General features: G+C 62.8%; 47 protein-coding genes (1 of these 47 cut by a window edge). 36 read left to right on the top strand and 11 right to left on the bottom strand.

Annotated features, from left to right (window positions below; all coding sequences use genetic code 11):
• Positions 1 to 556: 556 nt before the first annotated feature.
• Entirely contained in the window at positions 557 to 889 is a 333-nt protein-coding gene (locus GL300_RS19055) for a hypothetical protein (RefSeq protein ID WP_155041273.1), read from the bottom strand.
• 686 nt (positions 890 to 1,575) lie between these two features.
• Between GL300_RS19055 and GL300_RS26420 the strand changes: the two genes are divergently transcribed.
• Positions 1,576 to 2,196 carry an Ntn hydrolase family protein gene (locus GL300_RS26420; RefSeq protein ID WP_155041272.1) on the top strand — a complete coding sequence of 207 codons (621 nt, stop codon included), beginning with the start codon at positions 1,576 to 1,578 and terminating at the stop codon, positions 2,194 to 2,196.
• A 156-nt stretch (positions 2,197 to 2,352) separates the two neighbouring features.
• On the opposite strand, the gene GL300_RS19045 is transcribed toward GL300_RS26420, so the two are convergent.
• Positions 2,353 to 2,538 (bottom strand): hypothetical protein, encoded by a 186-nt coding sequence (locus tag GL300_RS19045; protein ID WP_155041270.1) that lies wholly within the window; start codon positions 2,536 to 2,538, stop codon positions 2,353 to 2,355.
• Between the two features lie 241 nt (positions 2,539 to 2,779).
• Here GL300_RS19045 and GL300_RS19040 point away from each other — a divergent pair, with 241 nt between their 5' ends.
• The 16 genes from GL300_RS19040 to GL300_RS18965 all read left to right on the top strand — a co-directional run bounded on the left by GL300_RS19040 (position 2,780) and on the right by GL300_RS18965 (position 17,327).
• The gene (locus GL300_RS19040) at positions 2,780 to 3,934 is read left to right on the top strand and encodes an acyl-CoA dehydrogenase family protein (protein ID WP_155041268.1); all 1,155 of its coding nucleotides are present in this window, start codon (positions 2,780 to 2,782) and stop codon (positions 3,932 to 3,934) included.
• 18 nt (positions 3,935 to 3,952) lie between these two features.
• On the top strand, positions 3,953 to 5,059 hold the full coding sequence (locus tag GL300_RS19035) for an LLM class flavin-dependent oxidoreductase (RefSeq protein ID WP_155041267.1): 1,107 nt from the start codon (positions 3,953 to 3,955) through the stop codon (positions 5,057 to 5,059).
• 12 nt (positions 5,060 to 5,071) lie between these two features.
• Positions 5,072 to 6,103, top strand: coding sequence for an ABC transporter substrate-binding protein (locus GL300_RS19030; protein WP_155041266.1), 1,032 nt, complete (start codon positions 5,072 to 5,074; stop codon positions 6,101 to 6,103).
• Between the two features lie 10 nt (positions 6,104 to 6,113).
• Positions 6,114 to 7,109, top strand: a complete 996-nt coding sequence (locus GL300_RS19025; RefSeq protein WP_155041265.1) for an ABC transporter permease — start codon at positions 6,114 to 6,116, stop codon at positions 7,107 to 7,109.
• On the top strand, positions 7,103 to 7,894 hold the full coding sequence (locus GL300_RS19020; protein ID WP_155041264.1) for an ABC transporter ATP-binding protein: 792 nt from the start codon (positions 7,103 to 7,105) through the stop codon (positions 7,892 to 7,894). The genes GL300_RS19025 and GL300_RS19020 overlap by 7 nt, the downstream gene beginning before the upstream one ends.
• A 4-nt stretch (positions 7,895 to 7,898) precedes the next feature.
• Entirely contained in the window at positions 7,899 to 8,342 is a 444-nt protein-coding gene (locus tag GL300_RS19015) for a YcnI family protein (RefSeq protein WP_246195251.1), read from the top strand.
• Positions 8,339 to 9,871 carry a copper resistance CopC/CopD family protein gene (locus tag GL300_RS19010; RefSeq protein ID WP_155041263.1) on the top strand — a complete coding sequence of 511 codons (1,533 nt, stop codon included), beginning with the start codon at positions 8,339 to 8,341 and terminating at the stop codon, positions 9,869 to 9,871. The genes GL300_RS19015 and GL300_RS19010 overlap by 4 nt, the downstream gene beginning before the upstream one ends.
• Before the next feature lie 159 nt (positions 9,872 to 10,030).
• Positions 10,031 to 11,359 carry an LLM class flavin-dependent oxidoreductase gene (locus GL300_RS19005; RefSeq protein WP_155041262.1) on the top strand — a complete coding sequence of 443 codons (1,329 nt, stop codon included), beginning with the start codon at positions 10,031 to 10,033 and terminating at the stop codon, positions 11,357 to 11,359.
• Positions 11,360 to 11,379: 20 nt separating this feature from the next.
• Positions 11,380 to 12,351, top strand: coding sequence for an ABC transporter substrate-binding protein (locus tag GL300_RS19000; RefSeq protein ID WP_155041261.1), 972 nt, complete (start codon positions 11,380 to 11,382; stop codon positions 12,349 to 12,351).
• Positions 12,351 to 13,235, top strand: coding sequence for an ABC transporter permease subunit (locus GL300_RS18995; RefSeq protein ID WP_155041259.1), 885 nt, complete (start codon positions 12,351 to 12,353; stop codon positions 13,233 to 13,235). Before GL300_RS19000 ends, GL300_RS18995 begins: the two co-directional genes overlap by 1 nt.
• A complete protein-coding gene (locus GL300_RS18990) occupies positions 13,208 to 13,945 on the top strand; it encodes an ABC transporter ATP-binding protein (RefSeq protein WP_155041257.1) in 738 nt (245 codons plus the stop codon). Before GL300_RS18995 ends, GL300_RS18990 begins: the two co-directional genes overlap by 28 nt.
• Positions 13,942 to 15,468 carry an FAD-dependent oxidoreductase gene (locus tag GL300_RS18985; protein ID WP_211595207.1) on the top strand — a complete coding sequence of 509 codons (1,527 nt, stop codon included), beginning with the start codon at positions 13,942 to 13,944 and terminating at the stop codon, positions 15,466 to 15,468. Before GL300_RS18990 ends, GL300_RS18985 begins: the two co-directional genes overlap by 4 nt.
• Positions 15,465 to 15,815: a 4Fe-4S dicluster domain-containing protein gene (locus GL300_RS18980; protein ID WP_155041255.1), complete on the top strand. Its 351-nt coding sequence runs from the start codon at positions 15,465 to 15,467 to the stop codon at positions 15,813 to 15,815. The genes GL300_RS18985 and GL300_RS18980 overlap by 4 nt, the downstream gene beginning before the upstream one ends.
• A 42-nt stretch (positions 15,816 to 15,857) precedes the next feature.
• Positions 15,858 to 16,388 carry a cupin domain-containing protein gene (locus GL300_RS18975; protein ID WP_155041253.1) on the top strand — a complete coding sequence of 177 codons (531 nt, stop codon included), beginning with the start codon at positions 15,858 to 15,860 and terminating at the stop codon, positions 16,386 to 16,388.
• 12 nt (positions 16,389 to 16,400) lie between these two features.
• Positions 16,401 to 16,718: a rhodanese-like domain-containing protein gene (locus GL300_RS18970; protein ID WP_155041251.1), complete on the top strand. Its 318-nt coding sequence runs from the start codon at positions 16,401 to 16,403 to the stop codon at positions 16,716 to 16,718.
• Between the two features lie 39 nt (positions 16,719 to 16,757).
• Entirely contained in the window at positions 16,758 to 17,327 is a 570-nt protein-coding gene (locus GL300_RS18965; RefSeq protein ID WP_155041249.1) for a HupE/UreJ family protein, read from the top strand.
• 166 nt (positions 17,328 to 17,493) lie between these two features.
• Here the strand turns inward: GL300_RS18965 and GL300_RS18960 are convergent, their stop codons facing one another.
• Both GL300_RS18960 and GL300_RS18955 read right to left on the bottom strand, forming a co-directional pair.
• On the bottom strand, positions 17,494 to 18,138 hold the full coding sequence (locus GL300_RS18960) for a hypothetical protein (protein WP_343043115.1): 645 nt from the start codon (positions 18,136 to 18,138) through the stop codon (positions 17,494 to 17,496).
• 1 nt (position 18,139) lies between these two features.
• Positions 18,140 to 19,540, bottom strand: coding sequence for a selenium-binding protein SBP56-related protein (locus GL300_RS18955; RefSeq protein ID WP_155041248.1), 1,401 nt, complete (start codon positions 19,538 to 19,540; stop codon positions 18,140 to 18,142).
• A gap of 258 nt (positions 19,541 to 19,798) precedes the next feature.
• Between GL300_RS18955 and GL300_RS18950 the strand changes: the two genes are divergently transcribed.
• Positions 19,799 to 21,046, top strand: a complete 1,248-nt coding sequence (locus GL300_RS18950) for an MFS transporter (RefSeq protein WP_155041247.1) — start codon at positions 19,799 to 19,801, stop codon at positions 21,044 to 21,046.
• Positions 21,047 to 21,266: 220 nt separating this feature from the next.
• On the opposite strand, the gene GL300_RS18945 is transcribed toward GL300_RS18950, so the two are convergent.
• Both GL300_RS18945 and GL300_RS18940 read right to left on the bottom strand, forming a co-directional pair.
• Entirely contained in the window at positions 21,267 to 22,784 is a 1,518-nt protein-coding gene (locus GL300_RS18945; RefSeq protein WP_155041245.1) for a gamma-glutamyltransferase family protein, read from the bottom strand.
• On the bottom strand, positions 22,781 to 23,431 hold the full coding sequence (locus GL300_RS18940) for a TetR/AcrR family transcriptional regulator (RefSeq protein ID WP_155041244.1): 651 nt from the start codon (positions 23,429 to 23,431) through the stop codon (positions 22,781 to 22,783). Before GL300_RS18940 ends, GL300_RS18945 begins: the two co-directional genes overlap by 4 nt.
• Positions 23,432 to 23,649: 218 nt before the next feature.
• On the opposite strand from GL300_RS18940, the gene GL300_RS18935 reads away from it, so the two are divergent.
• Genes GL300_RS18935 through GL300_RS18910 form a run of 6 tightly spaced genes read left to right on the top strand, consistent with a single transcriptional unit; the run spans position 23,650 to position 29,626 of the window.
• Complete coding sequence (locus GL300_RS18935; protein WP_155041242.1) at positions 23,650 to 25,155, top strand: ABC transporter substrate-binding protein; 1,506 nt, start codon at positions 23,650 to 23,652, stop codon at positions 25,153 to 25,155.
• Between the two features lie 54 nt (positions 25,156 to 25,209).
• On the top strand, positions 25,210 to 26,214 hold the full coding sequence (locus tag GL300_RS18930) for an ABC transporter permease (RefSeq protein ID WP_155041241.1): 1,005 nt from the start codon (positions 25,210 to 25,212) through the stop codon (positions 26,212 to 26,214).
• A 1-nt stretch (position 26,215) separates the two neighbouring features.
• On the top strand, positions 26,216 to 27,106 hold the full coding sequence (locus tag GL300_RS18925; protein WP_225612451.1) for an ABC transporter permease: 891 nt from the start codon (positions 26,216 to 26,218) through the stop codon (positions 27,104 to 27,106).
• A gap of 13 nt (positions 27,107 to 27,119) precedes the next feature.
• Positions 27,120 to 27,491 (top strand): RidA family protein, encoded by a 372-nt coding sequence (locus tag GL300_RS18920; protein WP_155041240.1) that lies wholly within the window; start codon positions 27,120 to 27,122, stop codon positions 27,489 to 27,491.
• The gene (locus GL300_RS18915) at positions 27,488 to 27,853 is read left to right on the top strand and encodes a Rid family hydrolase (protein WP_155041238.1); all 366 of its coding nucleotides are present in this window, start codon (positions 27,488 to 27,490) and stop codon (positions 27,851 to 27,853) included. The genes GL300_RS18920 and GL300_RS18915 overlap by 4 nt, the downstream gene beginning before the upstream one ends.
• Positions 27,854 to 27,865: 12 nt before the next feature.
• The gene (locus GL300_RS18910) at positions 27,866 to 29,626 is read left to right on the top strand and encodes an ABC transporter ATP-binding protein (protein ID WP_155041236.1); all 1,761 of its coding nucleotides are present in this window, start codon (positions 27,866 to 27,868) and stop codon (positions 29,624 to 29,626) included.
• A gap of 161 nt (positions 29,627 to 29,787) precedes the next feature.
• Here GL300_RS18910 and GL300_RS18905 read toward each other — a convergent pair whose 3' ends face one another.
• The gene (locus tag GL300_RS18905) at positions 29,788 to 30,711 is read right to left on the bottom strand and encodes a LysR family transcriptional regulator (RefSeq protein WP_155041235.1); all 924 of its coding nucleotides are present in this window, start codon (positions 30,709 to 30,711) and stop codon (positions 29,788 to 29,790) included.
• A gap of 209 nt (positions 30,712 to 30,920) precedes the next feature.
• On the opposite strand from GL300_RS18905, the gene GL300_RS18900 reads away from it, so the two are divergent.
• The 6 genes from GL300_RS18900 (at position 30,921) to GL300_RS18875 (ending at position 37,128) form a co-directional block, all read left to right on the top strand.
• Positions 30,921 to 32,213: an ABC transporter substrate-binding protein gene (locus GL300_RS18900; RefSeq protein ID WP_155041234.1), complete on the top strand. Its 1,293-nt coding sequence runs from the start codon at positions 30,921 to 30,923 to the stop codon at positions 32,211 to 32,213.
• 102 nt (positions 32,214 to 32,315) lie between these two features.
• Positions 32,316 to 33,164: a carbohydrate ABC transporter permease gene (locus GL300_RS18895; RefSeq protein WP_211595204.1), complete on the top strand. Its 849-nt coding sequence runs from the start codon at positions 32,316 to 32,318 to the stop codon at positions 33,162 to 33,164.
• Positions 33,157 to 34,032, top strand: coding sequence for a carbohydrate ABC transporter permease (locus tag GL300_RS18890; protein ID WP_155041232.1), 876 nt, complete (start codon positions 33,157 to 33,159; stop codon positions 34,030 to 34,032). Before GL300_RS18895 ends, GL300_RS18890 begins: the two co-directional genes overlap by 8 nt.
• Before the next feature lie 17 nt (positions 34,033 to 34,049).
• Entirely contained in the window at positions 34,050 to 35,126 is a 1,077-nt protein-coding gene (locus GL300_RS18885; protein WP_155041230.1) for an ABC transporter ATP-binding protein, read from the top strand.
• 103 nt (positions 35,127 to 35,229) lie between these two features.
• Positions 35,230 to 36,510, top strand: coding sequence for a Gfo/Idh/MocA family oxidoreductase (locus GL300_RS18880; protein ID WP_155041228.1), 1,281 nt, complete (start codon positions 35,230 to 35,232; stop codon positions 36,508 to 36,510).
• A gap of 180 nt (positions 36,511 to 36,690) precedes the next feature.
• The gene (locus GL300_RS18875) at positions 36,691 to 37,128 is read left to right on the top strand and encodes a GNAT family N-acetyltransferase (protein WP_155041226.1); all 438 of its coding nucleotides are present in this window, start codon (positions 36,691 to 36,693) and stop codon (positions 37,126 to 37,128) included.
• A 166-nt stretch (positions 37,129 to 37,294) separates the two neighbouring features.
• Here GL300_RS18875 and GL300_RS18870 read toward each other — a convergent pair whose 3' ends face one another.
• On the bottom strand, positions 37,295 to 37,885 hold the full coding sequence (locus tag GL300_RS18870; protein WP_155041224.1) for a TetR/AcrR family transcriptional regulator: 591 nt from the start codon (positions 37,883 to 37,885) through the stop codon (positions 37,295 to 37,297).
• Between the two features lie 119 nt (positions 37,886 to 38,004).
• On the opposite strand from GL300_RS18870, the gene GL300_RS18865 reads away from it, so the two are divergent.
• The gene (locus GL300_RS18865) at positions 38,005 to 39,546 is read left to right on the top strand and encodes an MFS transporter (RefSeq protein WP_155041223.1); all 1,542 of its coding nucleotides are present in this window, start codon (positions 38,005 to 38,007) and stop codon (positions 39,544 to 39,546) included.
• The gene (locus GL300_RS18860) at positions 39,546 to 39,932 is read left to right on the top strand and encodes a YybH family protein (RefSeq protein WP_170297724.1); all 387 of its coding nucleotides are present in this window, start codon (positions 39,546 to 39,548) and stop codon (positions 39,930 to 39,932) included. The genes GL300_RS18865 and GL300_RS18860 overlap by 1 nt, the downstream gene beginning before the upstream one ends.
• A 98-nt stretch (positions 39,933 to 40,030) precedes the next feature.
• On the opposite strand, the gene GL300_RS18855 is transcribed toward GL300_RS18860, so the two are convergent.
• From GL300_RS18855 to GL300_RS18850, 3 genes are all read right to left on the bottom strand, one after another.
• Positions 40,031 to 41,161: an NAD(P)/FAD-dependent oxidoreductase gene (locus GL300_RS18855; protein ID WP_155041220.1), complete on the bottom strand. Its 1,131-nt coding sequence runs from the start codon at positions 41,159 to 41,161 to the stop codon at positions 40,031 to 40,033.
• A gap of 177 nt (positions 41,162 to 41,338) precedes the next feature.
• A complete protein-coding gene (locus tag GL300_RS27155) occupies positions 41,339 to 41,464 on the bottom strand; it encodes a hypothetical protein (protein ID WP_281353169.1) in 126 nt (41 codons plus the stop codon).
• Between the two features lie 98 nt (positions 41,465 to 41,562).
• The gene (locus tag GL300_RS18850; protein ID WP_155041219.1) at positions 41,563 to 42,465 is read right to left on the bottom strand and encodes a LysR family transcriptional regulator; all 903 of its coding nucleotides are present in this window, start codon (positions 42,463 to 42,465) and stop codon (positions 41,563 to 41,565) included.
• A gap of 99 nt (positions 42,466 to 42,564) precedes the next feature.
• On the opposite strand from GL300_RS18850, the gene GL300_RS18845 reads away from it, so the two are divergent.
• The 4 genes in view from GL300_RS18845 to GL300_RS18830 are tightly spaced (at most 58 nt apart) and all read left to right on the top strand, a layout consistent with a single transcriptional unit that may run on beyond the window.
• Complete coding sequence (locus tag GL300_RS18845) at positions 42,565 to 43,635, top strand: 4-oxalomesaconate tautomerase (protein WP_343043113.1); 1,071 nt, start codon at positions 42,565 to 42,567, stop codon at positions 43,633 to 43,635.
• Positions 43,636 to 43,693: 58 nt separating this feature from the next.
• Positions 43,694 to 44,665, top strand: a complete 972-nt coding sequence (locus GL300_RS18840; protein ID WP_155041218.1) for a Bug family tripartite tricarboxylate transporter substrate binding protein — start codon at positions 43,694 to 43,696, stop codon at positions 44,663 to 44,665.
• A gap of 3 nt (positions 44,666 to 44,668) precedes the next feature.
• The gene (locus GL300_RS18835) at positions 44,669 to 45,187 is read left to right on the top strand and encodes a tripartite tricarboxylate transporter TctB family protein (protein WP_155041217.1); all 519 of its coding nucleotides are present in this window, start codon (positions 44,669 to 44,671) and stop codon (positions 45,185 to 45,187) included.
• 1 nt (position 45,188) lies between these two features.
• Positions 45,189 to 45,501 carry the start of a tripartite tricarboxylate transporter permease gene (locus tag GL300_RS18830; protein WP_155041216.1) on the top strand. The gene runs 1,193 nt beyond the window's last position, so the window shows 313 of its 1,506 coding nt (coding positions 1-313); its start codon is at positions 45,189 to 45,191; its stop codon lies off the right edge, out of view.

Here is a 45,501-nt window from a genome sequence, read left to right as displayed (position 1 = left end):
CAGCGATTTCCTCAATGTGCAGATCGGTCCCTGGGTCATGCGGCGTCACAATCAAAGCTGGACCGGCCGCAACAGACGCATCCATCGACAATAAGCGCCGTAATGGCGGCCAGTTTGACCGCGACCCCGAGGAACTCAGATTTCTTGGCCCGACGCGCTATCGAGGACGGACAGCCGACAGGCTGCCTCGATCATGTCCGCAGTGCATTCGAGGACGGTTCAACCTGCGTTGCGCGTGGAAATAGGTCTGTCGTTCGACGTGACTACCTGCACACAAGTTGGCTTACGCGAGGCGGATTCGTCCCCGTGGGATCTCTCATGGCAATTAACGCGCAGGCATGCAGATGTTTTGCTGGGGCAAGAGAGATTTGCGATGCGGCATTGATGGCTTAAAACCGCTAGATCGCGCCGATGACCGGGCCGCGCAACTGCATATCATAGCCATGCCCATCATCCCTGTAATTGAAGACAATTACCTTGTAACCAACCGATAGTGAGGCATTCTCGGAGACGATTTACCATCGCCAGTAGCGAAAGGTTTTGTCCGCACCTATGCTCAAACCGCCAATATCTTCTTGGCCTGTACGCACCATGCCTCGTTGGTAGTTGCAAACATCCGCGCCCCGACAAGAGGGTCCAACCACGAGAAGTTTTCCTTGAACCGACGAGACTGGCCCAATGCCGAAACCGTCAGGCAGTTCGAGATGGGCCAATACCGCGCTCCTGCCAGTGCATCCAGCATGATGCTATCGGAGTCGTAGAATCGATAGCCTTCCTGCAGGGTCAGGTTGAATTGCTTGGTATCGACCTCTTCGTCGATGCCGAGGCCCGACGATAAACCGTTCTGGGCGGGAAGCGGCCCAACAGTTCTGCTGTCGGTCACCGACAAGCATCATGTCCGCCGATCAGACCCATTTCCCTTTTTGCCCCAGACATTCAGGAAGCCTGTCAGAGTGAAGCTCAGCACCACGACCATACTGTGGACAATTCTCCGGTCCGTCTTATCGATATTGGCGCCAACGGAAACTCTTTCCCAAGGCGGGGCTTTTGTAAAACTCCTCGATAAAGCTGCCATGAGCATAAGCGGAAATCGCCCTTTCATATCCCAATCGTCGCGGCGCTTATCGCCGGAACCACCTTGTCAGGCATGGCCGAGGCGTGCACCCGGCTGGTCTATCATCGCGCGCATGATCAGATCATCACGGCTCGATTATTGGACTGGAAGGTTGATACCGGGACCAATCTCTGGGTCTTCCCATGAGGCATGCAGCGCAAAGGCGAGACGGGGCCTAATTCGGTCGAATGGACCTCTAAATATGGCAGTGTGATCCTCTCGGCCTAGACATCTCGACTACGGATGGGATGAATAAGATTGGGCTGGTTGCGGACATCCTTTGCAGCTTGAATCCAAGTATCAGGAACTCGGCGGCGGCCAGAGCGGGTGGAGCCTGGCCGTTTGGGCGCAAGTCTGCTGAACAATTTCGCCGCTGTCGCCGAGGCGGCGTCATCGCGCTGGAGGCCGAGCCCTTCACGCTTTTTGCGGGCGGTATGGCGGGTAAGGATTGACCGGCGACATTGCATCTGCCGATCTCGGGCAAGGCTGGCGACAGCACGATCATCGAGAATATCGACGGCAAGCGGGTGATCCATCATAGCCAAGAATATAAGGTGATGACCTATCCCCCGATCTTCGAAGAGCAGTCTGCGCTTGAAACCTATTGGCACAGATCGAGGGAGGGTCATGCTGCCCAGAACGACCGTGCCTCGGACGGTTTTGGCAGGGCGTTTTTTTACGTCAACCCATCCCCAAGACCGAAGACTCGGTTGAGAGTCTTGCCAGCGTCTTCGGGGGTGATCCGCAATGCTTCGGCGCCTTACAGTATCTCCACGCCGGATCAGCCGAACAGCGCGCCGCCAAAACGGGACATAACGGAGGATGGGTATCAACGACGGTCAGCATCCGTAGCTTTTGGCTCAAGACCAGTTGGCCACGCCTATTCGGCGGGACACCAGTCCCCCGGACTGTTTTCTGGTCCCCCTCATTCCATTACCCAAACTTCATGCGGAGCGATGGCCTCGGTACGATCTTCGCGCAACTTCGCCTTCACTCTCCGCTACGGCGTCTTGAGCCTGGGCTGCATGCCCATCGACATCCAGCCAGTCGATAACAACATGAACCGCGCACGTGTTTCGTAGGTTTCCTTGATCCGCGCTTTCAGCGCAGGCGGATCGGTGTGGCGGGATTCGTCGTGGTAGCTTGAACTGTCAACCTGCCAGCTTCCACATGTCCTAGGGATCGAGACTGCCAGTCAGCACACATCCCGCGAACCTGTTCACGCGTCCGTTCCGGCTTCAGAGCTTTCGCCGAGTAACGTCCTGCACAATCTCGCGAGGGGTGATAGCCGCGACGATTTTCTTGAGCCGCACATTCTCATCCTCGAGCAGCTTCGGTCGCCACATCTCGTCAGGCAACAAGCCGCCGTACTTTTTCAGTTGAAGTAGGCCGCCTAGCTGATTGCTGCCTGACGGCTGATCCATCCTCGCCTTGCATCAAAAGGACCGCCTTCTGCGCCTGCGTGAACTTCGATGCTTTCCTGCGTTTCCGCCCCTTTCCCAGCCAAGGAAGAGTAGCCGAAAGCTCCTGCTTCAAGTGATCCAGCTTTCGATAGGCAGCGCAGATAGCAAATGCTTCCCTTTCGTCGCCCGCCTTTGGAATAGAGTCTGTCAGGAAACACGACTACAGTAATCGTGTTTCCTGACGCCACCCAAGGGCCAGCTCATGCTCATCAGCTCAGTCACATCCCAGCCCGCCGAGGTGGAAATCGCGCGCAGGCTGGGCGACGAATTCGCGACCACCGCTGCCGAGGACGATAAGGCCGCGCGGTTTCCGGGCCGCCACGTCGCTGCTCTGCGGGAGGCTGGTTTGCTGGCTCTGACCGCGCCCAAGGAATTGGGCGGGCAGGGCGGTGGTCTGGTGCTGGCCGCGCAGGTCATCCGCGAAATCGGCCGCGGCGATCCGGCCGTCGCGCTGATCTTGGTCATGCAATATGCCCATCTGGCGACGCTGCATCGTAGCCGCTGGCCCTTGGAGCTCGCAACGCGGGTCGTGCGTGGCGCTGCCTGCGAAGGCGCGCTGATCAACGCGCTGCGCGTTGAGCCCGAACTGGGCACGCCGATGCGCGGCGGCCTGCCGGCCACGATCGCCCGTCGGACCGAGGACGGCTGGCTGCTGTCGGGACGCAAGATTTATTCGACCGGCAGCGAGGGCCTGCGCTGGGGTGTCGTCTGGGCACGCACCGACGAAGAAGAGCCGCGCGTGGGGCAGTTCCTGGTGCCGATGGACGCGCTTGGGGTGCATATCCAGCCCAGTTGGGACACGCTGGGCCTGCGGGCATCGTCAAGCCATGACGTGCAATTCGAGGATGTCTTCCTGCCCGCCGACCATGCTGCGGATATCCGGCGGCCCTCGGAATGGGCCATCCGCGGCGACGAGGCCGCCGCTTGGGCCAGCCTGCTGATCGCGGCACTTTATACCGGCGTGGCCGAGGCCGGGCGCGACTGGATCGTGGGCTTCCTGAAATCCCGCGTTCCGGCCAATCTGGGCAAGCCGCTGGCCGAATTGCCGCGAATGCAGGAAGCCGTTGGTGCGATCGAGGAACGGATCGCTGTGAACCTGCGGTTGATCCTGTCGGCCTCGGGGGAAGCCGATGCCGGAGAGCCACCTACCGCCCGCGAAACCGGGATCATCAAGCATGTCGCCACCGAAAACGCCATCGCCGCCGTCGAGGGCGCGCTGAAGCTGGCCGGCAATCACGGCATCAGCCGCCGCAATCCGCTGGAACGCCATTACCGCGACGTTCTGTGCGGCCGCATCCACAGCCCGCAAGAAGACAGCGTTCTGGTCACCGCCGGACGCGCCGCTCTGGGACTTTGACACAAGGAGAACCACCCCATGTCCGTCGAATTCATCGGCTTCATCGGAAATCACAATGCCTCGGAAACGGTGGCCCGCCACGGTCCGATCATCGACCGTGAATTTATCCGCGCCTCGGCCGCGATCCACGAGGAAGGTGGGTTTGATCGGGTGCTGCTGGCCTTTCACTCGGCGACGCCCGACAGCCTGTTCGTCGGGCAATATGTCGCCAGCCGCACCACCCGGCTCAAGCTGATGCTGGCGCATCGGCCCGGCTTCACCGCGCCGACATTGGCGGCACGGCAGCTGGCCACGCTGGATCACCTGACCGATGGGCGTGTCGCCGTGCATATCATCACCGGTGGCAATGACAGCGAATTGCAGCAGGACGGTGACTGGCTGACCAAGGATGAGCGTTACGCCCGCAGCCGCGAATATCTGGACATCATCCGTCAGGAATGGTCCAGCGCCGAACCCTTCGACTACGCTGGCGAATACTATCGCGTCAGGGGCGGGTTCTCGGATGTGAAACCCCAGGGACCCGAGGGCGTCCCGATCTATTTCGGCGGCTCATCGCCCGCCGCGATCGAGGTCGCGGGCCAGCATGCCGATGTCTATGCCCTATGGGGCGAGACCTACGATCAGGTTGCCGAGACCATCGCCGCCGTGCGCGCCGCTGCCGCGAAACATGGCCGCAATCCGCGCTTCTCGCTGTCGCTGCGCCCGATCCTGGCCGAGACCGAGGATGCCGCCTGGGCCAAGGCCGCCCGCATCCTTGAAAGCGCCAAGGCCCTGCGCGCGGCGGGCGGCGGGCAGCAACTGGTCAATACGCTCAATCCGGCCCAGCCCCAGAACGAGGGCTCGCGCCGGTTGCTGGCGGCGGCGGCCAAGGGCGGGCGGCTGGACAAGCGGCTCTGGACCGAGATCGCCGCGCTGACCGGGGCGAATGGCAATTCGACCTCGCTGGTGGGCACGCCCGATCAGGTGGCCGAGGCGATGCTGGACTATTACCGGCTGGGCATCTCGACCTTCCTGATCCGTGGTTTCGACCCGTTGCCGGACGCGCTGCAATACGGGCGCGAACTGATCCCGCGCGTGCGCGCGCTGGTGGCCAATGAAACCCTTCACAGCCACGCTGCAGAATAAGGAACCTTCATCATGACCCAGAATGTTGTGACCACGTCGCGCCGGACGCTGCTGCGTTCGGGCCTTGGCGCGGCTTTGGCCGCCCCCTTCCTTGGCCTTGGCGTCGGCTCATTGGCCCGCGCACAGGGGGCGGCGGGGCTGAAGCCGATCAAGTTCGCCTCGAACGCCTCGGCGATCTGTCTTGCCCCGGTTTTTGTCGCGCAAGAGCATGGCATCTTTGAAAAGCACGGCTTGCAGGTCGAGATCGTGAACTTCGGCGCATCGACCGAGGCGCTGCTGGAGGCGATCGCCACCGGCAAGGCGGATGGCGGCATCGGCATGGCGCTGCGCTGGCTGAAGGCCTTGGAGCAGGGCTTTGACGTCAAGATCACCGCGGGCACGCATGGCGGCTGTTCGCGTCTGGTGGCGCTGCAATCGACCGGGATCAAGGATCTGGCCGACCTGAAGGGCAAGACCATCGGCGTCACCGATCTTGCCGCGCCCGGCAAAAACTTCTTCTCGATCCTGCTGCATCAGGCGGGCATCAACCCGGAAACCGACGTGAAATGGCGGGCCTTCTCGACCGATGTGCTGGAGCTTGCCGCACAGCGAGGCGAGATTGATGCTATCGCCGACGGCGATCCGCGTGCCTATTTCTGGCTGAACGACACGCCCGGCAAATATGTGCAGGTGGCCTCGAACCTTGACCACGGTTTCGAGAACCGGGTCTGCTGCATCGCCGGTCTGTCGGGTAGCCTGCTGCGCGACGACCCCGATACCGCCCGCGCCCTGACCCGCGCGCTGCTGGAGGCGCAGGACTGGACGGTGGCCAAACCCGAGGACGCGGCCAAGGCGTTCCTGCCGCAGGCCCCCAAGAACCGGACCGTCGAGGATCTGATCGCGGTGCTCAAGGACCAGACCCATGATCACACCCCGACCGGTGCCGATCTCAAGTCCGAAATCGCGCAATATGCCGAGGAGCTGCGCGCCATCAACATCTTCCGCCGCTCGACCGATCCGCAGGAGTTCGCGGAACGGGTCTATGCCGACGTGCTGACCGCGTAAGGGGGACAAGATGGCTTCCATCGACATCGAGGCCGAAATACGGGCCGAACCACCGGCGCGTGCTCCGGTTCAGCGGGTCACCCTGCTGGCCGCACTCAGCTGGTTTGCCGCAGCGGCGATCCTGCTGCTGTGGCAGGACCTGACCTTTCAGCCGCTGGTCCGCGAACTGGCGCTGATCTGGGGGGCAGTCGGCGTGGCGCTGGTCGCGCTTGGCCTTGCCGGGTCGCGTCTGGGCCGTGTCGGGCGCTGGACGGCCTTGCGGGCGCCGTGGCTTTTGGCCATCGGCATCGGCATGGCCGTCTGGACCGTGCTGACCGCCAAGACCGGGCTGCTGCCGCAGCCCTTCTTTCCGACGCCGCAGGCCTTGCTTGAGGTCTTTATCTATGACTGGCCCAAGATCCTGCACAGCGCGTCCTTCTCGGTCTGGTTGCTGGCCAAGGGGTTCTTCTTTGGGGCGCTGGCGGGCTTTGCGATCGGCGTCGGCATGGGCTGGTCGCGGGCGGTCAGCTACTGGGCCACGCCGCTTTTGCGCTACATCGGCCCGTTGCCCGCTACGGCATGGCTGCCGCTGGCCTTCTTCATCTTTCCGACCTCGGGTTCGGCCAGCGTTTTCCTGATCGCGTTTTCCACGGCCTTCCCGGTTGCAGTCCTGACATGGTCGGGCATCGCCTCGGTCAACCGCGATTATTATGAGATCGCGCGGACGCTGGGCGCCTCGCCCTTGTTCCTGATCACCCGCGTGGCGATCCCGGCTGCCCTGCCGCATGTCTTTGTCGGGCTGTTCATGGGGCTGTCCACGTCCTTCGCCGTGCTGGTCGTGGCCGAGATGCTGGGCGTCGAGGCCGGTCTTGGCTGGTATCTGCAATGGGCACAGGGTTGGGCCGCTTACGCCAACATGTATGCCGCGCTGTTCGTGATGGCGGCGATGTGCTCGGGCCTGATCACGCTTCTGTTCCGCATCCGCGACCGGGTGCTGGTCTGGCAAAAAGGAGTCGTCCGTTGGTAGCTTCGGCACTGAAGACCGTCCCGCAAGCGGCGGGCACCGAGATCAACATCCAGACGGTCTCGCATCACTTCGATCTGGAAGGCGCGCCGCTGCCGGTGCTGGACGATATTACCTTCGATATCGAACCCGGTTCCTTCGTTGCACTGCTTGGGCCTTCGGGCTGCGGCAAGTCCACGCTGCTGCGCCTGATCGCGGGGCTGGATCACCCGGCACAGGGTCAGATCCAGGTCGCAGGGGAAAAGGTCGCCGATCCCGATCCCTCGCGCATTCTGGTGTTTCAGGACCCGACGCTGTTTCCCTGGCGCAATGTCCGGGCCAATGTCGCGCTGGGTCTTGAGGCGCAGGGCACGCTGAAATCCGAGGGCCATCGCGTCGACGAGGCGATCCGACTGGTCGGGCTAACTGGCTTTGACAAGGCCTATCCGCATCAGCTTTCGGGTGGCATGGCGCAGCGCGTGGCACTGGCCCGCGCGCTGGTCAACCGTCCGAACGTCCTGCTGCTGGATGAGCCTTTGGGCAAGCTGGACAGCCTGACCCGGATGACGATGCAGACCGAACTGGTGCGGCTGTGGCAGCAAAGCGGCCTGACCGCCGTGCTGGTCACCCACGATGTCGAAGAGGCGCTGTATCTGGCGCAGCGCGTCATCGTCTTTGGCCCGCGTCCGGCGCGGATCGTCGCCGATCTGCAGGTCGATCTGCCCTATCCACGCCATCGCGGCGACCCGCGTCTGGCTGAACTGCGCCATCAGGCGCTTGGCCATCTGGGTCTGGATTCAAGCTGGTAACAACATGACAATGAAAACGACACGACTGACGGCGGCCATTCTGGCATCGCTGCTGCCCCTGCCTGCACTGGCGCATATCCACATCGCTCCCGAACAGGCCCGGCGTGGCGAACCCGTCGAACTGGCGCTGATCGTCGGCCATGGTTGCGCCGGGGCCGCGACCACGGCGCTGCGGGTCGCGATACCGGCGGGCCTCAGCGCCGAGCCTCTGGCCCAGCCGGGCTGGCAGCCGGTCATCGGCAATGGCGAGGTTGGCTGGCAGGGCGGGCCGCTGCCCGATCACGACAAGGCGCAGTTCATCCTGCGCGGAACCATCGCCGCCGATGCGCCCGAGTCCATCGCACTGCCGGTGGTGCAGGTCTGCGGCGACAAGCAGGTGCGCTGGATCGAGCCCGGTGCGCAATCCGAAAGCCCGGCCCCGGTCCTGCAGGTACTGCCCGCGCAATGAGCCTTGCCGCCCGTATCGCGGGGGCTCTGATCGCGCTGCTCCTGTCCGCAGGGGTGGCGCTTTCCCATGCCAGCCTGATCGCCTCGGACCCCGCCGATGCCACGGTTCTGGAGGCATCCCCACCCACGATCTCGCTGACCTTCAGCGAGCCGGTGCGCCCGCTGGTCGCGCGCCTGACAACGGCAGATGGCAAGACCCGGCTGCTGCCGCCGCCCGATCCGGCAGAGATGCGCCTGACCTATGCGCTGCCGCCGGATCTGGCGCAGGGCAGCCATCTGGTGTCATGGCGCGTGACCTCGGCGGACGGTCACCCGGTGGCCGGGGCCTTGCTGTTTTCGGTAGGCGCGCCAAGCGACGCGATCACGGTCCAGTCCGACGCGCCGATGCTCACCCGTGCGGGTGTCTGGGCGTTGCGGGCCATACTCATCGCGGCGCTGCTTTTCGGGATCGGAGGTGCCGTCCATGCGGCCTTCCTGACCGGGCGACGCGCGGTGTTTCCGCGCCTTGCGGCGGGGGCGGGGCTGTGCCTGTTGCCCGCTCTGGCCGGGTTTCACGGGCTGGAATTGCTGGCCTTGCCGCCCTCGGGCCTGCTGGGCACCGCGCCCTGGCGCGAGGCGGCGACAGGTCCGCCCGGTCTGGCCTTTGTGCTTGCCGGGACGGGGCTGGCGCTGGCGCTGCTGCCGGGACGCGTGGCGGCCGCGCTTGCTCTGATCATGGCCGGACTTGCTGCGGCGACGTCGGGCCATGCGGCGACCGCTGCGCCGCAATTGCTGATGCGGCCTGCGGTCGCCCTGCATGTGATTGCGGCGGCTTTCTGGATCGGTGCTCTGGTGCCGCTTCTGGCCGATCTGGCGCAAGGGGGGCAGGGCGCGCTGCGGCGGTTCTCGGTAGTGATCCCTTGGGTTCTGGCGCTGCTGCTGGCCTCGGGCGTTGCGATTGCGCTGGTGCAACTGGGCCATCCGGCAGCACTGTGGTCCACGGCTTACGGGCGGGTGCTGTTGGTCAAGCTGGCGCTGGTCGCGCTGCTGCTGTTACTCGCGGCCCTGAACCGGCATTGGCTGACCCCGCGTGCCGAAAGCGGCAATCCGCGCCCCTTGCGCGTCGCCATCGGGGTTGAGGTGGTTCTGGCGCTGCTCGTCATCGGCACCATCGCCCTGTGGCAGTTCACGCCGCCGCCTCGCAGCCTGCCGCAAGGCCCGCCCAGCACAGTCATGCAACTGAACGAAGGAGCACTTTCGGCGCGGCTGGAAGTGTCGCCCCCGCGCGTCGGCACGGTCACGCTGCGCCTGTCCGATCTGCGTCTGGACGGTCAGCCGGTCAACAACATGCCGGTCGAGATCGAGCTTTCCAAGCCCGCCTATGGGTTGGGCCCATTCCGCCACCAGATCACCGCGGCGGCGGGCAGCGTTGATGCGGGCCGGTTCCTGCTGCCGCTGGACGGCTACTGGGTGCTGCGGCTGAAGGTTCTGGCCAGCGATTTCCGCGTCGAAGAACTGCGCGATCTGATCGAGATCGCGCCCGCCCGCTGACGGCGCGGGAATCCTGATCCGCAGGGGCGTGGTCGGGCAGCAGATTCCTTCTCTCATCGGGGGCAAGTTTGGAATTCATCGGGACGCGAACACGGGGTTATCTGGCGGCAAGTAAACACGGCAAGAATCATCGTGATTTGCCAGGGAAAGGAATGCCAGATGAGTGCGCGTCAGCTGAAACTTGGCTTCATGATGCATGGCAACGGCACCGGCTGGGGCGATTGGCGTCATCCGCGCGCCACTGCCGGCGCCTCGACCGATTTCGCCTATTACAAGCGTCAGGCGCAATTGGCCGAGGCGGCGAAGTTCGATTTCCTGTTCGTTGCGGACAGCGTCCATATCACCCCGAAATCCAGTCCGCATTACCTGAACCGGTTCGAGCCGCTGACCATTCTGTCGGCGCTTGCGGCGGTGACCGAGCATATCGGGTTGGTCGGCACCCTGACCGTCAGCTATGCCGAGCCCTTCAATGTCGCGCGTCAGTTCGGCTCGCTCGACCATATCTCGGGCGGGCGCGCGGGTTGGAATGTGGTGACTAGCTGGCTTGAGGGCTCCGCCCGCAACTACTCGCGCGAGAAGCATTACGACCACGCCACCCGCTACCGTCTGGCGGCTGAGCATCTGGATGTCGTGCAGGGCTTGTGGGATTCATGGGAAGACGACGCCCTGACCCATGACAAGGCGGGCGGGCAGTTCTTCGACCCGGCCAAGCTGCACCGATTGGACCATCACGGCCAGTTCTTCCAGGTCGAGGGGCCGCTGAACCTGTCCCGTTCGCCGCAGGGCCAGCCGGTGATCTTTCAGGCCGGGGCCTCCGAGGATGGCAAGAACTTCGCCGCCGCGCGCTCGGACGCGATCTTTGTCCAGAATGACGACCTGCAATCGGCCAAGGCTTATTATGCCGACGTCAAGCGCCGCGCGGCGGGCTTCGGGCGCGACCCGGATGAGCTGTTCGTGCTGCCCGGCCTGCGCCCGGTCATCGGCTCGACCGAGGCCGAGGCCGAGCGCAAATATCAGGAATTCATCGCCCTGACCTCGATCGAGGATGCGCTGCTGATCATGGCGCGGTCGTTCAATGAGCACGACTTCTCGCAATATGACCTTGATGCGCCCTTCCCGGATGTGGCGCGGTTTGCGGAAAACTCGAACCGTTCGACCTCGGAGCGGGTGATCCGGCTGGCCCGCGATGAAAACCTGACCCTGCGCCAGACCGCGCAGCGCTTCGCCACTCCGCGCACCGATTTCGTCGGCACCCCCGAACAGGTCGCGGATGCCTTCCAGCGCTGGTTCCTTGAGCCTGCCGCCGACGGGTTTGTCTACAACAACTCGCTGCCCGATGAACTGTCGGTCTTTGCCGAAACGGTCGTCCCGATCCTGCAGGATCGCGGGATTTACCGCCGCGAATATCAGGGCACGACTTTCCGCGAACAACTCGGGCTGCCCAAGCCCGCCAACCGTCACAGCATTCGCCGCATCGCGGCTGAATGACCCCGAAATAGGAGCCTCCCATGAGCACGATCACACGCCGCGCCCTTGCGGGCCTTGCCGCCGCCGCCACCCTGTCGCTGGCCCTGCCGGGTTTTGCGCAGGATCTGTCCACCGTCACCCTGCGCGTCGGCGATCAGGTCGGCGAACAGCGCGCCCGGCTTGAGGCCGCGGGCCTTCTGAACGACCTGCCCTACAAGATCGAATGGTCCGTCTATCCGGCGGCCGTCAACCTGCATGAGGCGCTGAAGGCTGGCGCGGTCGATATCGGCATGTCCGCCGACAGCCCCGCCGTCAGCGCCATTGCGGGCGGGTCGAAAATCAAGATCGCGGCGGCCTTCAACAATGGCGGGCTTGGCACCTCGATCATCGTTCCGAAGGACAGCCCGATCCAGACTTTGGCCGACCTGAAAGGCAAGACCATCTCGCCGACCACACGGGGCAGCGTCGCGCATTACCTGACTTTGGGCAGCCTGAAACAGGCAGGGATCGACCAGAAGGACGTGAAACTGGCCTTCCTGACCCCGGCCGATGCCTCGGCCGCGTTCCAGTCCAAGGGCGTCGATGCCTGGGCGATCTGGGGCATCTACAAGGCCCGCAGCATCGGCGTCCTTGGCGCGCGTGAGATCTTCAACGGGCAGGGCGTCAATACCGGCAATATCGTCTATGCCGTGACCGAGCCGACCTTGGCCGATCCCGCCAAGCTGAAGGCAATTCAGGATTACCTGTCGCGGATCGACAAAAGCTACGCCTGGGCGCGCGACAACAAGGAAGACTTCCTGACCTTCTATGAAGGCTTTACCAAGCAGGACCGCGCCACGGTCGAGCCGCTTTTCCCTGAACAGACTGCCTATCAGCCCCGCGCCATCGATGATGAGTTCGTTGCCGGGCTGCAGAATGTCTTTGACACTTGGGTCGAAGCGGGCGTGCTGACCGGTTCGCTGAACCTTGGCGATTACGTCTATCGCGATCTGCCGAAACTGGCGCTGAACTGATGAGCATCACCGAGATCGCCCGCGGCTACGCCCCCCCGCGCGAGGCCGAAAGCGCCGCCGGTTCCTCGGGTCCGGCCCGCGCCGATCTGGTCCGCCTGACCCCCGCGACGGCGCGGGGGGCACGGGTGCCGCGCTGGCTGCGACGCACGACGGGGCCGGTGGTGCTGGTGGCGCTGTGGCATCTGGCCTCAAGCACCGGTATCCTGCCCGCCGAGGTTCTGGCCGGGCCGGGAACGGTCCTGTCCAGTGCCGCCAAGCTGATCGAAAGCGGTGAATTGCAGGCGGCCATCGTCGTCTCGATGAGCCGCGCGATGACTGGCCTTGCCATCGGCGGCAGCATCGGCGTGCTGCTGGCGGTGCTGTCCGGCCTGACCCGGCTGGGTGAGGATATGGTGGACGCGCCCATGCAGATGCTGCGGACCGTGCCGAACGTGGCGCTGATCCCGCTGCTGATCATCTGGTTCGGCATCGGCGAGGCACCCAAGATCGCGCTGATCGCTCTGGCCACGGCCTTCCCGCTGTATCTCAACGTCTATGCCGGCATCCGCGGGGTCGACCAGTCGCTGATCGAGGCGGGGAGGACGCTGGGCCTTAGCCGCTGGGGCCTTGTGCGCCATGTCATCCTGCCCGGCGCGCTGCCTAATGCCTTGGTTGGCCTGCGCTACTCGCTGGGCATTGCATGGCTGGCGCTGGTCTTTGGCGAACAGATCAACGCGACGGCGGGCGTCGGCTACCTTATGGCCAATGCGCGCGAGTTCTTTCAGACCGACGTGATCGTCGTCTGCCTTGTCGTCTATGCCTTCCTCGGCCTTGCGGTCGATCTGGTTGTGCGCACACTTGAAAGGATCTTCCTGTCATGGCGACCCAGCTTCACCGGCGCCTGAACGCGCCCGCCGCCGTGGCGGTGCATGGCCTGACCCGCAGCTTTGGCACACGTCGGGTGATCGACAACCTTGACCTGAATATCCAGCCCGGTGAGTTCGTGGCCCTGCTGGGGGCCTCGGGCTGCGGCAAGTCCACGCTGCTGCGTATCCTTGGCGATCTGGACCCGGAATTTTCCGGTGAGGTCACCGTTCCCACCCGCCGCGCCATCGCCTTTCAGGCGCCCCGGCTGATGCCGTGGAAGCGGGTCTGGCGCAATGTCCTGCTGGGCCTTCCGGGTCGCCCCGATCGCGCCCGCGCCGAACGCGCTTTGGACGAGGTCGGCATCGGTCATCGCGCCGACGTCTGGCCAAAGGTGTTGTCAGGGGGCGAGGCACAGCGGGCGTCCTTGGCCCGCGCGCTGGTGCGCGAGCCGGACCTGCTACTGCTGGACGAGCCCTTCGCCGCCTTGGACGCTTTGACCCGGTTGAAGGCGCAGGCCTTGGTGGCCGAGTTGTGGCAGCGCCACGGCTGCGCGGTGCTGCTGGTCACCCATGATGTCGAAGAGGCGATCCTTCTGGCCGATCGTGTTCTGGTGATGAAGGACGGTGTCATCGCTCATCAGGAGAGCATTGCCCTGCCGCGTCCCCGCGACGTGGCTGACCCGGAATTTACCCGTATCCGGGGCGAGTTGCTGGACTGGCTGGGCGTGCGGCAGGGGGCAGCGCATTGAGGGCGGGCTTCTCCATCACGACCGATGTGCTGGTGATCGGCGGCGGCATGGCGGGCGCATGGGCCGCCATCGGCGCGCGTCGGGCCGGGGCCTCGGTGGTGCTGGTCGAAAAGGGTTGGTTGGGCACGTCGGGCGTTACCGCGACGGCCGGACCGGGCCATTGGTGGGTCGCCCCCGCCGACCGCCCCGCCGCCATTGCCAAGCGGCTGGCACAATCGGGCGGGCTGAACGACCCGGTCTGGATGGAGCGCATCCTCGAAACCACGTGGGAAATCCTGCCAACCCTTTCTGATGTCTATGATTTTTCCCGCGATGAGCAAGGCCAGCCGCGCTACCGCGCGCTTCGCGGTCCCGAATACATGCGCGCGCTGCGCCGTAGGCTGGAGCAGATCGGCGTCACCATCATCGACCATGCCCCGGCGCAGGAATTGCTGCGCCATGCCGATGGCAGCATCGGCGGCGCGCGCGGCATTCGCCATCCCGGCGGCACCGATTGGCAGGTGGAAAGCGGCGCGGTCGTCCTTGCGACCGGGGGCACATCGTTCCGCTCGCATCTGCTGGGGTCGCATAACAACACTGGCGACGGCTACCTGATGGCGGCCGAGGCGGGCGCGCAGCTGTCGGGGATGGAGTTCACCTCGGTCTATTGCATCGCACCGGCGCGAACGACGCTGACCCGCTCGATGTCCTTCGCCTTTGCGACCTATTACGATGAGGCCGGGCAGGTCCTGCCCATTGGCGGACCGGACATCACCCGGCCCTTGGCGGCGGCGCTGCTGCGTGGCCCGGTCTTTGCCGATCTGGCCCGCACCCCCGCCGATATCCGCGCGCAGGTCCCTACCATCTCGCCGAATTTCCTGCTGCCCTTCCGGCGCTGGGGGATCGACCCCTACACCCGGAAATTCGAGGTCACCCTGCATGGCGAGGGCACGATCCGCGGCATTGGCGGCATCGCGGTCGAGGACAGGGATTGCGGCGCGGGCGTGCCCGGCCTGTTCGTTGCGGGCGATGCGGCGACCCGCGAACTGGTCGCGGGTGCGATCTCGGGCGGGGGGAACATCAATTCGGCATGGGCGCTGTCCTCGGGGCAATGGGCCGGGGCAGGTGCTGCACGTTTCGCCGCGCGCAGCACCCGGCGCAGCGGCGCACGCGGCATCGGCGGGACCGGGCTGCATCCGGTCGGGGGGCCACAGATCGACGCCCCCGCGATCCTTGCGCAGGTGCAGGACGCGATGCTGTCCTATGACAAAGCGCTGTTCCGCGACGGGGTGCGTCTGCGCGCCAGCCTTGCCGTGCTGGATCAGGCCTGGTCCGAGCTGGCTGGCTCCGACCTGCGCGAGTTGGCGGCGATGACGGCCTCGGCCCGCTGGTCGCTGCTGGCGTCGATCACCCGCGCCGAAAGCCGCGGCATCCACCAACGCGAGGACCATTCGCAACCCGATCCCGCACTGGCGCGGCGCATCCGGGTGCATGGGCTTGATCGCCCGATTGCCGCGCCGGAACCGGAAAGGCAGGCCGCATGATCGAATTCATCCTGTCAGACGCCTGCAACGCCTGTGGGACTTGCGCTGAGGTCTGCCCGACCGGGGTTTTTGACGCCGTGCCCGGCCAGCCCCCGGTCATCGCGCGGGCGGGGGATTGCCAGACCTGCTTCATGTGCGAACTTTACTGTCAGCAGGACGCGATCTTTGTCGGGCCGGATGCCGAGCGGATCGAGGGCTTTGACGCCCAGACCACCCGTATCAGCGGTCTGATGGGCGAGATGCGCCGCCATCACGGTTGGGACGAATGGGCCTTGGGTGGGCACTATCCGAACCAGCACTGGCGGATGGAGGATGTCTTTGCCCGCGCCCGTGCGGCGGCGGAATGAAATGGAAAGTAGCGGTCCATCGGGCCGCGGAAGGAGAGGCAGATGCCCCACGACCACGGCCATGACGGCCACCATCATCACCACGATCACGACCATGCCCATGACGACGCTCCGCGCTGGAAGCATGACGGCGTGCGGGTCATCAAGGGCGACCAGCTGGATTCCAACACCGCCCAGACCCCCGGCATGTTCCGGCAGGCTGCGATCAACCATGCTCGCGTCGGCGCGCAGAAGATCTGGGCCGGCACCGTGGCCATCCAGCCCGACGCCAAGACCGGCGTTCACCATCACGGGCCGCTGGAAAGCGTGATCTATGTCCTGCGCGGCAAGGCCCGTCTGCGCTGGGGCGAGCGTCTGGAATATGTGGCCGAGGCCGGACCCGGCGATTTCATCTATGTCCCGCCCTATGTGCCACATCAGGAAATCAACGCCGATCCCGATCAGGTGCTGGAGTGCGTCCTTGTCCGCTCGGACAACGAAGCCGTGGTGGTCAACATCACCGATGTCGACCCGATCGAGCCTCCCGAAACCGTCTATTGGGTCGACCCGATCCATTCCGCCCCCCAATCCTGAAGGAGAGTTTCCATGTCCAATACCCGCATCACCGCCGACGAACTGCCCACCGATCTGGCCGGGACCGACCTGCTGATCGATGTGCGCGCCCCCAAGGGACGGGCCGAGAATGGCGAGATCGCCTCGGCGGTGATCCTGCCCAAACAGCTGGTGGCGAATGTCTTTTCCGGGGCCTTCGCCTCGGTGCCGAAGGACGCGCGGATCGTCGTCTTCTGCGGCTCGATCAATGGCTCGGGTCCGGTGGTCGAGACCCTGACCGGCCTTGGCTACACCAATGTCGTTGATGTTGACGGCGGCTTTGCTGCGCTGAAGGAGCGCGGCGTCGCCTGACGCCCGTAGACCACCGATCTCATGAGTGAAAGATCTGTTATGCTTCGCGTAATTACCGCCTGCCTGATCCTGCTCCCGGGCGTGGCGCTTGCCCATCCCGGCCATGTCGCGCAGGGCGATTTCACGACCGGTTTCCTGCACCCGATGCTTGGGCCCGACCATGTGCTGGCCATGGTCGCGGTCGGGCTTTGGGCCGCCGTCATCGGCTCGCCCGCGACCTGGCTGCTGCCGCTGACCTTTCCGCTTGCCATGCTGGCCGGTGGCGCGCTGGGGGCTTTCGGCGTCGCTCTGCCTGCGGTCGAGGCCGGTATCGCCGCCTCGGCCATCGTGATCGGCGTGGCCGTGATGCTGGCACTGCGTCCGCCTATGTGGCTGGCGACCTTGGCGGTGGCCGTCTTTGCCGTTTTCCACGGCCATGCTCATGGCACCGAAATGCCCGGTGCTGCCGACCCGTTCCGCTATGCGCTTGGTTTCGTTCTGGCGACCGTGCTGCTGCATCTGGTCGGCATCGGGCTTGGACGGATGACGCGGTCGGCCGCGCTGACGCTGCCATTGCACGGTCTGGGCGGTCTGATCGCTGTCGGCGGATTGGGTTTTCTGGTCGGCTGACAGACCTGCCGCCGGGTCTGTCCCGGTAGCAAACAATGACGCCCTTGGCCGCAAGGTCGAGGGCGTCACCATGGTTTCAGGCACCGGCCTGATTTTGAAGGGTCCTTTGATCAGGCGGATGATGATACGTGGCAATCGGGTGCGTGCGCAGACGTCGGGCATCCTGTCACGAAACCAACCCCAGAAGGCCGACTGCGATCAGGCTGATCGCCCAGAATGTCTCGAGATTGAACCAGCTGCGAGAGACGAAGCCCAGTCCCAGCCAGCCATGCACGGCCAGCGCGACCCCGCCCCCCACGGTGACCATCGCCAGCGTATGCAAGACCGCGACCGCGATGGCCGTTCCGATGTTCCCCGAGACAAGCTGCGTCGATCCCCCCGCATGATGCGCCTCGGCACCGCACAGGCCCAGATAGATCGGCAGGATCATCAGCCCCGCCCCGTGGATCAGCGCGATCGCAAAGGACCACAGCACCAGTTGCCCCGGCCTGATCCGCGCAAGTCGCCGGGGGTGGCGGCGTTCGACCAGCCGATAGATGCCGAAAAGGATCACCAGCAGGCTTGCCCCGGTCCGGATCTGGTCCTGATAGGCCACCAGCCACAGGATCAGCGCAAAGGGCAGCAGTACCAGAAGGATCGAGGCCAGATGCACGACCGCCAATTGTCCCATGCCCAGCAACAGGTCGCGCCGCCCGCGCCCCATCAAGCCCGCCGAGACCGCCAAGGGCCAGCCCATGCCGGGGCTTGCGCCGTGATAGGCCCCGCTCAGCAGCACTGAAAGCCACAGCCCGGCCTGCGCCCAGCCCTCCACCTCAGACCGAGGGGTAGCAGAAGGACTCGGTCGAGCAATCCCCCCCTTCCAGCCGGATCTGATGCGCGCGGTAGCCCTGCGGAAACTCGGGCCAGAACGTGGGATCAAGGGTCAGCCCGCCCGTCGCGCCGACATCGGCCTTGACCATGGCCGAGGGCACGCCGCCGGGATAGAATTGGTCATCCCATGTCGAATAAAGCGAGTTCGTCCAATAGACGCGCTTGCCGTCGCGGCTGATTTCGACCATCTGCGGCCCACCGGCGTAAGCCTTGCCGTTCGGATGCGGGGTCTTGCGCGCGATCCCTCCGACATGGACCGAGCCAGCCAGCTTGGGCTGCATCGGGTCGCTGACATCATACTGCCGCATTTCGCCTGTGCCCCAGCACGAGACGTAAAGAAAGCGGTCGTCCAGCGACAGGTCGATATCGGTGATCAGCGGCGGCACGGCGCCGAAGCCTTGCAGAAGCGGCGGCAGGTCCGCGGCATCGGCGGGTTCTGGCGGGATGGTCGCGGTCTTACGGCAATGGAACTGGCCGCCCTCGCGCCACCATGTCCAGATCGAGCCTTCCAGATTGGTCGTGTCCACCACCACGCCGACAAAGCCGTACTCCTTGACCGGATCATGAGCGGGCCGCACCTCGAGCGCCATCTGGTGGTTTTCGCCAAGGTCGATCACCTGCACATGCTTGCGCGCCCGCAGGTCCCAGAAATGCAGTCGATGGCCGTATTTGTTCGACAGCAATTGCTCGGGGACGATGCCGCCTTCGAATTGCGGCGGCAGCGCCCATTCGCTGGACACCATGTAATCGCGCGGCAGGTTCCACCAGAAATCGTAATGTTTGTCCTGCGGGCCGCGGTCGATCTCCCACCTGCCGATGACGTCGAAGGTCTGGCAATCCATGATGAAGATGCCGGGCGGGCCGTCGGTCCCGTCCGGGCCGCCCCCGCCAAGGGTCGAGACATAGATCCCCTCGGGGCCGCAATGGATGGTGTGGGGGCGCGAATAGCCGGTCTTGCGAAAGACCTCCTCGGGTTCGATCACCCGGTGGATCGTTGGGTGGCGCGGATCGGGCTTGGTATCGACGACATAGATGCGCGAGGACCGCAGCCCCGGAATGATCAGGTAGCGCCGTTCAAGGAAAGCATGATCGGTCAGCGGCGACAGCGAGGACGAACAGGCGTTCCAACCGAAATGATGGAACTCGTCGCCCTTATGGGGCATCGCGAGCGTGCTGAGAACCTGCCCGAATGTCGCCGATTTCGGGTCAAGATCGACGACCGCCAAGGCATCGGGCTGCGAGAAATCGGGGCTGAGCAGCAGCGTATAGGCCAGCTTTTCCGGCTCGGCCTCCATCGCCAGCCGGGGTGTCGCGTGGAATGTGGGATCTGGACGGATCGTCATGCACTTCCCCCTTTCATGATGCCGCGTGACGCGGGCAGTGCAGGATCGAAGCAGCGGCGGGCGCATGCGCAATGCGCAGTCCCGCCCCAAGGCTGAACCCGCCCCGAAATCCGGGCAATGATTCGTTCACCCGCCTGTCGAACCCTGATCGGCAGCGAAGCGGTCCATCGCTGGTCACACCTGATGTGATTGCGCATTGAGGTCCTTGACCTCGTTCTACTGCGGGCGCAGAGGCGGGCGACAGTTCAGGATTTCTGCATGACGACTCAGGATCTTTCCGGCACGGCAAATACAGTTTCTCCCTCGGTTCTTCATAATCGCAATTACAGGCATTTCCTCGTATCCCGGACCTGCTCATCCTTGGCGTTCCAGTCGCTGACGGTCGCAATGGGCTGGATGATCTATGAGCTGACAGGCTCGGCCTGGATGCTGGGATGGGTCGGGCTGTGTCAGTTCTTGCCCATGCTGATCCTGACCTTTGTCGTCGGTACCGTGGCTGACCGATATGATCGTCGCCGTATCGGGCTTGCCTGCCAGTGGGTCGAGGCCGCCACGGTCCTGGTTCTGGGCCTGCTTGTCTGGCAGGAGCGTCTGACTCCGACTGGTATCCTGGCGGCTGTCGCGGTTCTGGGGGCGGCGCAGGCCTTTGAGCGCCCGACCATGGCTTCGCTGGTGCCGGGTATCGTCGGGCCTGCCATGCTGCAACGGGCGATCGCCACCTCAACCTCGTTCATGCAGACGGCGCTGATTGTTGGTCCGGCGCTTGGCGGGTTGCTTTATGGGCTGGGGCATATTGTGCCCTTCATTGCCTCTGGGTTGCTGTTTCTTGCCGCAGGCTACAGCGTCGGCACGATCCAGGTGCTGCATGCCGCGCCGGCGACGCGGGCGCCGGTCACGCTGCAAACTGTCTTTGCAGGTGTTTCCTTCATCCGGCGGACGCCGGCCGTGCTGGGCATGATCTCATTGGACCTGTTCGCGGTGCTGCTTGGCGGAGCGACGGCGCTTCTGCCAATCTACGCCTCCGACATCCTCGAGGCAGGTCCTTTCGGATTGGGCCTTCTGCGCGCCGCACCCGCCATCGGCGCGCTTGGCATGTCGATCTATCTTGGTCATATGCCCATTGTTTCGGGTGCAGGCCGGAAGATGTTCGCGGCCGTCGCTGTCTTCGGCCTTGCCACGATCTTGTTCGCGCTGTCCAAGGATGTCTGGATATCGATCATTGCGCTGCTGATCGTCGGGGCCTCCGACAATATCAGCGTGGTGGTGCGATCCTCGCTGGTGCAGTTGATGACCCCGGATGAAATGCGAGGGCGGGTCAATGCCGTGAACTCCTTGTTCATCGGCACGTCGAACCAGCTTGGGGAGTTCGAAAGCGGCATGATGGCGGGGCTTGTGGGGCCGGTCGCAGCGGGCGTAATTGGCGGGATTGGAACACTGGCGGTCGTCGCGATATGGATGAGCGCGTTTCCCGTGTTGCGCCGCATCGAACGGCTTGACGGGGCGTGACCTGCGGCCCCATCCGCGCCCCGACAGGCGGAACCGGGCGTATCGTCGGCAAGAAGCTGGTCGTCATCCACCAATATGGGCGGAGGCGAATAACCCCTTGCAAGCCGTGCAGCGACGCACGCCGAGGCGACCAATCATGCTTGGGGGTGGCGTTCGCGTCCGGGCAGGTCAGGGGGGCGACGATGCAATCCATCGAATGAAGATGAGTCGCAGACCTCAACTAGCTCCGCGGATCGGGATATCCATGCCCATCCAAGACTACACCGGCTTGTCCGGCAAGCGGGCTGAGCGCCGGGATCGTCGTCACTTCGTGCCCAAGCATGCGCAATGCTGAAACCGTTTCCGGCCCCATGCTTTCTTCAAGCTTCAGGCTGTCGCGGCTGTCCGAGAACGTGCGACCTAGCAGAAAGCGCGGTGCCGCCAGTGCCTGTGCTGGTGCCTCGGCAAAATCGATCAGGCGCGTAAGCAGCATGGACAGAGTTTGTGGCTGACCATCAGCCCCTTGGGTTCCATAGACGAAGGCAGGACCGCTGTCGCGAAGCGCAATGCCGGGATTGAGCGTGTAGAACGGCAGTTTCCCTGGTGCGAAGACGTTGACATGCCTTTGGTCTGTGGAAAAAGCGGCGCCGCGGTTTTGCCAAAGGATGCCGGTATCCCCGGCGACCACGCCGCTTCCCCAGTCAAAATAGGTACTTTGCAACACGCTCGCCGCATTGCCCTGCTCATCCATCGCCCCAAGGAAAACGGTATCTCCGTGCCGCCAGAGATCTGGCCAGACAAGTGCCCGGTCGGTTGAAATGCCAGCCGCTTTCTCATGCAGATATGGCGCTGCAAGCAATTGCTCTGGCAGGGACGTCATATGCGCAGGATCGGCGATTGCGTCGCGGTCACGAAATGCGCGCTTTACGGCCTCGACACAAAGATGCACGTGCTCGGCGCTGCCGGGGCGTAGGGCGGACAGATCGAAATGGGACAGAATTCCCATGATCTGTAACGTCGTCAGGCCTTGGGTCGGAGGTGGCGGTGCCAGAAGCGTGACATCGCGGTAGCGCAGAGAGATCGGTGCGACCTCGCGCGTCCTGGTACGCCGCAAATCATCCAGTCCGATGATCGCGCCTGCCGCGTTCAGCCCGTCCACGATACGTCGCGCAAGTGATCCGCTATAAAACTCCGATGCGCCATGCTCGGCCAGCAGGCTCAGGCTTTCCGCAAGTTCGGGTTGGCGAAGCATCGTACCAGCCGCAAGCGGTCGGCCCGCATCGAGGAAAATCTTGCCAAAATTCGGCCAGCCGGCGGTCTCGTCTGCGCGATGACGTGCCCAGAATTCCTGCGAAGCGGTCACGGCATAACCATTGCGCGCAAGGTTGATGGCCGGCGATAGAAGATCCTCCCAGCGACAGCGTCCATCAAGGTGGCGTCTTGCGTGGTCAAGCGCGTGGCGCCAGCCATCGACGACGGCGGCGGTCGTCAGGATTGCACCGGGTCCGCGCAGGGGCAGGGGGGCGGACGGCATCGCGCGGTCGATCCCTTGGCCGATGGCAAGGAAGGTCCGGCAAGCGCCGGTGCGGTCTGCAACCAGCCAGACCGCGTCTCCGCCCAGACCGCAGAAATGTGGCATGACGACGGTCAGGACCGCGCCCGCCGCGACCAACGCCTCGGGGGCAGTGCCGCCTTGACGTAGCACCGCCAGTCCAGCCTCGGTCGCCAGCGGATGCGGGGTCGTGACCGCGCCCTTCATTCTGTGGAACTCGTCAACGAGGCAAGAACCATCCGCACGACTTCTTCGCGCCGGGCGATCAGAAAATCCGGGGCCGAAAGGTCGCGGCCCAGCACCACACCCATCGTGTGCCGGTTGGCGATATGGATTGTCGCCAGTCCAAGGATAGAGAGATAAAGCGAACCTGGATCGGGTCGATGCGCAAAGACCCCTTCGGCGACGCCACGATCCAGCACATTGCTGATCGCATTGAACAGCGTCTCGGCGCGGCTGTTCACCGTGGTCAATTCGCGGACATGCACGCCATCGGACATGTTCTCGATCCGCATCATGCCCTGAAACTCGGGATGCGTCTCCATATAGTCGAAGGTGAACCGCGTCAGTTCGGCAATCGCCTGCTTGGGTGGCAAGTCCCAAAAACTGGCCTCGGCCTCGGCGAGGCGAAGCTCCTCATAGACCTGTTCGATGCAAGCGCGATAGAGACCCAGCTTGCTGCCGAAATAGTGGTAGATCATTCGGACATTGCAATCGGCGGTTTCGATGATGCGCGAGACGCTTGCGCCCTGAAAGCCATGACGCTGGAACTCGGTCGTCGCTGCCGCGATCAATCGCTGGGCCACTCCGATTTGTGCAACGCCGGGCGTAGCCGGATCGGTCACCTTTTGCATCCGAACCCCCATCCCATTGCGCAAAAGTTAAGCGGGTTGAACAAATTTCGCGCGTCGCGCGCCGATCTTGGCGTCTGGAAGGGTGCTGTGGTCATGTTTGTGCTTTACGGTGAGTAAGTAAGCGTTCACTTACATAGTTACGCAAGCTGCGGCACAAAGCAAGTTCAAAATGAAATCAAAGACCTGTCTGGCGACACGGCCCATATGAACGGACGATGATGAAAAAAGCGCTTCTTTCTCTTCTCGCGACGGCAGCGATTTCGACCACTGCCTATGATGCCTCCGCCCAAACGCAGACAGACGCACGCGTCGCGGTCGCAATCACCGAGACGATCTCGGGCTACAACCCCTATGCAGATCCAGTCGTGCTGCTGTCGAACGTCTGGTGTCAGGTCTATGGCTGTGTCACGCGCTATGATTTCGACCGCAATGAATTTGTGCCCTACTTGGCCGAGACGGTGCAGTCAGTTGATCCTCTGACCTGGGAGATCCGCCTGCCCGAGGGTGCCAAGCGCCATAATGGCGAACCGGTGCTGGCGCAGGACATCGTTCATTCGATCGACTATCTGGGCAAGAACCCGTCGTCGGGGAAATCCTATCTTGTCGCAGGCTGGAGCAAGGTCGAGGCGATCGACGACCGCACCGTGCGTATCACCACTGCAACCCCCGACGCGACGGTGCCCGACAACCTTGCTGGCGTCGCCGTGACCTCGAAGGCGCTTTACGATCAGATGGGCGAGGCGATGTTCAGGGACGCGCCGTTCGGTGCGGGGCCTTACAAGCTTGATGAGGTCAGCATCGGCGAGCATATCGTGATCTCGCGCAATGACGGCCACCCGATGCTGTCGCCCAACAATCCCACGCAGATCATGTATCGCATCATGCCCGAGCCCGAACAGCGGGTGACCGCGCTTGCCAATGGCGAGGTCCAGATTGCGCAATCCGTGCCGCCCCAGCTGATGGCGCGGGTGGCAGACATGCCCAATGCCCAGATCGCCACGACCAACTCGGTCGAGATGATGTTTCTGGCAATGTCGCCCAAGACCCACCCGTGGGACCGCAAGGAGGCGCGGCAGGCCGTCGCCCATGCGATCAACCGCGAGGCCATCGTTCGCGCGATCCTGCAAGGGCAGGCCGACCTGCTGAACGGTCCTGTCAGTGCTGGCCAGATCGGTCATGATCCCGAATTCACCGGCACCTATGACTACAATCCCGAAAAGGCCCGCGAGCTGTTGCAATCGGCCGGGCTGGAAGGGGTCGAGGTGACGCTTTCGACCCCGGTCGGCCGCTATACCGCCGACCGGCAGATCACCGAGGCGATGGTCCCGATGCTTGAGGCCGCAGGGTTCAAGGTGACGCTCGACACGCCGGAATGGGCAACGCTTTGGGCCAATGTCCAGCAGGGCAAGGTTCCCTTCTACTACATGGGCCGTGGTTCAATGATCGATCCTTCGCGGGCGTTGCACCAGTACTTCGCGACCGGAGGCTCGCCTCGGATCGGTTTCTCGGACCCCGAGCTTGACACATTGCTGGCGGCCGAGCGCGCCGAGTTCGATCCGGCGGCGCGTGACGAAAAGATGCAGGCGGCAGTGCGCTACCTGGTCGATGCGGCCCCGGCCGCCTTCATGTGGCAGCACAAGATGGCCTGGGGTGTTTCCAAGGGAATCAGCTTCCAGCCGCGCCCGGCCGATCAGGTCAATGGCTGGGAAGTCTTCGTCAACTGATCGCGGCATCCGGGTCGCCGCCGGGCGGCCCGTCCCAGAACCAAAGGACAGCCGATGCTGCTTTACTCCACGCGCCGCCTTGCCGGTGCCATTCCCGTGCTGATCGTGGTCGCGGCCGTGGTCTTTACGCTGATGCAGTTCGCGCCCGGAGACGCAGTCAGCATGCTGATCTCGGACGAGGCTTCCGACGCGGATAAGGCGCGAATTCGCGAGGCATGGGGTCTCGACGATCCGCCGCTGATGCAGTTCCTGAACTTCCTTGGGAATGCGGTCACGGGCGATTTCGGAACCTCGTTCAAATACAAGATGCCGGTGATGGAACTGGTGCTTGAGCGCCTGCCGGCCACGATCGAGCTGGCCCTTGCAGCCACGCTGGTCGCGGTCGCGATCGGCATTCCGTTGGGGGTGCTGGCGGCGGCGCGGCCGGGGTCGCTCTGGGACAGCCTTGCATCGACGTTCAGCTTTGCCGGGATTTCTATGCCGAATTTCTGGATCGGCATCCTGCTGATCCTGCTTTTCGCCGGGCATTGGCATCTGCTGCCCTCCGGCGGGCGCGCGCCCTGGGGAATGGGGGTTGAGCCGATCACCGGCTTCCTTTTGCTGGACACGCTGATCCAGGGGCGCTTGGACGCGTTCTGGGGTGCGCTGAAGCATCTGGCGCTGCCCGCGCTGGTTCTGGGCACGAACATGACCGGGATCATCACGCAACTGACCCGTGCCTCGGTGCAGGAAGCGCTGCACGAGGATTATGTGATGACCGCACGGGCCAAGGGGCTTGGCGGAATGCGCATCCTGTGGCGGCACGCTTTTCGCAACGCGTTGGTTGGCGTGGTCACAATCATCGGACTGGAGTTCGGGGCGTTGCTGTCGGGTGCAATGATCGTCGAGACGGTATTCGCCTGGCCGGGGATCGGCAGCCTGCTGATCCAGGGGATCTCGTCGCGCGACTATCCGCTGATCATCGGATTGGTGCTGATCTACACCGCGATCTTCATCCTCGTGAACCTGCTGATCGACCTGCTCTACACCCTTATCGACCCCCGCATTCGGATCAACTGAGATGACGATGACAGCAGGCAATTCCATTCCCGCAGGACAAGGCAGGTGGCAGCGCTTTCGCCGCAGCCATCGTCATCTGTCGGGCTTCAAGGCGGGCTTCGGCCTTGCCACCGTTGCGGCGCTGGTGATCATGGGACTGTTCAGCCCATGGCTTGCGCCGCATCCGCCCAACCAGCAGGATCTGATGGTCGCGATGATGCCGCCGGACTGGACCGGCCCGTATGTGCTGGGGACCGATCACGTCGGGCGCGATATTCTCAGCCGTATCATCTACGGCTCGCGCGTGTCGTTGATCATCGCGCTTTCGGTCGCGCTTTTCGCCAGCGTGACCGGGGTCGCGCTTGGTGTGACCGCGGGCTATTTCGGTGGCCGCATCGACGGGGCAATTCAGAAGGTCGTCGAGATCTTCTGGTCCTTTCCACCCCTGATGCTGGCCATCGCGATCGTGGCTTTTGTCGGTCAGGGCCTTGCGATCGTCATCATCGCCCTGACCGCGCAGCGCTGGATCCCTTATTGCCGCGTCACCCGGGCCGAGGCGATGGCCCTGCGCGAACGCGAATTCATCATGGCTGCGCGCACACTTGGTGCCTCGGACGGGTTCATCATCCGACACCACATCCTGCCCAACGTGATGTTGTCGATCATCGTGATGACCAGCTTTGCCATGGCCAATGCGATCATCGCGGAATCTTCGCTCAGCTTCCTGGGGCTGGGCGTGCCGCCCGCGATCCCGACCTGGGGCGGCATGCTGTCCGACTCGCGCGCCTATATCTCCAGCGCCTGGTGGATGGCGCTGTTTCCCGGCCTCGCCATTTTTCTGACCGTGCTGGGCCTGAACCTGCTGGGCGACGCGCTGCGCAACCAGTTCGACCCCAAGCTTAAATCTCACTGACAAGGAACAAGATATGACCACTCGCAGCCATACCGAAACCATGGACGGGGCCCGCCGTTCGCTGGTCTGCAAGACCGGGAACTGGACCCATTTCGTCGGGCTTCAGCCCCGCAATCTGGACGGCGACATCAAGGAACAGGCACGCGATGTGATCGCCCGTCTGGACGAACTGATGCGTGAGAACGGGATAGGGCAGTCCGACCTGTTCACCGTCACCATCTGGCTCAAGGACATGCGCTATTTTGCAGCGCTGAACTCGGTCTGGAACGGCTGGGTCGATACCACGAACCCGCCCGCCCGCACCTGTGTCTCGGGCGAGCTGTACCGCCCTGACCTTTTGCTGGAACTCGTCGCGGTTGCCTATCGCGAGGAAGCCGCAGCATGACGATCCAGAAAACCGGACGCATCGACAGCTGGGGTCCCAAGATTTTTCTGGGCTCGGCTGCAGGCGACGTCGCCTCGGCCTGCCTGACCGCTCCCGACAAATCGCTGCCTTTTTCGGGTCAGACCCGCGCCATTCTTGGCGTGATAGATGATCTGCTATCGCAAATGGGTAGCGGAAGAGAGGGGCTGATCCACGCCCAACTCTGGCTTGCCGACATGGCGCAATGGCCGGAATTCGTCCCGATCTGGAACGAATGGGTGGGCGAGGGGACGCCGCCCGGCCTGTCGGTCGTCCAGATGGCGGCCTCGCGGCGGGATTCGCTTCTGGAAATCCGGGTCTGGGCCGCCCGGCCGCACGTCTGAAAGAGAGGCGCCATGACCACGCATGAACCCCTGCTGTCGATCCAGAACCTCGACATCGCCTTTGGGGTCGACCGGGCAGGGGTCGTTCATGACCTCTCGCTGCGGCTTGATCGGGGTGAAATCCTCGCCCTTGTCGGGGAATCCGGCTCGGGCAAATCGGTGACGGTGAAGTCCGTGATGCGGCTGATCGACCAGCAGGGGGGGCATATCACCGGCGGGCGCATCCTTCTGGACACAGCCCGGCAAGAGCCGCTTGATCTGGCCCTGATGAACGAACGTCAGATGCGCAAGATCAGGGGTGCAAGGATCGCGATGATCTTTCAGGACCCGATGACATCGCTGAACCCGGTGTTGACCGTTGGCGCGCAACTGGTCGAGGCGGTCCGCCAGCACCAGCCCTTTGACGATGGCTCGGCCAAGGCGCGGGCTATCGCGATGCTGGAAAAGGTGCGGATGACCGATCCGTTGCGCCGCTTTGACCAGTATCCGCATGAACTTTCTGGTGGCATGCGCCAGCGCGTCATGATCGCCATGGCGTTGATCTGCGAGCCCGATATCCTGATCGCGGACGAGCCGACCACCGCTCTTGACGTGACGGTGCAGGCCGAGATTCTCGCGCTGATCCGCAGCTTGCAGCGGCAGACCCGCATGGGGGTGCTGTTCATCACCCATGACATGGGCGTGGTGGCTGAAATCGCCGATCGCGTTGCCGTCATGCTGCATGGGCGTATCGTCGAGGAAGGGCCGGTGCGGCGGGTTTTTGACGCCCCCGCACATGACTACACCCGCAAGTTGCTGGACGCGGCACCCAAGTTCCGCCAGGCAGCGATCTCAGCCACGCAGGCCGAGCCATGCACAGCGTCCCCGGTGCTGTCGGTCAGCCATCTCAGCACGCGCTTCCCCGTCCGCTCGCGCATCCTGCGCCGCCATGTCGCGAACCTTCATGCCGTCGAGGACGTGAGCTTCGACCTGCACCCGCGCGAGACCGTGGCGATCATCGGCGAAAGCGGTTGTGGCAAGTCCTCGCTGGCAAAGTCGCTTCTGCGCCTGATCCCGACGCATGAGGGGCGGGCGCTGCTGGCCGGTCGCGATCTGCTGACCCTTGGCGGGCAGGCGCTGCGGGTGGCGCGCGACGACATCCAGATGATCTTTCAGGACCCTTATGCCGCGCTTGATCCGCGCATGTCGGTTCGCCAGATCCTGTCCGAGCCGCTGCGCATCCGCGGCGTCGCGGCTGACGAGGATCACCTCCGCGCTTTGGTCGCACGGGTTGGGTTGCCCGAAGACAGTCTTGGTCGCTATCCGCACCAGTTTTCGGGTGGGCAACGCCAACGCATCTGCATCGCGCGGGCCTTGATCCTGCGGCCCAAGGTATTGATCGCGGATGAGCCGGTCTCGGCGCTGGATGTCGCGATTCAGGCGCAAATCCTGAGCCTGCTCGACGAACTCAAGCGCGATGAGGATCTGGCGTTGTTGTTCATTTCGCACGACATGGCCGTCGTAGAACGCGTGGCAGACCGCATTCTGGTCATGCATCGCGGCATGATCGTCGAGCAGGGCCCGGCAGAGGCGGTGCTGTCGCGTCCAGCGCATCCATATACCCAACGCTTGCTGGAAGCAGTCCCCGTTTCCCATCCCGCCGCGCGGTTTGAGCGCCTGTCACATCCGCCCGCTGCGACCGCGCCGATCTATCCTCTGGGCACTGACATTGAACCGGCTCGCTGGCAGACTGTCGGTCCGGACCACAAGCTACGCGAGGGGGAATATCGCTAGATCAACGCGGCAGCTTACGCGCGGCGATTTGCTGCAGATATTGAGTGGATGCGCAGAAGCTGGACAGTTTGCGACTGGAGTTCTTCGCGCCGATCTCTTGGTCGGGGAAAACGCTGGACGGCAGGCGGTCCAGGTTTGCGGATCGGATCGGCGCAAGATGTTTAACCGTCATAAAGCGGGAACAGCTTTAAGCGCTCGGCGCGTTCAAGGATGGCGCGAATGCAAGCCTGCACCTTGGGATGCGCGCGTCGCTCGGGCAGGACATGAATACCCATCACCGCTTTCTTTGTGTCCTCGCCGACGCGGATCTCGATCTGCTCCAACCCTTGTTCGGCGAAATATCCTGCCAGAACCGTGCTGTGGATCAGCACCGCATCGGTCGCGTGAACGAATTCAAGACAGGCCTCCAGTGAGTTCGAGGTGAAGGCATGCCCAAGGCGGTTTGCGTCATATAGCTCACCGGCTGACACCAGCCGCTTCTGGCTGGCATCGACAGGATAGGCCATGGTTGTGGGGTAGGTGCGCACTTCATCCAGACCGCGCGCCGTACCCAGTAGCGGGTGGCCCCGGCGGACGAAATAGCCGTCTGTCGCATAGCCTATCGGGATGAAATCGACCGCGATGCCTTCCTTCAGCTGATCGATCCGATGTCCGATGAACAGGGAAATATCGCCCGCCAGCAGCTGGTCCATGCAGCGCATCATATTGCCGATGCTCAGGTTGATCGGCGCGTTCGGATGGGCCTTGAAATGCTCGATGACGTAGTCGCGAAGGATCAGAATCCAGGTCGAATAGCCGGTGCCGATGCTGATCCCCTCCTCCAGCTCGGCCTTTTGCCGCGCGATGGTCATCAGGGCGTTCGAGTGCAGCCGCCCGATCACCACTGCGCTGTTATAGAGCGTCTCGCCATAGTTCGTCAGTTGCACGCCGCGCGATGAGCGGTGAAACAGTTCGACCCCCAGCGATTGTTCCAGCCGCTTCAGATTGTAGCTGAGCGCGGGCTGCGACAGACGCAGCTTTTCAGCCGCCGCCATCAACGAGCCGGCCTCGGCGACTGCCACAAATTGCTCAAGAGCCCGGTCCATCCTCACCCCCTGTTGAATGATCTTGGTATAAATAAATTCGATAGAACGTCCAATATTTTGTAGTTGTTCGTATGTCTCTCAATCCGTAACCTGATTTCACTATGATGCCGGAAAGCGCGTCATAGCCTGGTGGGGGGACACCGGCAGACGGGAGACAGGGATCGGCAACCGCATATGTCGGTGGTGCCATCCAGTTTGGGAGGATACACATGAACTCGACCAATATCGGTCGGCGCCGGCTTCTCGGCGCCGGGTTGGCCATGGCCAGCCTGCCATTTCTGGGGTCGGCCCCCGCGCTTGCCCAGCAGGCGGGAAATATTCGCATGATCTGGTGGGGCGGAGACGAGCGCGCCCGCCGGACCAATGCCGCGATCGACCTGTTCAAGCAGGCAAATCCCGGCGTGACCGTCGAATCCGAATTCATGGGCTGGGATGATTATTGGGCACGTCTGGCGACGCAGGTCGCCGGTGGCAATGCGCCAGATTTCATCCAGATGGATTACCGCTACATGTTCGAATATGCCCGGCGCGGCGCGATCCGCCCGCTGGACGAATTCCTTGGCAAGGAACTGGCCATTGCCGATTTCGGACAGGTCAATCTGGACAGTTGCTCGGTTGACGGCAAGCTTTACGGCGGCAATGTCGGCGTCAATGCCTTCTCGGTCGTGTTCGACGGCAAGGCTTGGGACGAGGCCGGGGTCAATGCCCCCACCCTTGGGCTGAGCTGGGATGGCTTTGCCGAGCAATGCGCGGCCTTCACATCTGCCAACAAGCGCAGCCGCGTCTATGCGACCGCCGATGGCAGCTGTCAGGAGGGACTGTTCGAAGTCTGGCTGCGCACTCAGGGCAAGGCGCTTTATAACCCGGACGGGACGCTGGGCTATGACGCCGCCGATGCCGGGCGCTGGTTCGCTTACTGGACCGAGATGCGCAAAGCCAAAAGCTGCGTGCCCGCAGATACGCAGGCCCTCTACAAGAACTCGCCCGAAACTTCGCCGATCGTCACCGGAAGCGCGGTCACCGATTTCGCGCATTCCAACCAATTCGAATCCTTCCAGAAACTGGTCCAGGCCGAGTTGTCGGTTGTGGGCGCGCCCGTGCAGGAGGGTGGCAAGCCCGGACAGTATCTGAAGCCCTCGCAGATGTTCTCGGTCTCGTCCACGTCCAAGGACCCTGCGCTGGCCGCGCGGATGATCAACTTCCTGGTCCGCGCACCCGAAGGTGCCAGGCTTCTGGGTCTGGATCGCGGTGTGCCTGCCTCGCCCGAAATCCGCGAGGCGATCATGCCCGATCTGAGCGAAACCAGCCGCAAGGTCGTGGAACTGATTTCCAGCCTGACGCCGCATATCGGGGCGCTGCCGCCTTCGCCGCCCAAGGGCGCGGGTGAGATCAACGCCGTCCAGATCCGCATCAGCCAAGAAGTCGGATTCGAGGCCGTTTCGCCGGAGCAGGGCGGCGCCAGCCTTGTCGATGAGGCCGCAGCAATCCTGAAGCGGGCCTGAGGCATGGCGGCCTGCGACGCAATCAACGACAGCGAGACCAAGAAAGGTCCAGTTCCGGAAGGATGGCTCAAACGGGCCATCCAACGGAATGGCGCGGGATATATGTTCCTTGCGCCATGGCTGATCGGTTTTTTCTGCCTGACACTGGGTCCGGCGCTGATCTCGCTTTACCTCTCATTCACCAATTTCGACCTGCTGACCGCGCCTGAATTCGTCGGGGCTCAGAACTATGTCCGCATGGCCACGGCTGACCCCAAGTTCACCGCCGCGATCAAGGTGACGCTGCTCTATGTCGCGTTGTCGGTCCCGCTGAAGCTTGCCTTCGCCCTTGCGATCGCAATGGTTCTGAACCGGGGGATGCGCGGTTTGCCGGTCTATCGGGCGATCTTTTACCTGCCGTCGTTGCTGGGCACGTCGGTCGCCATCGCGGTCCTGTGGCGGCAGCTTTTTGCCTCGGATGGGTTGGTCAACGCCATGTTGGCGATGGTCGGGATCGAGGGGCCAAGCTGGATCTCGAACCCGAACTATTCACTTTACACGCTGGTCGTGCTGTCGGTCTGGCAGTTCGGCTCACCGATGATCATCTTCCTTGCCGGGCTGCGTCAGATACCGACGGACATGTATGAGGCCGCAAGCCTCGACGGGGCCTCGCCAACGCGGCAATTCCTGCGGATCACCCTGCCTCTGCTGTCGCCGGTCATCTTCTTCAACTTCGTGATCCAGACCATCGAGGCCTTCAAGGCCTTCACTCCGGCCTTCGTCATCTCTGGCGGGTCGGGCGGGCCGATCAACTCGACGCTGTTCTATACGCTTTACCTGTATCAAGAGGCGTTCAGCTACTTCCGCATGGGCTATGCCTCGGCACTGGCCTGGGTGCTGGTGATCATCATCGCGATCTTTACCGCGTTTTCATTCCTGACCACGAAATACTGGGTGCATTACGATGACTGATGCGGTCCATGACATGCCGGGCCGCGCATCGGCCCATCCCCGTCTGAACAGCGTCCTGCGCCACACGCTGCTGATCGCGGTCTGCTTCGTGATGATCTATCCGATCCTGTGGATGTTGTCGGGCTCGCTGCGGCCTGCCGCGGAACTGTTCGGGGGCGAGGCGGGCCTGATCCCGTCGCAGGTGACGTTGCAAGCCTATCGGGATGGCTGGTTCGGGCTTCAGGTCAATTTCGGGCGTTTTTTCGTCAACTCGCTGATCATCGCGGTGCTGGCGACGGTGGGCAATGTTCTGGCTGCGTCGCTGGTCGCCTATGCCTTTGCCCGGCTGCAATTCGCCGGCCGGAAGCTGTGGTTCGCGCTGATGCTGGGCACGATGATGCTGCCCTATCACGTCACGCTGATCCCGCAATATGTGCTGTTCCGCGAGCTGGGCTGGGTGAACACTTGGTGGCCGCTGATCCTGCCCAAATATTTCGCGGTCGATGCCTTCTTCATCTTCCTGATGGTGCAGTTCTTTCGCGGCATTCCCCGCGAACTGGACGAAGCCGCCCGCATGGACGGATGCAGCCCGTGGCGGATCTATCGCAAGATCATCCTGCCCCTGTCGCTGCCGGTCCTGGCCACGGCCGCCATCTTTTCCTTCATCTGGACATGGGAGGATTTCTTCGGCCCCCTGATCTATATCAGCGAGATGGGCAACTATACCGTCCAGCTTGGCCTGCGGTCTTTCATCGACTCAAGCGGCACCTCCAGCTGGAACGAGCTGTTTGCGATGTCGATCCTGTCACTTGTCCCGATCTTCCTGATCTTCCTCTTTTTCCAGCGGCTACTCATCGAGGGCATCGCCACCACCGGCATGAAACGCTGAGATAACCGGAAACACGCATGGCAACCACAATCCAACTGAACAAGGTCGAAAAGCGATACGGCGCACATGACGTGATCCGTGGCATCGACCTCAAGATCGAGCCGGGGGCATTCACCGTCTTTGTGGGTCCCTCGGGCTGCGGCAAGTCCACCCTGCTGCGGATGATCGCGGGACTTGAAACGATCACGGACGGCGATCTGATGATCGACGGGGCACGGATGAACGATGTCGCCGCCGCCAAGCGTGGCATTGCGATGGTGTTCCAGTCCTATGCGCTTTACCCGCATATGAGCGTCTACAAGAACCTCGCCTTTGGACTTGAGACGGCGGGCTACAAGCGACCCGAGATCGACCGCCGCGTGCGGGACGCGGCCTCGACTTTGCAGATCACCGACTATCTGCACCGCAAGCCCAAGGCACTGTCGGGCGGACAGCGCCAGCGCGTCGCCATCGGACGTTCGATTGTGCGCGACCCCAAGATCTTTCTTTTCGACGAGCCGCTCTCGAACCTTGATGCCGAGCTGCGCGTGCAGATGCGCGTCGAGATCACCAAGCTGCACGAGCGGCTTGGCAATACGATGATCTATGTCACCCATGATCAGGTCGAGGCGATGACCATGGCCGATCAGATCGTCGTCTTGCGCGGCGGTCAGGTGATGCAGGCGGGCTCTCCGCTGAAACTGTATAATGAACCGGAGAACCAGTTCGTCGCGGGCTTCATCGGTTCGCCCAAGATGAACTTCGTGCCGGTTAGCGTGGCCGATGCGACGGGGTTCAATCTTGATGGCCAGCGGATTGAGGCAGGTCGTTCCCTGCATTCGACCGCCGGCACGGCCCTGACCCTCGGCATCCGGCCCGAACATATCGTTGTCGGTGATGGCGAGGGCCAATCCCTTGGCGATGCACAGGTGGAGCTGGTCGAACATCTGGGCGGCAGCACCGTCCTGCATGTCCGCCCACGCTTTGGCGCCGAACCTCTGACCGTCGTCCTTCCGGGACAGCAGCCCTGTCGCAACGGCGACCGTGTGTCGCTGCGGATCGATCCCGCGCGGTGCCACTTCTTTACCCCCGAAGGCCGCGCGATCCGCGGCTGAAGCAGTTCCGAAATTCCAGCCAATACCCGAACGCCCACAGGCTTCGGACAGATCAACTTATCCCGTTGCAATCACCACGGGCAGACGACAGCAGGAGAATGAGATGCGCAAGAAATACGCGCTTGTCGGTACCGGTTCCCGTTCGCGGATGTTTTACGAAGCCATTGCCAAGGACTACCGCGACAATGCCGAACTGGTCGCGCTTTGCGACACCAACCAGACCCGGATGGATTACACCAACAGTGTCCTGCAGGATGAGTTCGGCCTGGACCCGCTGCCAGCCTACAAGGCCGAAGATTTCCACCAGATGCTGGACGAAACCGGCGCCGAGGTCGTCATCGTCACATCGATCGACCGGACGCACCACATCTACATCATTGCCGCGCTGGAAGCCGGGCGCGACGTGATCACCGAAAAACCGATGACGACCGATGCCAGCAAGTGCCAGCAGATCGTCGATGCGGTGAAGCGCACCGGCCGCTCGGTCCGGGTCACGTTCAACTATCGCTACGCGCCCCATAACTCGGCGGTGCGCGAGCTGATCTCATCGGGCGCGATCGGCGAAGTCTTCTCGGTCCATTTCGAATGGCTGCTGGATACCAAGCACGGCGCCGATTACTTCCGCCGCTGGCATCGCGACAAGCGCAATAGCGGCGGGCTGATGGTCCATAAATCGACCCATCATTTCGACCTCGTGAATTTCTGGCTGGAAAGTCAGCCCGAAACCGTCTTCGGCATGGGTGACCTGCGTTTCTATGGCCGCGCCAATGCCGAGGAGCGCGGGCATTTCACCCCCTATACCCGCACCACGGGGATTGAGGCCGCCAAGGACGATCCTTTCGCCATCGATCTGACAGCCAGCCCGGTGCAAAAGGCGCTCTACTGGGACGCCGAGCATGAGGACGGCTATCAGCGCGACCAGAATGTGTTCGGGGACGGCATCAGTATCGAAGACACCATGCAAGTCATGGTGCGCTACAAGAACCGCTCGGTCCTGACCTACTCGCTGAATGCCTATGCCCCGTGGGAGGGGTTCAATGTCAGCTTCAACGGTTCGGGCGGTCGGATCGAGCTGATGGTGCGCGAGACCTCATACATCAACGGAGGCGGCGCAAAAGAACAGGAAGGCGCGGCCGAGGGCATCCAGCTTTACCATTTCCCACTGCACGGAACGCCTCGGGTCGTCCCCGTCGTCATGGCCGAGGGCGGGCATGGCGGCGGTGACAACCGCATGCTGGCCGATATTTTCGGCCAGTCGAATTCGGGCGGGGCCTATGCGGCGGGCTATCGTGACGGTGCGATGTCCATCCTGACCGGGATAGCGGCGAACCGCTCGTTTCAAACCGGACGGCCTGTCGAGGTCGGCCAGTTGATCAACCTGTAGCGTCCCGAGCGGTGGAAGCGCCCCGATTTAACGGGCGCTTCTTCACTTTCGGGGATAGTTCGGTCAATCTCACGCCAACCTTCGGATACCTCAGCTTGTGAGGCCATTTTTCGTCCAAGCTTGTCATCTGTAACGGCTTTGAGGCCCGTTGAAGTCGCTCACTACCTTTCAGAGGGCACGATGCGCATAGAGATCAGACCAGCCGAAACCCGTGATGTCGGGGGAATTTTCCATGTTCGGACTTCGGTAACCGAGAACGTGTTGTCGCACGCCGAACTGGCCGAGATGGGCATAACAGCGGCGTCCATTGATGCGATGATCGAAAGCGACAAGTGTGCATGGGTCGCTGCCGATGGCGATAATATCGTTGGTTTTTCGATGATCGATGCGGGCAAAGGCTCTTTGTTCGCCGCTTTTGTGCTGCCCTTCCATGAGAGAATGGGTGTGGGGCGACGACTGGTCGAGGCGGCGGAAGCGAAACTTTTCTCTCACCATGCGGTAGCCTGGCTTGAAACGGGTGAAGCGACGCGTGCCGCCGGTTTTTACCGCCATCTCGGATGGGGGAACGCGCAGGAGGTTGGTGACAGAGACATTCGCCTGGAGAAGCGGCGACCCTGACTGGCGGCTTTGCCCCGCCATCGCATCAAGTTTATCGTCGCGCGGTGCCTGACCGGCAGTTTTAGGGCCGATCTGACTTAAAAGGCTCGTGAGAGGGGCGGGCTGCCGTATGTCATTGATTGCGGCAAATGCGATCGTCTCAAGATCAAACCGCCCGCCGCAATACTTACTCCTTGGGCCAGATTTTCATCGCCATATCAGCGACCTCGATAAGCTCTTGCCGTGACGCGCCGCTTTTGGCCTGGACGGCCATTCCGGTCGCCACGGTCATCACATAGGCTGCCAGCGCCGATGCCTTCCAGCCCAGCGGCAACTGGCCGGCTTTCTGGAACTCTTCGAAGCGCGCGGCGACATCGACCTCTGCCTGACGCCTTTGCTTCGCCATTTCCTGCCGCACCAGCTCTGAATCCGGTCCGGTGGCAAGCGCGCCCTGTACCATAAGGCAACCTTCCGGCGTCTCCGCGCCCGAAACGAGATCGACCTCGCCCATCAGGATGGCAAGCGCCACCTCGCGGGCAGATGTCTTTGCAAATGCCTCGCCATAGAGTTTATCGCCGTAGAGATCGTAAAGACAGACTGCCTTCATGAACAAGCTCTCCTTGTTTCCGAAGGCGTTGTAGAGGCTGGGTATGGTCATCCCCATCGCCTTGGCGAGCGTGGAAATCGATGTCCCCTCATAGCCATGACGCCAAAAAAGGCGCAGCGCGGTGTTCAGCGCCTCCTCCTCGTCGAACTGTCTCGGACGTCCTCGCGGCAATTATATAGCCCTCGCTAGAAAATTGTTGACCCATAGACTCACCGGATTATTATAGCGATCGATCTAATTATCAAGCGGTCGCGCTGGGGCGCGGATACCGATATTGAGAGGGGATCGACATGCAGCCGACTTCCCAAACTTCAGCGGGCCGCAAGGAGTGGTTCGGCCTTGCCGTCCTCGCCCTTCCGACCCTGTTGGTGTCGATGGACATGACGATTCTTCATCTTGCGACGCCATCGCTCAGCACCGCGCTTCAGCCGAGCGGTCCAGAACTGCTGTGGATGGCCGACATCTACGGCTTCCTGATGGCTGGAGCGCTCATTCCCATGGGCGCACTTGGCGATCGCATCGGCAGGCGTCGGTTGCTGCTGGTCGGATCGGTCTTTTTCGGGCTGGCATCAATTCTGGCGGCCTTTTCAGTCAGCGCGACAATGTTGATCCTCTCGCGGGCGATACTTGGCATCACTGGGGCCACGCTGATGCCCGCGACGCTGGCGATGATCCGGAGCCTTTTCCTCCTGCCCCGCCAGCGCAGCGTCGCCATCGGCATCTGGACCACATGCTTTACGCTGGGCGGCGTGCTCGGCCCGCTTGTCGGAGGTCTGCTGCTGCAGCATTTCTGGTGGGGCTCGGTTTTTTTGGTGGGCGTTCCCGTCATGGCACTTCTGCTTGTGCTGGGCCCGATCTTCCTGCCCGAAGTCCGCGGATCCGATGATCACGCCGTCGATATGCCAAGTGTTATCCTGTCAATGGCGGCCGTTCTGGCCATCGCCTATGCCGTCAAGCATCTCGCCGAGGTCGGTGTCACGGCCACCACGCCTGTGGCATTCTTGGTTGGTGTCGTTGCAGGCTGGGCCTTCATCCGCCGTCAGGCTCGGCTGAAAGCACCGCTGGTCGATCTGGGTCTATTCAGGAACAGCGCATTCCGCGCTGCGCTTGGCGCGAACATGATGGCGCTGTTCGCCTGGGTCGGGGCCTCTCTGCTGGTTGCGCAATATCTGCAATTCGTCATCGGCCTGTCGCCCCTGACCGCTGGACTGTGGACTATTCCGCCAGCAATTGCCTGTGTCGCAGGGTGCCTCGGTGCGCCTGTCGTCGTCCAGCGTGTCACACCGGCCACCGTCGTCACCTTTGCCCTGCTGCTGGTGGCAGTGGGTTTCGCGATACTGGCGGCATTCACCTCTGGTCTCGGATTGGTGGCGATCATTTCGGGCATGTGCCTGCTGGGTCTCGGTGTCGCAACCATCGTCACGCTTGGCACCGACCTCACTCTGACTGCGGCACCGCCCGCCAAGGCCGGTGCGGCATCCGCAATTTCCGAAACGGGGGCCGAGCTTGGCGGTTCGTTCGGCGTGGCGGTGCTGGGCAGTGTCGGCGTGGCCGTCTACAGGGCCGCAGTTGCGATACCTGCAGAGATTGACGCAGAGCGCGCCGCTGCAGCACGCGGCACCTTGGGCGCGGCCGTCGAGATTGCCGATACGCTGCCGGGTTCCAGCGGTGCCGCTTTACTTGCATCCGCTCAGCAGGCCTTCGAGCGGGGGCTTGTCTTTGCCTCGGCAGCGGGATTCTGCATCCTTCTTTGCACCGCAATGCTTTTCGCATGGGCCAATCTGCGCCGGGGCGCTTCCGACACCATCGTTCACAGCAAAGGAGAGGCCTGATGACCCGTGAGCGCAGGGAGCAGGAAATCCGTGCTTTGATCGACGACTGGACCGATGCGATCTGCAACGGAGACATCAAGCGCGTGCTGGAAAATCGGACCGACGACATCGTCCTGTACGATGTACCGGAGCCGCTTCAGTCTACAGGGATCAAGGCTTACGAGGCGACCTGGAGCTTGTTCTTTGATCACAATCCGGCAGGCCCCAATCGTTTCTGCTTTCGAGACATCCAGATCGTCGCCGGTGAGGATGTCGCCTATGCGTTCGGACGTCTCGTCATCGGTGGCGGCGATGCCCATTGCCGCCTCACCCTCGGGTTGCGGCGCGTCAACGGCGAATGGAAGGTGACGCACGAGCATCACTCGATGCCGATCAAGCTCGGCTGAGCGCGGCCCAAGATTTTTTCGCCGCTGTAGCTGCCGTCTGACCACGCGCCGAGATTGCTTAGTTTGCCCGCAGCTTCGCGATGCGGCGGCTACGCCCATCAGCGATTTTCAACGCGTCGTGGCGTTACCGTCGGCAGCCTTTCCGCCACCAGATCCCCGAGGAAAAGTGACGAGGTGAGACCGGGGCTTTCAATGCCTAACAGGTTCACCAACCCCGGCACGCCATGCACTTCGGCCCCCTGCACAACGAAATCCTGCGATGCCGCCCCTTGCGGCACGATCTTGGGGCGGATGCCGGTATAACCCGGCACCAGCGCACCATCCGCCAGATCCGGCCAGTAGCGGCGAATGGCGCGGTAGAAGCTACCCTCTCGCCCCGGATCAAAGCTGTAATCCGGGCTCTCGATCCAGCTCACGTCGGGGCCAAACTTTGCCTGCCCGCCCAGATCCAGCGTCAGATGCACGCCAAGGCCGCCGGGAACCGGGACCGGATAGATCAGTCGCGAAAACGGTGCCCTGCCGCGCAAGAGAAAATAGTGCCCCTTGGCGAAATAGGCCGGCGGGACATGTGCTGGTTCCAGCCCCACGAATTTACGCGCCAGTTCCGGTGCGAAAAGCCCCGCGGCGTTGACGACAGAGCGCGCCCGCAGCAGCATCGGATCGGCATCCCCAACTTCCAGATCGATCCCCGCTGCCGTGACCCGACCCGATCGCACCGGACTGTGGAAGGCAAAGATTGCGCCATGCGCCTCGGCATCGCCCTGAAGCGCCAGCATCAACCCATGGCTGTCGACGATCCCCGTCTCTGGAGAGAGCAATCCTGCGGTGCAATCAAGCGCGGGCTCCATCGCCCGCAACTCGCTCAGCCCCAGCAAGCGGATGTTCTCGACGCCATTCGCCTCGGCCCGGGCACGGATCGCGGCAAGCTGCTCCGCCTCGGACGCATCGGTGGCGACAATGATCTTTCCGCAGCGCCGGACATCGACCCCACGTGCCGCGCAATAGTCATAGAGGCGGCGCCGCCCCGCGACACAGGCCCGGGCCATCAGGCTGCCTTGCGGATAATAGATGCCAGCATGGATGACCTCGCTATTGCGCGAGGAGGTACCGGTTCCGATCGTTCCGGCGGCCTCCAGCACCAGGACCTCACGGCCCGCCATGGCAAGCGCGCGGGCTGCGGCAAGACCCACAACCCCCGCACCGATCACCACGCAATCAACATTTTCCATTATTGCCCCCGAAGCAGTCGCCGTCCGGATAACCTAAAGGTTGCCACAGCCTATCCAAGGCATCTCGATCTTGCGCAAGTGGACGCGGTCGCCCGTAGCTGTGACGCGGGTGTCAGCGCCGACTGGAGTTGCTCTACAAGTGCCGAGGTAAGGTTTCCCAGTTTTGGGCTTCGGTGATCAGCCGAGCAGGTAATCCTCACGCTTTTTTGGCGGCAGTAGCGGCATGATCTTGACGTGTAAACGGGTGGCTTCCAAGGCCACCTTCGCTTCGAATTTTGCAGAGTAGCGCTTGCGTTTCGCCATTTCGGAGCGGGGTCTTTCTCAGACGCTAAAGCTTAGCGACTGATCCGAAATCCCGCGACCACCTGTGTTCCCTCCACGGCTGGAGCTGTCTAGGATTTCTATCCATGCCATTCATTAACAAGCATTTCTCTGAATCGAAGGGCGGAAGGTGACAGCCGCGCACCTCGTCTTTCAACGACACCAATGGAGCGCGTAACCACCGGGTCTATGAGCTTGACGGTCGCAATGAGAGGATGCTCTCGCTGCGGGGTGGCCAGTTGCGGAAGGACTGAGACACCCAAACCTGCCTCAACCAGCCCCAAGGACGTCGAAAGGTGGTTCACTTCGTAAAACCAGTTCAGGGTGAGTTGCTGATCCGCCATGGCAAGCGCGTGATCCAGCACCGCCCTGTTGCCCGATTTCTTTGATACCCCGATCAGCGGATGTCCCTGAAGCTCGGACCAGGGCAATGAGGATGTCATCGCGAAGGGATGATCGCGCCGGCAGGCCAGTACAAAGGGATCCTCCATCAACGGGGTGAAGATCAGGTCGTCCCGTGTGGCGCCGATGATGTTGATCCCAAACTCCACTTCGCCATTGGCGACGGCGTCGAGGCCCTCGTTGGCGGACAGGTCCATGATGCGGAACCTGATCCCCGGAAAGCGCTGATTAAACGCCTCGATCACGCGCGGAAGAAAGTAGAAGGCGGCGGTCGGCACCGATGCCAGCGTCACCTGCGCGCGATGGCGCCCGCCAAGGTCGGATATGGACAGCAACGACTCCTCGAACTCATCAACCAGCCGCCTGACCAAGGGCATCAGCTCACGTCCGATTTGCGTCGGCGCGACACGCCGCGTCGTCCGTTCGATCAGCTGTGCACCGACCGCTTCCTCAAGGCCCTTGATCCGACGCGACAGGGCAGGAGTCGACAGGTTCAGAAGCCGCGCCGCCTCGCTGAAGGACGAGAGCTCAAGCACGGCCAGAAAGGCCCGCAGATCCAGAAATTCAAAATTATTCCGCATGACGCAACAATCGCACAATTCTTCGCAATTCACAACATAGTCCGATCTGGCGCATCTGTTCCCCCGAAGCGGCTCGACAGTCGCAATGGGAGAATCAGCGTGGACGACCAGATCCGCATTCCTTGCGTCTTGATGCGCGGCGGGACCTCGAAGGGCCCGTTTTTCCTGCACAGCGATCTGCCGAGCGATCCGCAGCAGCGCGACGAGTTGCTGATCGAAATCATGGGGTCGGGGCATCCGCTGCAGATTGACGGCATTGGCGGCGGCACGTCTCTCAGTTCGAAAGTGGCAATCGTCGGACCCACGACGCGCGACGGGGCTGATGTGGACTACCTGTTCGCACAGGTGAAGGTGTCGGAACGCCTCGTGGATACCGGGCCCAATTGCGGTAACATGCTGTCGGCCGTCGGCGCGTTTGCCATCGAAAAGGGACTGATCGCGGCCCAAAGCGGTGAGACGCGGGTTCGGGTCCACAACGTGAACACCGGCAAGATCATCGAGGCCAGAGTCCAGACCCCGGGCGGAGAGCTTCGCTATCAGGGGGATGCCACAATCGATGGCGTTCCGGGAACGGCTGCTCCGGTCTATCTTGCGTTTCTGGAGGCAATCGGTGCAAAAACCGGCCGCCTGCTTCCGTCCGGCACCCCGCAGGAAATCATCAATGGGATTGCTGTCTCGCTGATCGATGGGGCCACGCCGGTTGTGATCGCGCGAGCAGAGACCTTTGGCCTGACAGGTTTGGAAAGCGCGCAGGAACTGGACGGCAACAGTAGTTTCATGGCGCAGCTCGAGGAGGTCCGGATCGAGGCTGGGCGACGCATGGGTCTTGGTGACGTTCGCGCGTCCGTCCTGCCCAAACCGGTTCTCATTGGCCCAGCAAACAACGGAGGCAGCATCTCGGTCCGCTACTTCACACCGCATGCCTGTCATACATCATTGGCCACAACCGGCGCGGTCTCTGTCGCAATCGCCGCGACCCTGCCAGACAGCATCGTTGGCGCGGCTCTGCCTGAGCTGCGATTTCCAGCGGATCTGTCCCTCGAACATCCGAACGGACGCATGGATGTACGGGTTGAGATCGACGAGCAGGAAGGCAAGCCGGTTGTCTACGTGACCCGGACCTGCCGGCTGCTTTTCGAAGGCTCGGCTTTGGTCCGCCGCAAAAACTAACCGTCCTGACCGACGTGGAGGAACGTCGCAGGATGACTCATTCAAGGGAGGAAGACAAATGACCCAATTCACTCGCCGTTTCATGCTTGCCATCGGCGCGGCAAGCATCTCGGTATCGGCGTTGCCGGCATTCGCTCAGGACTATCCGACCAAGCCTGTCACATTGGTTGTGTCCTATGCGGCAGGGGGTGGTACGGATGCCATCGCGCGCGTGTTTGCAGCCCGGCTTGAAAAGGCGCTTGATGGCCGTGTGATCGTCGAAAACCGTCCTGGCGCTGCGGCAAATATCGGTACGGACGTGGTCGCCAAGTCCGATCCGGATGGCTACACACTTTTGATCGGCAACCAGGGTCCGATGGTGGTCAACCCGCATATCTTCAAGCTGCGGAATGATCCGGCCGAGACGCTGGACCCGATCGCCATGATCGCCGACGCCCAGTTGGTGGTCGTGGTAGGGCCGCGACTGCCGGTCAAGTCCATGGCTGAACTGCTGGAAAAGGCCAAGAGCCAGCGGCTGGTTTACGGTTCGGCGGGGAATGCCTCTGCCAGCCATGTCGCTACCTTGCTGATGGGGCAGATGGCGCATGTCGACCTAAAGCATGTTCCCTACAAGGGCGCCGGCCCCGCAGTGAACGATCTGGTCGGCGGACATGTCGATTTCATGGTAACGACCGTGCCATCGGTGATCGGTCTGATACAGAACGGCACTCTGACCGCCTTGGCAGTGACGGGCAAGGAACGCTTCCCGGCCTTGCCAGATCTGCCAACCGTAGCCGAAGCCGGGCTGCCCGAATACAGCGCGACCGCATGGTATGGGCTGCTCGGGCCCAAAGGGCTTCCCGAGGAGGTCCGCCAGAAGCTGGCCGGGGCCACGGCAGAAACCTTGGCCGATCCCGCCTTCCTGGAAAGCCTGCAAAAAGACGGGGGCGTGCCGTCCCATCTGGTGGGGAAGGATTTCGCCGATTTCATGGCCAGCGAACGTGAGCGCTGGGGCGAGGTCGTCAAGGCCGCCAATATCAAGGTGGAATAAGTCATGAGCCGCGAGGTTGCCCCTCCTACTCCATCGCTGAACCCATGGCTTGGTCGTGAACGACTGGCCGGTCTGAGCCTCGTGGTGTTTGGTCTCTTTGCTCTTTGGGCCGGTTCTGACCTGCCGTCTTTCACGCAGGACGGCATAGGTTCGGGGCTTCTGCCAAGGGCTCTCGCGGTGATCATTGCGCTTCTGGGCGTGGTGCAGATCGTCGTGACATGGAAGGATACACCGGAATCGACAGGCAGCTGGCCGATCCGTGACATGCTGCCGGTGTTGATCGGTGTGTTCCTGTTCGCGCTCACGATCCGCGGCTACGATTTCGGTGCATTCGCCGTGCCGGTTCTGGGCATGTCGGTCGCGACACCCTTGTCGATCATTTTTGCCGGTGCGGCTGCCAAGGATGTGCGCTTCGGTGAATTGATCGTTTTCGCCGCCATCCTGACTGCCATCTGCATTGGCTTGTTCCGCTACGCGCTTGGGCTGTCGCTGCCTGTAGCGCCCTGGCTGATCGGATACTGACATGATCGAAACAATTGAACATCTGGGACTGGGTCTCTCCGTCGCCCTTACGCTGCAGAATGTGTTCTTCTGCTTTGTCGGTTGCCTGATCGGGACATTGGTGGGCGTGCTTCCCGGCGTCGGTCCCGTTGCCACGATCTCGATTCTGCTGCCGGTGACGCTGTCACTGGACCCTACCGGCGCGTTGATCATGCTGGCCGGCATCTATTACGGCGCCCAGTACGGCGGATCGACCACCGCAATTCTGGTCAACATTCCTGGCGAGGCCACGGCGGTCGTCACGGCGATTGACGGGCACGAGATGGCGAAGAGGG

Origin of the sequence: Paracoccus litorisediminis (assembly GCF_009711205.1) — a bacterium.
Classification (GTDB): Bacteria; Pseudomonadota; Alphaproteobacteria; order Rhodobacterales; family Rhodobacteraceae; genus Paracoccus; species Paracoccus litorisediminis.
This window is presented reverse-complemented; position numbering and strand designations above follow the sequence as displayed.

Bases quoted from the DNA above. Each gene is read 5' to 3' on its own strand.
- GL300_RS19045 (WP_155041270.1), bottom strand. From the start codon at position 2,538: ATGGATCAGCCGTCAGGCAGCAATCAGCTAGGCGGCCTACTTCAACTG.
- GL300_RS19040 (WP_155041268.1), top strand. From the start codon at position 2,780: ATGCTCATCAGCTCAGTCACATCCCAGCCCGCCGAGGTGGAAATCGCG.
- GL300_RS19035 (WP_155041267.1), top strand. From the start codon at position 3,953: ATGTCCGTCGAATTCATCGGCTTCATCGGAAATCACAATGCCTCGGAA.
- GL300_RS19030 (WP_155041266.1), top strand. From the start codon at position 5,072: ATGACCCAGAATGTTGTGACCACGTCGCGCCGGACGCTGCTGCGTTCG.
- GL300_RS19025 (WP_155041265.1), top strand. From the start codon at position 6,114: ATGGCTTCCATCGACATCGAGGCCGAAATACGGGCCGAACCACCGGCG.
- GL300_RS19015 (WP_246195251.1), top strand. From the start codon at position 7,899: ATGACAATGAAAACGACACGACTGACGGCGGCCATTCTGGCATCGCTG.
- GL300_RS19010 (WP_155041263.1), top strand. From the start codon at position 8,339: ATGAGCCTTGCCGCCCGTATCGCGGGGGCTCTGATCGCGCTGCTCCTG.
- GL300_RS19005 (WP_155041262.1), top strand. From the start codon at position 10,031: ATGAGTGCGCGTCAGCTGAAACTTGGCTTCATGATGCATGGCAACGGC.
- GL300_RS19000 (WP_155041261.1), top strand. From the start codon at position 11,380: ATGAGCACGATCACACGCCGCGCCCTTGCGGGCCTTGCCGCCGCCGCC.
- GL300_RS18995 (WP_155041259.1), top strand. From the start codon at position 12,351: ATGAGCATCACCGAGATCGCCCGCGGCTACGCCCCCCCGCGCGAGGCC.
- GL300_RS18990 (WP_155041257.1), top strand. From the start codon at position 13,208: ATGGCGACCCAGCTTCACCGGCGCCTGAACGCGCCCGCCGCCGTGGCG.
- GL300_RS18980 (WP_155041255.1), top strand. From the start codon at position 15,465: ATGATCGAATTCATCCTGTCAGACGCCTGCAACGCCTGTGGGACTTGC.
- GL300_RS18975 (WP_155041253.1), top strand. From the start codon at position 15,858: ATGCCCCACGACCACGGCCATGACGGCCACCATCATCACCACGATCAC.
- GL300_RS18970 (WP_155041251.1), top strand. From the start codon at position 16,401: ATGTCCAATACCCGCATCACCGCCGACGAACTGCCCACCGATCTGGCC.
- GL300_RS18965 (WP_155041249.1), top strand. From the start codon at position 16,758: ATGCTTCGCGTAATTACCGCCTGCCTGATCCTGCTCCCGGGCGTGGCG.
- GL300_RS18955 (WP_155041248.1), bottom strand. From the start codon at position 19,540: ATGACGATCCGTCCAGATCCCACATTCCACGCGACACCCCGGCTGGCG.
- GL300_RS18950 (WP_155041247.1), top strand. From the start codon at position 19,799: ATGACGACTCAGGATCTTTCCGGCACGGCAAATACAGTTTCTCCCTCG.
- GL300_RS18945 (WP_155041245.1), bottom strand. From the start codon at position 22,784: ATGAAGGGCGCGGTCACGACCCCGCATCCGCTGGCGACCGAGGCTGGA.
- GL300_RS18940 (WP_155041244.1), bottom strand. From the start codon at position 23,431: ATGCAAAAGGTGACCGATCCGGCTACGCCCGGCGTTGCACAAATCGGA.
- GL300_RS18935 (WP_155041242.1), top strand. From the start codon at position 23,650: ATGAAAAAAGCGCTTCTTTCTCTTCTCGCGACGGCAGCGATTTCGACC.
- GL300_RS18930 (WP_155041241.1), top strand. From the start codon at position 25,210: ATGCTGCTTTACTCCACGCGCCGCCTTGCCGGTGCCATTCCCGTGCTG.
- GL300_RS18925 (WP_225612451.1), top strand. From the start codon at position 26,216: ATGACGATGACAGCAGGCAATTCCATTCCCGCAGGACAAGGCAGGTGG.
- GL300_RS18920 (WP_155041240.1), top strand. From the start codon at position 27,120: ATGACCACTCGCAGCCATACCGAAACCATGGACGGGGCCCGCCGTTCG.
- GL300_RS18915 (WP_155041238.1), top strand. From the start codon at position 27,488: ATGACGATCCAGAAAACCGGACGCATCGACAGCTGGGGTCCCAAGATT.
- GL300_RS18910 (WP_155041236.1), top strand. From the start codon at position 27,866: ATGACCACGCATGAACCCCTGCTGTCGATCCAGAACCTCGACATCGCC.
- GL300_RS18905 (WP_155041235.1), bottom strand. From the start codon at position 30,711: ATGGACCGGGCTCTTGAGCAATTTGTGGCAGTCGCCGAGGCCGGCTCG.
- GL300_RS18900 (WP_155041234.1), top strand. From the start codon at position 30,921: ATGAACTCGACCAATATCGGTCGGCGCCGGCTTCTCGGCGCCGGGTTG.
- GL300_RS18895 (WP_211595204.1), top strand. From the start codon at position 32,316: ATGTTCCTTGCGCCATGGCTGATCGGTTTTTTCTGCCTGACACTGGGT.
- GL300_RS18890 (WP_155041232.1), top strand. From the start codon at position 33,157: ATGACTGATGCGGTCCATGACATGCCGGGCCGCGCATCGGCCCATCCC.
- GL300_RS18885 (WP_155041230.1), top strand. From the start codon at position 34,050: ATGGCAACCACAATCCAACTGAACAAGGTCGAAAAGCGATACGGCGCA.
- GL300_RS18880 (WP_155041228.1), top strand. From the start codon at position 35,230: ATGCGCAAGAAATACGCGCTTGTCGGTACCGGTTCCCGTTCGCGGATG.
- GL300_RS18875 (WP_155041226.1), top strand. From the start codon at position 36,691: ATGCGCATAGAGATCAGACCAGCCGAAACCCGTGATGTCGGGGGAATT.
- GL300_RS18865 (WP_155041223.1), top strand. From the start codon at position 38,005: ATGCAGCCGACTTCCCAAACTTCAGCGGGCCGCAAGGAGTGGTTCGGC.
- GL300_RS18860 (WP_170297724.1), top strand. From the start codon at position 39,546: ATGACCCGTGAGCGCAGGGAGCAGGAAATCCGTGCTTTGATCGACGAC.
- GL300_RS18855 (WP_155041220.1), bottom strand. From the start codon at position 41,161: ATGGAAAATGTTGATTGCGTGGTGATCGGTGCGGGGGTTGTGGGTCTT.
- GL300_RS27155 (WP_281353169.1), bottom strand. From the start codon at position 41,464: ATGGCGAAACGCAAGCGCTACTCTGCAAAATTCGAAGCGAAGGTGGCC.
- GL300_RS18850 (WP_155041219.1), bottom strand. From the start codon at position 42,465: ATGCGGAATAATTTTGAATTTCTGGATCTGCGGGCCTTTCTGGCCGTG.
- GL300_RS18840 (WP_155041218.1), top strand. From the start codon at position 43,694: ATGACCCAATTCACTCGCCGTTTCATGCTTGCCATCGGCGCGGCAAGC.
- GL300_RS18835 (WP_155041217.1), top strand. From the start codon at position 44,669: ATGAGCCGCGAGGTTGCCCCTCCTACTCCATCGCTGAACCCATGGCTT.